At 64.3% G+C, this 43,957-nt stretch carries 43 protein-coding genes (1 of these 43 cut by a window edge); 22 read left to right on the top strand and 21 right to left on the bottom strand.

Annotated elements, in window-relative coordinates; genetic code table 11:
* Window positions 1-144: 144 nt before the first annotated feature.
* The 7 genes from cmk to mtnA all read right to left on the bottom strand — a co-directional run bounded on the left by cmk (window position 145) and on the right by mtnA (window position 10,632).
* Window positions 145-831 (bottom strand): (d)CMP kinase, encoded by a 687-nt coding sequence (gene cmk / locus MnOB_RS03505; RefSeq protein WP_077522065.1) that lies wholly within the window; start codon window positions 829-831, stop codon window positions 145-147.
* Window positions 828-3,059: a bifunctional prephenate dehydrogenase/3-phosphoshikimate 1-carboxyvinyltransferase gene (locus MnOB_RS03500; protein WP_077522063.1), complete on the bottom strand. Its 2,232-nt coding sequence runs from the start codon at window positions 3,057-3,059 to the stop codon at window positions 828-830. The genes cmk and MnOB_RS03500 overlap by 4 nt, the downstream gene beginning before the upstream one ends.
* Window positions 3,060-3,063: 4 nt before the next feature.
* Window positions 3,064-4,176 (bottom strand): histidinol-phosphate transaminase, encoded by a 1,113-nt coding sequence (gene hisC, locus MnOB_RS03495; RefSeq protein ID WP_077522061.1) that lies wholly within the window; start codon window positions 4,174-4,176, stop codon window positions 3,064-3,066.
* A 79-nt stretch (window positions 4,177-4,255) separates the two neighbouring features.
* On the bottom strand, window positions 4,256-5,350 hold the full coding sequence (gene pheA, locus MnOB_RS03490) for a prephenate dehydratase (RefSeq protein ID WP_077522059.1): 1,095 nt from the start codon (window positions 5,348-5,350) through the stop codon (window positions 4,256-4,258).
* Window positions 5,350-6,435 (bottom strand): 3-phosphoserine/phosphohydroxythreonine transaminase, encoded by a 1,086-nt coding sequence (gene serC / locus MnOB_RS03485; protein WP_077522057.1) that lies wholly within the window; start codon window positions 6,433-6,435, stop codon window positions 5,350-5,352. Before serC ends, pheA begins: the two co-directional genes overlap by 1 nt.
* A gap of 99 nt (window positions 6,436-6,534) precedes the next feature.
* On the bottom strand, window positions 6,535-9,312 hold the full coding sequence (gene gyrA / locus MnOB_RS03480) for a DNA gyrase subunit A (protein WP_077522055.1): 2,778 nt from the start codon (window positions 9,310-9,312) through the stop codon (window positions 6,535-6,537).
* Window positions 9,313-9,555: 243 nt separating this feature from the next.
* Window positions 9,556-10,632, bottom strand: coding sequence for an S-methyl-5-thioribose-1-phosphate isomerase (gene mtnA, locus MnOB_RS03475; protein ID WP_077522053.1), 1,077 nt, complete (start codon window positions 10,630-10,632; stop codon window positions 9,556-9,558).
* A 112-nt stretch (window positions 10,633-10,744) separates the two neighbouring features.
* Between mtnA and MnOB_RS03470 the strand changes: the two genes are divergently transcribed.
* From MnOB_RS03470 to MnOB_RS03450, 5 genes are all read left to right on the top strand, one after another.
* Window positions 10,745-12,070 carry a TRZ/ATZ family hydrolase gene (locus MnOB_RS03470; protein WP_077522051.1) on the top strand — a complete coding sequence of 442 codons (1,326 nt, stop codon included), beginning with the start codon at window positions 10,745-10,747 and terminating at the stop codon, window positions 12,068-12,070.
* A 21-nt stretch (window positions 12,071-12,091) separates the two neighbouring features.
* Window positions 12,092-12,790, top strand: coding sequence for a bifunctional 2-polyprenyl-6-hydroxyphenol methylase/3-demethylubiquinol 3-O-methyltransferase UbiG (ubiG, locus tag MnOB_RS03465; protein WP_077522049.1), 699 nt, complete (start codon window positions 12,092-12,094; stop codon window positions 12,788-12,790).
* Between the two features lie 5 nt (window positions 12,791-12,795).
* Entirely contained in the window at window positions 12,796-13,467 is a 672-nt protein-coding gene (mupP, locus tag MnOB_RS03460; RefSeq protein WP_077522046.1) for an N-acetylmuramic acid 6-phosphate phosphatase MupP, read from the top strand.
* A gap of 30 nt (window positions 13,468-13,497) precedes the next feature.
* Window positions 13,498-14,238: a YciK family oxidoreductase gene (locus tag MnOB_RS03455; RefSeq protein WP_077522044.1), complete on the top strand. Its 741-nt coding sequence runs from the start codon at window positions 13,498-13,500 to the stop codon at window positions 14,236-14,238.
* 240 nt (window positions 14,239-14,478) lie between these two features.
* Entirely contained in the window at window positions 14,479-15,405 is a 927-nt protein-coding gene (locus tag MnOB_RS03450) for a GGDEF domain-containing protein (RefSeq protein WP_077522042.1), read from the top strand.
* A 104-nt stretch (window positions 15,406-15,509) separates the two neighbouring features.
* Here the strand turns inward: MnOB_RS03450 and rluB are convergent, their stop codons facing one another.
* The 3 genes from rluB to MnOB_RS03435 form a co-directional block, all read right to left on the bottom strand.
* Window positions 15,510-16,910 carry a 23S rRNA pseudouridine(2605) synthase RluB gene (gene rluB, locus MnOB_RS29755; protein ID WP_077522040.1) on the bottom strand — a complete coding sequence of 467 codons (1,401 nt, stop codon included), beginning with the start codon at window positions 16,908-16,910 and terminating at the stop codon, window positions 15,510-15,512.
* 110 nt (window positions 16,911-17,020) lie between these two features.
* Complete coding sequence (gene scpB / locus MnOB_RS03440; RefSeq protein WP_077522038.1) at window positions 17,021-17,806, bottom strand: SMC-Scp complex subunit ScpB; 786 nt, start codon at window positions 17,804-17,806, stop codon at window positions 17,021-17,023.
* Window positions 17,807-18,634 carry a segregation and condensation protein A gene (locus MnOB_RS03435; protein WP_077522036.1) on the bottom strand — a complete coding sequence of 276 codons (828 nt, stop codon included), beginning with the start codon at window positions 18,632-18,634 and terminating at the stop codon, window positions 17,807-17,809.
* Between the two features lie 168 nt (window positions 18,635-18,802).
* On the opposite strand from MnOB_RS03435, the gene MnOB_RS03430 reads away from it, so the two are divergent.
* On the top strand, window positions 18,803-19,159 hold the full coding sequence (locus MnOB_RS03430) for a PA2779 family protein (RefSeq protein ID WP_077522034.1): 357 nt from the start codon (window positions 18,803-18,805) through the stop codon (window positions 19,157-19,159).
* A 9-nt stretch (window positions 19,160-19,168) separates the two neighbouring features.
* Here the strand turns inward: MnOB_RS03430 and MnOB_RS03425 are convergent, their stop codons facing one another.
* Both MnOB_RS03425 and MnOB_RS03420 read right to left on the bottom strand, forming a co-directional pair.
* Window positions 19,169-19,798 (bottom strand): L-threonylcarbamoyladenylate synthase, encoded by a 630-nt coding sequence (locus tag MnOB_RS03425; protein WP_107504022.1) that lies wholly within the window; start codon window positions 19,796-19,798, stop codon window positions 19,169-19,171.
* A gap of 13 nt (window positions 19,799-19,811) precedes the next feature.
* Window positions 19,812-20,678, bottom strand: coding sequence for a PHP domain-containing protein (locus MnOB_RS03420; protein WP_077522029.1), 867 nt, complete (start codon window positions 20,676-20,678; stop codon window positions 19,812-19,814).
* Window positions 20,679-20,744: 66 nt separating this feature from the next.
* On the opposite strand from MnOB_RS03420, the gene MnOB_RS03415 reads away from it, so the two are divergent.
* The 6 genes from MnOB_RS03415 (at window position 20,745) to MnOB_RS03390 (ending at window position 24,751) form a co-directional block, all read left to right on the top strand.
* On the top strand, window positions 20,745-21,335 hold the full coding sequence (locus MnOB_RS03415; protein ID WP_199824446.1) for a septation protein A: 591 nt from the start codon (window positions 20,745-20,747) through the stop codon (window positions 21,333-21,335).
* Window positions 21,336-21,343: 8 nt separating this feature from the next.
* Window positions 21,344-21,643, top strand: a complete 300-nt coding sequence (locus tag MnOB_RS03410; RefSeq protein ID WP_077522025.1) for a YciI family protein — start codon at window positions 21,344-21,346, stop codon at window positions 21,641-21,643.
* 44 nt (window positions 21,644-21,687) lie between these two features.
* Complete coding sequence (locus tag MnOB_RS03405; RefSeq protein WP_077522023.1) at window positions 21,688-22,131, top strand: MreC domain-containing protein; 444 nt, start codon at window positions 21,688-21,690, stop codon at window positions 22,129-22,131.
* 8 nt (window positions 22,132-22,139) lie between these two features.
* Window positions 22,140-22,817, top strand: a complete 678-nt coding sequence (locus MnOB_RS03400; protein ID WP_077522021.1) for a response regulator transcription factor — start codon at window positions 22,140-22,142, stop codon at window positions 22,815-22,817.
* Between the two features lie 111 nt (window positions 22,818-22,928).
* Complete coding sequence (locus MnOB_RS03395; protein WP_077522019.1) at window positions 22,929-23,339, top strand: Spy/CpxP family protein refolding chaperone; 411 nt, start codon at window positions 22,929-22,931, stop codon at window positions 23,337-23,339.
* A gap of 86 nt (window positions 23,340-23,425) precedes the next feature.
* Complete coding sequence (locus MnOB_RS03390) at window positions 23,426-24,751, top strand: sensor histidine kinase (protein WP_077522017.1); 1,326 nt, start codon at window positions 23,426-23,428, stop codon at window positions 24,749-24,751.
* Here the strand turns inward: MnOB_RS03390 and MnOB_RS03385 are convergent, their stop codons facing one another.
* Entirely contained in the window at window positions 24,752-25,309 is a 558-nt protein-coding gene (locus MnOB_RS03385; RefSeq protein WP_077522015.1) for a nitroreductase family protein, read from the bottom strand.
* Between the two features lie 197 nt (window positions 25,310-25,506).
* Between MnOB_RS03385 and MnOB_RS03380 the strand changes: the two genes are divergently transcribed.
* Complete coding sequence (locus MnOB_RS03380) at window positions 25,507-26,961, top strand: TrkH family potassium uptake protein (protein ID WP_077522013.1); 1,455 nt, start codon at window positions 25,507-25,509, stop codon at window positions 26,959-26,961.
* A gap of 122 nt (window positions 26,962-27,083) precedes the next feature.
* Here MnOB_RS03380 and MnOB_RS03375 read toward each other — a convergent pair whose 3' ends face one another.
* Complete coding sequence (locus MnOB_RS03375) at window positions 27,084-28,094, bottom strand: AraC family transcriptional regulator (RefSeq protein ID WP_077522011.1); 1,011 nt, start codon at window positions 28,092-28,094, stop codon at window positions 27,084-27,086.
* Window positions 28,095-28,237: 143 nt separating this feature from the next.
* Here MnOB_RS03375 and MnOB_RS03370 point away from each other — a divergent pair, with 143 nt between their 5' ends.
* Together MnOB_RS03370 and MnOB_RS03365 are read left to right on the top strand one after the other, a co-directional pair.
* Window positions 28,238-28,555, top strand: a complete 318-nt coding sequence (locus MnOB_RS03370) for an Mpo1-like protein (RefSeq protein ID WP_077522009.1) — start codon at window positions 28,238-28,240, stop codon at window positions 28,553-28,555.
* 314 nt (window positions 28,556-28,869) lie between these two features.
* Window positions 28,870-30,231, top strand: a complete 1,362-nt coding sequence (locus tag MnOB_RS03365) for an adenylate/guanylate cyclase domain-containing protein (RefSeq protein ID WP_371578857.1) — start codon at window positions 28,870-28,872, stop codon at window positions 30,229-30,231.
* Between the two features lie 172 nt (window positions 30,232-30,403).
* Here the strand turns inward: MnOB_RS03365 and MnOB_RS03360 are convergent, their stop codons facing one another.
* Complete coding sequence (locus MnOB_RS03360; RefSeq protein WP_077522005.1) at window positions 30,404-31,429, bottom strand: glycosyltransferase family 4 protein; 1,026 nt, start codon at window positions 31,427-31,429, stop codon at window positions 30,404-30,406.
* Window positions 31,426-32,259 (bottom strand): UDP-2,3-diacylglucosamine diphosphatase, encoded by an 834-nt coding sequence (locus tag MnOB_RS03355; protein WP_077522003.1) that lies wholly within the window; start codon window positions 32,257-32,259, stop codon window positions 31,426-31,428. Before MnOB_RS03355 ends, MnOB_RS03360 begins: the two co-directional genes overlap by 4 nt.
* A 134-nt stretch (window positions 32,260-32,393) precedes the next feature.
* Between MnOB_RS03355 and MnOB_RS03350 the strand changes: the two genes are divergently transcribed.
* The 3 genes from MnOB_RS03350 to MnOB_RS03340 all read left to right on the top strand — a co-directional run bounded on the left by MnOB_RS03350 (window position 32,394) and on the right by MnOB_RS03340 (window position 34,445).
* Window positions 32,394-33,146 carry an AraC family transcriptional regulator gene (locus MnOB_RS03350; protein WP_077522074.1) on the top strand — a complete coding sequence of 251 codons (753 nt, stop codon included), beginning with the start codon at window positions 32,394-32,396 and terminating at the stop codon, window positions 33,144-33,146.
* An 82-nt stretch (window positions 33,147-33,228) separates the two neighbouring features.
* Window positions 33,229-33,564, top strand: a complete 336-nt coding sequence (locus MnOB_RS03345; protein WP_077522001.1) for a tRNA-binding protein — start codon at window positions 33,229-33,231, stop codon at window positions 33,562-33,564.
* On the top strand, window positions 33,561-34,445 hold the full coding sequence (locus tag MnOB_RS03340) for a DMT family transporter (RefSeq protein WP_077521999.1): 885 nt from the start codon (window positions 33,561-33,563) through the stop codon (window positions 34,443-34,445). Before MnOB_RS03345 ends, MnOB_RS03340 begins: the two co-directional genes overlap by 4 nt.
* A gap of 173 nt (window positions 34,446-34,618) precedes the next feature.
* Here MnOB_RS03340 and rfaD read toward each other — a convergent pair whose 3' ends face one another.
* The gene (rfaD, locus tag MnOB_RS03335) at window positions 34,619-35,647 is read right to left on the bottom strand and encodes an ADP-glyceromanno-heptose 6-epimerase (protein ID WP_077521997.1); all 1,029 of its coding nucleotides are present in this window, start codon (window positions 35,645-35,647) and stop codon (window positions 34,619-34,621) included.
* A gap of 87 nt (window positions 35,648-35,734) precedes the next feature.
* On the bottom strand, window positions 35,735-36,019 hold the full coding sequence (locus tag MnOB_RS03330; RefSeq protein ID WP_077521995.1) for an Rdx family protein: 285 nt from the start codon (window positions 36,017-36,019) through the stop codon (window positions 35,735-35,737).
* A 72-nt stretch (window positions 36,020-36,091) separates the two neighbouring features.
* Here MnOB_RS03330 and MnOB_RS03325 point away from each other — a divergent pair, with 72 nt between their 5' ends.
* Complete coding sequence (locus MnOB_RS03325; protein WP_077521992.1) at window positions 36,092-38,272, top strand: patatin-like phospholipase family protein; 2,181 nt, start codon at window positions 36,092-36,094, stop codon at window positions 38,270-38,272.
* A 221-nt stretch (window positions 38,273-38,493) separates the two neighbouring features.
* Window positions 38,494-39,492: a sulfate ABC transporter substrate-binding protein gene (locus MnOB_RS03320; protein WP_077521990.1), complete on the top strand. Its 999-nt coding sequence runs from the start codon at window positions 38,494-38,496 to the stop codon at window positions 39,490-39,492.
* 18 nt (window positions 39,493-39,510) lie between these two features.
* On the opposite strand, the gene MnOB_RS03315 is transcribed toward MnOB_RS03320, so the two are convergent.
* Window positions 39,511-40,617, bottom strand: coding sequence for a DmpA family aminopeptidase (locus MnOB_RS03315; protein WP_077521988.1), 1,107 nt, complete (start codon window positions 40,615-40,617; stop codon window positions 39,511-39,513).
* A 15-nt stretch (window positions 40,618-40,632) separates the two neighbouring features.
* Entirely contained in the window at window positions 40,633-41,997 is a 1,365-nt protein-coding gene (locus MnOB_RS03310) for an APC family permease (RefSeq protein ID WP_077521986.1), read from the bottom strand.
* A gap of 207 nt (window positions 41,998-42,204) precedes the next feature.
* Here MnOB_RS03310 and MnOB_RS03305 point away from each other — a divergent pair, with 207 nt between their 5' ends.
* Both MnOB_RS03305 and MnOB_RS03300 read left to right on the top strand, forming a co-directional pair.
* Window positions 42,205-43,008, top strand: coding sequence for a helix-turn-helix transcriptional regulator (locus MnOB_RS03305; RefSeq protein ID WP_077521984.1), 804 nt, complete (start codon window positions 42,205-42,207; stop codon window positions 43,006-43,008).
* Between the two features lie 219 nt (window positions 43,009-43,227).
* A complete protein-coding gene (locus MnOB_RS03300; RefSeq protein ID WP_077521982.1) occupies window positions 43,228-43,878 on the top strand; it encodes a hypothetical protein in 651 nt (216 codons plus the stop codon).
* Between the two features lie 34 nt (window positions 43,879-43,912).
* Here the strand turns inward: MnOB_RS03300 and MnOB_RS03295 are convergent, their stop codons facing one another.
* Window positions 43,913-43,957, bottom strand: the end of a protein-coding gene (locus tag MnOB_RS03295; protein WP_077521979.1) for a DUF4124 domain-containing protein. It continues 504 nt past the right edge of the window; the window shows 45 of its 549 coding nt (coding positions 505-549); its start codon lies off the right edge, out of view; its stop codon occupies window positions 43,913-43,915.

The following is a 43,957-nucleotide window of genomic DNA, read 5'->3' as shown; positions in this document are numbered from 1 at the left end:
GTAATCGCGCTGGCTACGTCGTACACCTTCTGCCATGGAGCGCTCCTGAAAATAAGGGCAAAGGTGTAAACCTTATTCAGGACGGGACACCGCAAACAAAAAAGCCGCAGTCAGTGACTGCGGCTTTTCAGTTGCGGCCGGGACTCAGTCGTCCAGGCCGAGGGCGGCGAAGGCTTCGAGAATCTTGCTCTGGACTTCGTCGATGCTGAGGCTGGTGGAGTCGAGGATGATCGCATCCTCGGCCGGCTTCAGCGGCGCTACCGAGCGCTGGCTGTCACGCTCGTCGCGCTCCTGGATTTCCGTCAGCAGGGCGACCTGATCGGCCTCCATGCCCTTGCCCTTGAGCTGCAGGTAACGACGACGGGCACGCTCTTCGGCGCTGGCGGTGAGGAAGATCTTCAGCTGCGCCTGCGGGAACACCACGGTGCCCATGTCGCGGCCGTCGGCCACCAGGCCAGGTGCCTCGAGGAAGGCGCGCTGGCGTTGCAGCAGGGCTTCGCGCACGGCAGGCAGAGCGGCGACCTGGGAGGCACCGGCGCCGACCTGCTCGGAGCGGATCACGTCGGTGACATCTTCACCTTCCAGCACGATGCTCTGACCACCGCCCGTCTTGGCGTTGAACTGCACGTCCAGGTGAGCGGCCAGGACCTTGAGGGATTCCTCGTTGGTCAGGTCGACGCCATGATTGCGCGCGGCGAAGGCCAGCAGGCGGTACAGCGCGCCGGAGTCGAGCAGGCGCCAACCCAGGCGCTTGGCCAGCAGGCCGGCGACGGTGCCCTTGCCGGAGCCGCTGGGTCCGTCGATGGCGATCACGGGCACGTTGGCGCTCATGCCTTGCCCTCTTCCGCTACGCGAATACCGGACTGGGCCGCGAGGCCGAGGAAGTTCGGGAACGACGTGGCGACGTTGGCGCAGTCATGGATGCGGATCGGCGCACTGGCACGCAGCGAAGCCACGCTGAAGGACATGGCGATACGGTGGTCGCCGTGGCTCCAGACTTCGCCGCCGCCGAAGGGACCGCCTTCGATGATGATGCCGTCCGGAGTCGGCTCGGCCTTCACACCCAGGGCCAGCAGGCCATCGGCCATGACCTGGATACGGTCGGATTCCTTCACGCGCAGCTCTTCCGCGCCACGCAGCACGGTGCGACCTTCGGCACAGGCGGCCGCGACGAAGAGTACCGGGAACTCGTCGATGGCCAGCGGCACCAGGTCTTCGGGGATGTCGATGCCCTTCAGCTTGGCCGCACGCACGCGGAGGTCGGCAACCGGCTCACCGCCCACTTCACGCTGGTTCTCCAGGGTGATGTCGCCGCCCATCAGCTTGAGGATGTCGATGACGCCTGTACGGGTCGGGTTGATGCCGACGTGTTCCAGCACCAGTTCGGACCCTTCGGCGATGCTCGCAGCCACCAGGAAGAAGGCGGCGGAGGAGATGTCGGCGGGCACTTCGATGCGTGAAGCACTGAGCTTGTGGCCGCTTTCGACGGTGGCGGTATTGCCGTCCACCTTCACCGGGTAGCCGAAGCCTTGCAGCATGCGCTCGGTGTGGTCGCGGGTCGGCGCCGGCTCGGTCACGGCGGTTTCGCCGGCCGCGTAGAGGCCGGCGAGCAGCAGGCAGGATTTCACCTGGGCGCTGGCCATGGGCATTTCGTAGTTCATGCCGGACAGTCGCTGGCCGCCGCGGATGGTCAGCGGCGGACGACCTTCGTCACCGGTCTCGATCACCGCGCCCATTTCACGCAGCGGCTTGGCTACGCGGTTCATCGGGCGCTTGGACAGCGAGGCGTCGCCGGTCAGCGTGGTGTCGAACGGCTGGGCCGCCAGCAGGCCGCTGAGCAGGCGCATGGAGGTACCGGAGTTGCCGAGGTACAGCGGACCGGGCGGCGGCTTCAGGCCGTGCAGGCCAACACCGTGGATGGTCACGCGGCCGTGGTGCGGCCCTTCGATGACCACGCCCATATCGCGGAAGGCCTGCAGGGTCGCCAGGGCGTCTTCGCCCTCGAGGAAGCCTTCGACCTCGGTCGTGCCTTCGGCCAGGGAGCCGAGCATGATGGAACGGTGGGAAATGGACTTGTCGCCCGGTACGCGAACACGGCCGGCGAGTTTGCCACCCGGCTGCGCCAGGTAAATCAGATCGTTATTGTGCATGGCGTCCACATAGGCCCTGCGGGCCAGGATTTTGCTGAAATGCTCGCGGGCGAAGCGGGCGCGCGTGAACACGCCCAGCAATTCATGCCCGTCCCCTGCGTCGACCGCGCCGCGCAGGGCGTCGAGGTCATCGCGAAATGCGTCCAGGATGCGCAGTACGGCCTCGCGGTTAGCGAGGAAGATGTCGTGCCACATCACCGGGTCACTGCCGGCGATCCGCGTGAAGTCGCGGAATCCACCAGCGGCATAACGGAAGATTTCCAGATTCTCGCTGCGCTTGGCCAGCGAGTCGACCAGTCCGAATGCCAGCAGGTGCGGCAGGTGGCTGGTCGCGGCGAGCACCTCGTCGTGGTGCTCGACCTCCATGTGTTCAACGTCCGCGCCCAGGGCACGCCAGAGCTGATCGATGCGCTGCAGAGCCGACGGATCGGTATTTTCCACCGGAGTGAGGATGACCTTGTGGCGGCGGAACAGGCTCGCGTTGGCAGCTTCCACCCCGCTCTTCTCCGAGCCGGCGATGGGATGACCCGGCACGAAGCGCTCCGGCATGCCGTCGAAGACCTTGCGCGCCGCGCGCACCACATTGCCCTTGGCGCTGCCGACATCGGTGAGGATGGCATTGCCGAGGTCCAGTAGTGCCAGTTCGGCGAGGAGCTTTTCCATGGCGAGGATGGGTACGGCCAGCTGGATCACATCGGCACCGCGGCAGGCCGCAGCGAGGTCACTCTCGCAGCGGTCGACCACGCCGGTTTCGACGGCGATGCGGCAGGACTCGTGGTCCTTGTCCACCCCTACCACTTCGGCGAACAGGCCTTTCTCGCGCAGCCCCTTGGAGAAGGAGCCGCCGATCAGACCCAGGCCGATCACCACCAGGCGCCCGAAGATAGGGGCACCCTGTTGCACGCTCATGACATCAGCCACGGCCGAGCACCTTGGCCAGTGCTTCCAGGCAACGGGTGTTCTCGGCCGGCAGGCCGATGGAGACGCGCAGGAACGTGGGCATACCGTAGCCGGCGACCGGGCGCAGGATCACGCCTTCACGCAACAGGCCCTGGTTGATCGGGGCGGCGTCACGGCCGAAGTCGACGGCGATGAAGTTGCCCTTGGAGGGAATCCAGCTCAGGCCCAGGGCGCAGAAGCCCTCTTCCAGCTGGAGCATGCCGGCATCGTTGACGCGGCGGCTTTCGGCCAGGTACTCGGCGTCATCCAGGGCGGCGCAGGCCGCGGCCAGGGCCAGGCTGTTCACGTTGAACGGCTGACGCACACGGTTCAGCACGTCGGCCACCTGGGCACTGGACAGGCCGTAGCCCACGCGCAGCGAAGCCAGGCCGTAGGCCTTGGAGAAGGTGCGCGACACCAGCAGGTTCGGATAACGGGCCAGATAGTTAAGGCCGTCGGGCAGTTCTTCACCCTCGGCGTACTCGATGTAGGCCTCGTCCAGCACCACCAGCACGTTTTCCGGGACCTTGGCGAGGAAGTCTTCCAGCGCGGCCGGACCGAACCAGGTGCCGGTGGGGTTGTTCGGGTTGGCGATGAACACGACGCGGGTGTTGGCGTCGATGGCCGCCAGCATGGCCGGCAGGTCATGGCCGAAGTCCTTGGCCGGAACCACCTTGCCGGCAGCGCCCACGGCCTGGGTCGCGATGGGGTACACGGCGAAGGCGTGCTCGCTGAACACGGCATTCAGGCCCGGCGCCAAGAAGGCACGGGCAACCAGGTCGAGAATGTCGTTGGAACCGTTGCCCAGGGTGACCTGCGCCGGGGTCACGCCGCAGCGCTCGGCCAGGCGGCGTTTGAGCTCGAAGCCGTTGCCATCCGGGTAGCGGGTCAGTTCGGCCAGCTCGTTGCGGATCGCTTCGAGGGCCTTGGGGCTCGGGCCGAGGGGGTTCTCGTTACTGGCCAGCTTGACGATGCCGGCCGGGTCGAGGTCCAGCTCGCGGGCCAGTTCATCCACTGGCTTGCCGGGTACGTAGGGCGAAAGTTTCTGCACGCCCGGTTGGGCAAGGGCGAGGAAGTCACAGCTCATGGATTCAGCCTCAACTACGGGCTCGGGGCCGCCGTGGCGCGCCCCAACCCAGGCTGGAGCGCGACGGCCCGTCGCGAATTCAAAGCACCGCTTTGGGGTAGGAACCCAGCACCTTCAGGGCAACGGCTTCCTGGTTGATCTTCTCCAGCACGTCCTTGATCAGCGGGTCGCGGTGGTGGCCTACGAAGTCGATGAAGAACACGTAGGTCCACTTGCCGCTCCGGGACGGGCGGGTCTCGATGCGGGTCAGGTCGATACCGTTGTTGTGGAACGGAACCAGGAGTTCGTGCAGGGCGCCCGGCTTGTTGCGCATGGAGACGATGATCGAAGTCTTGTCGTCGCCGGTGGGCGGCACTTCCTGGCTGCCGATGATGAGGAAGCGCGTGGAGTTGTCCGGGCGGTCCTCGATCTTTTCGCAGAGTTTGGTCAGGCCGTAGAGGCTGGCCGCCATGTCACCGGCGATGGCCGCGGAGTTCCACTCGCTCTTCACCCGCTTGGCGGCGTCGGCGTTGCTGGATACTGCCACGCGCTCGACATTCGGGTAGTGGGCGTCCAGCCACTTGCGGCACTGAGCCAGGGACTGGGCATGGGAATAGATACGGGTGATGTTATCGGTCTTGGTGTTCTCGCCCACCAGCAGGTGGTGGTGGATGCGCAGCTCAACCTCGCCGCAGATCACCATGTCGTGCTCGAGGAAGCTGTCCAGGGTGTGGTTCACGGCGCCTTCGGTGGAGTTCTCCACCGGCACCACGCCGAAGTTGACCGCACCGGCAGCCACTTCGCGGAACACTTCGTCGATGGCAGCCATCGGCGAGCTGATCACCGCGTGGCCAAAGTGCTTGAGCGCCGCAGCCTGGGTGAAGGTGCCTTCCGGACCGAGGTAGGCAACCTTGAGCGGCTGCTCGAGGGCCAGGCAGGAGGACATGATTTCGCGGAACAACCGCGCCATCTCTTCGTTGTCCAGCGGGCCCTGGTTGCGGTCCATGATGTGCTTGAGGACCCAGGCCTCGCGCTCGGGACGATAGAAGATCGGCTTCTCGCCTTCCGGCAAGGACGCCATCTTCACGCGCGCCACATCCTGGGCGCAGCGAGCGCGCTCGCTGATCAGATCGAGGATCTTCTCGTCGAGGCTGTCGATGCGCAGGCGCAGCGCCTTGAGTTCTTGCTCGGACATCAGCCGCGCTCCTTCTCGAACTCCGCCATGTAGGCCACCAGGGCTTCGACGGCATCGAGACCAACGGCGTTGTAGATGGACGCACGCATACCGCCTACCGAACGGTGGCCCTTGAGGTTGAGCAGGCCACGGGCGTCGGCGCCAACGAGGAAGTCCTTGTCCAGGCGCTCGTCAGCCAGACGGAACGGAACGTTCATCCAGGAGCGGGCGTTGACGGCGATCGGGTTGGTATAGAAGCCGCTCTCATCGATGTAGCCGTAGAGCAGTTCCTTCTTCGCCTTGTTGCGCTGCTCCATGGCCTCGACACCGCCCTGCTCTTTCAGCCACTCGAAAACGAGGCCCGAGAGGTACCAGGAGAAGGTAGCCGGGGTGTTGTACATGGAGCCGTTATCGGCAGCGACCTTGTAATTGAGCATGGTCGGGCAGTTGGCGCGGGCGCGACCGAGCAGGTCTTCGCGGACAATGACCACGACCAGGCCACTCGGGCCGATGTTCTTCTGCGCGCCGGCGTAGATCATGCCGAAGCGGGAGATATCGATCGGGCGGGAGAGGATGTCCGAAGACATGTCCACCACGAGGGGTACGTCACCAACTTCCGGAATCCAGTCGAACTGCAGGCCGCCAATGGTTTCGTTGGAGGCGTAGTGCAGGTAGGCGGCGTCTTTCGACAGCTGCCATTCGTTCTGGCCGGGGATGGCGAAGTAGTCATAGCCCTTGGCGCTGGCGGCAACGTTGACGCGACCGAAGCGGCTGGCTTCCTCGATGCTCTTCTTCGACCAGATGCCGGTGTCGACGTAGTCGGCCACGCCAGCTTCCGGCAGCAGGTTCAGCGGGATTTCCGCGAACTGCTGGCTGGCGCCGCCCTGAAGGAACAGCACCTTGTAGTTGGAGGGAATGGACAGGAGGTCGCGCAGGTCCTGCTCGGCCTTCTCGGCAATGGCAACGTAATCGTCGCTGCGGTGGCTCATTTCCATGACGGACAGGCCTTTGCCCTGCCAGTCGAGGAGTTCCGCCTGGGCGCGTTGCAGAACAGCTTCCGGAAGCGCGGCCGGGCCGGCGCAGAAGTTAAAGGCTCGCTTGCTCACATCCACTCTCACTGGGTAGCGCGGGGGCACCAGTGCCCCCGCAAATTGTTACCTACCGAATGGACAGGCCGGCGATGGCCTGCCCGGTTCTAACAACTATTACTCGTCGCCAGCCGGTTGCGCGTCGTCCTGCTGAACGTCGCTCGCATCGGCGTCGGAATCGACCTCGGCATCGGTCGGATCAAAGCCTTCCAGCTCTTCATCCTCGTCGCCGCCAGACGGCTCCTGGACGCGTTCCAGGCCGACCAGGGTTTCGTCCTTGGCCAGCTTGATCAGGGTCACGCCCTGGGTGTTACGGCTGGAGCTGGAGACTTCATCCACGCGGGTACGCACCAGGGTGCCCTGGTCGGAAATCAGCATGATTTCCTCGCCGTCCTGCACCTGTACGGCGCCGACCAGCTTGCCGTTGCGCTCGTTGGTGACCATGGCGATCACGCCTTGGCCGCCACGACCGCGACGCGGGTAGTCTTCCAGCGGGGTGCGCTTGCCGTAGCCACGCTCGGAGGCGGAGAGGATCTGCGCACCCGATTCCGGGATCAGCATGGAGATCAGGCTCTGACCTTCCGGCAGACGCATGCCGCGTACGCCACGGGCGGTACGGCCCATGGTGCGAACGTGTTTTTCCTTGAAGCGGATGACCTTGCCACCGTCGGAGAAGAGCATGACTTCCTTGGCGCCGTCGGTGATGGACGCGGCGATCAGGGTGTCGCCTTCTTCCAGCTTCAGGGCGATCAGGCCGTTCGAACGCGGTTTGCTGAACTGCACTAGCGGGGTCTTCTTCACGGTACCGAAGGCGGTGGCCATGAAGATGTAGGCGCCAGTGGGCTCGTCCTGCTCGTCGTCGAGGTCGGCGCCTTCATCGTCGCCGGCTTCGGCTTCGACGATTTCGCCTTCGATCACCACGCCTTCGTTCTCTTCCAGGTCCTCGTCGGCGCCTGCGCTCTGCTGCAGGGCTTCCAGATCGATCTGGAGCATCGCGGTGATGCGCTCGCCCTCATCCAGCGGCAGCAGGTTGACCAGCGGACGGCCACGCGCGGTGCGCGAGGCTTCCGGGATTTCGAAGGTGCGCAGCCAGTAGACCTTGCCCTTGCTGGAGAACAGCAGGAGCGTGGCGTGGCTGTTGGCGACCAGCAGGTGCTCGATGTAATCCTCGTCCTTCACCCCAGTGGCCGACTTGCCCTTGCCGCCACGACGCTGTGCCTGGTAGGCAGCCAGTGGCTGGGACTTGGCGTAGCCGCCGTGGGAGATGGTGACGACGCGCTCTTCTTCGGTGATCAGGTCGGCGATGGTCAGGTCCACCTGGGACGCGACGATCTCGGTGCGGCGGGCGTCGCCGAACTCGGCCTTCACCTTTTCCAGCTCCTCGCGGATGACTTCCATCAGGCGCTCGGGGTTGGTGAGGATGCGGATCAGCTCACCGATCAGGGTGAGGATTTCCTGGTACTCGGCCAGCAGCTTCTCGTGCTCCAGGCCGGTCAGGCGGTGCAGGCGCAGTTCCAGGATGGCCTGGGCCTGTTCCGGGGACAGGTAGTACTTGCCTTCGCGCAGGCCGTACTGCGGGTCCAGGTCTTCCGGACGGCAGGAATCGGCGCCGGCGCGCTCGACCATGGCTTCCACGGCGCTGGATTCCCAGGCGGTGGCGATCAGGCGTTCCTTGGCCTCGGCCGGAGTCGGCGAGGCTTTGATCAGCTCGATCACCGGGTCGATGTTCGACAGGGCGACGGCCTGGCCTTCGAGGATGTGGCCACGCTCACGGGCCTTGCGCAGCTCGTAGACGGTACGGCGGGTGACCACTTCGCGGCGGTGACGAATGAACACTTCGAGCATGTCCTTCAGGTTCAGCGTGCGCGGCTGGCCATCGACCAGGGCCACGACGTTGATACCGAAGACGCTCTGCATCTGGGTCTGGGAATAGAGGTTGTTCAGCACCACCTCGCCCACTTCGCCACGACGCAGCTCGATCACGACGCGCATGCCGTCCTTGTCGGACTCGTCACGCAGTTCGGTGATGCCTTCGATCTTCTTCTCTTTCACCAGCTCGGCGATCTTCTCGATCAGACGCGCCTTGTTCAGCTGGTAGGGCAGCTCAGTGACGATGATCTGCTGGCGACCACCGCCCTTTTCCATGTCTTCGATTTCGGCACGGGCGCGTATATAGATGCGACCACGACCGGTACGGTACGCCTCGATGATGCCGGCGCGACCGTTGATGATGCCCGCAGTCGGGAAGTCCGGACCGGGGATGTACTGCATCAGTTCGTCGACCGTGAGGTCGCCGTTGTCCATCAGCGCCAGGCAGCCGTCGATGACTTCACTGAGGTTGTGCGGCGGGATGTTGGTGGCCATGCCCACGGCAATACCGCTGGAACCGTTGACCAGCAGGTTGGGGATCTTGGTCGGCATGACCGCGGGAATCTGTTCGGTGCCGTCGTAGTTGGGCACCCAGTCCACGGTTTCCTTGTCCAGGTCGGCCAGCAGCTCGTGGGCCAGCTTGGACATGCGCACTTCGGTGTATCGCATGGCTGCGGCATTGTCGCCGTCCACCGAACCGAAGTTGCCCTGGCCGTCCACCAGCATGTAACGCAGCGAGAAAGGCTGGGCCATACGGACGATGGTGTCGTAGACCGCGGTATCACCGTGCGGGTGGTACTTACCGATCACGTCACCCACCACACGGGCGGACTTCTTGTAGGGTTTGTTCCAGTCGTTGCCCAGCTCGCTCATCGCGTAGAGAACGCGACGGTGCACTGGCTTCAGGCCGTCGCGCGCATCCGGCAAGGCGCGCCCGACGATCACGCTCATCGCGTAGTCGAGGTAGGACTGTTTCAGCTCGTCTTCGATATTGACCGGGAGGATTTCTTTGGCCAGTTCGCCCATGAGAAGCCTGGTTCCTTTTTCTGATGAAACTCCGCCCCTCTCGTCCTGAGCGGCGCGAAGCTCGTCACTGCGGCCAATGCTGCAGCGACTCACGACAAATCAACGAGTTAAGCCAAGGATCTGTGCAATTGGGCCGCCTCAACAGAGGGGCGGCAATAACTGCCGGAGCTTACCACAGTCACTGCCTTGCACCTACCCCGCCGGGCGGCCCACCAGCAGGGTGAAAATGCCGCACCAGCGCTATTAATGGAGGCGCTTGCGGCACATCAATTGCGCCATCTTGGCGGCGTCGGGACGCTCGACCACACCCTTCTCGGTCACGATGGCATCGATGAGGTCAGCCGGAGTCACATCGAACACCGGGTTGACCGCATGGACCTCGGCTGCAACACGACGGCCGCCCAGGTCCAGCAGCTCGGAACCATCGCGCTCTTCGATCGGGATGTCGTCCCCGCTTTCCAGGGACATGTCGATGGTGGAGCTGGGCGCTACCACCATGAAGCGCACGCCGTGGTGCATGGCGTTGACCGCCAACTGATAGGTGCCGATCTTGTTGGCCACATCACCATTGGCGGTGATGCGGTCGGCCCCGACGATCACCCAGGTGATCCCTGCGGTCTTCATCAGGTGGGCGGCAGCGGCATCGGCGTTCAGGCTCACCGGCACACCTTCATTGGCCAGTTCCCAGGCGGTCAGGCGCGCGCCTTGCAGCCAGGGACGGGTTTCGTCGGCATATACGCGCTCCACCAGGCCATCCAGATGGGCAGCACGGATCACCCCGAGGGCGGTGCCGAAACCACCGGTGGCCAGGGCGCCGGTGTTGCAGTGGGTCAGCAGCGCCTGCGGACTGCCCTGGTGCTTGCGAATCAGCTCCATGCCGAGCTGGGCCATGGTCAGGTTGGCTTCGCGATCACTCAGGTGGATGGAAACGGCCTCGGCCTCCAGCGCCTGCAGCGGGGTTTCGCCATCCCGCACGCGATCCAGACGCTCGCGCATGCGATTCAGCGCCCAGAACAGATTGACCGCCGTCGGGCGCGATTCGGACAGCACCTTGAAGTCCGCTTCCAGAGCCGCGCGCCAGTCGCCGCCGGCCGCAATACGTGCCCGGGCGCCCAATACCACACCGTAGGCGGCACTGATGCCGATAGCGGGCGCACCGCGCACCACCATCTGGCGAATGGCCTGAGCCACGCCCTCGGCGGAATCGTAGGACAGCCAGACTTCCTCGGCAGGCAGCGCGCGCTGGTCGAGCAAATGAAGTACGCCGTCACGCCAGTCGATCGCCTTGACCTTCTCGGCTGCTAACAGTTGTTCACGCATCGACCACCTCGCCACCCGTAACTCGCGGAAAAACCGCAGATTATAGCGAGCCGGAGGTCTTCTGGCTCGGGTATACTGCCGCCACTTCGATTTGCGCCTAGGATGCGCTTCCATGCCCAGTGCCAACGCCCCGCTCGACCTGCTCCTGCTCCCATCCTGGATCGTCCCGGTAGAACCCGCCGGCGTGGTGCTGCGGGATCACGCGCTAGGCATCCGCGACGGTCGCATCGCCCTGCTCGCCCCTCGGGACGTGGCACTGCGCGCCGAGGCTCGCGAGCGTCGTGAACTGCCGGGCATGTTGTTGGCCCCCGGCCTGATCAACGCTCACGGCCACGCAGCAATGACCCTGTTCCGCGGACTGGCCGACGATCTGCCGCTGATGACCTGGCTACAGGAACACATCTGGCCTGCCGAGGCCAAGTGGGTCGATGAGACTTTCGTCCGCGACGGCACCGAATTGGCGGTAGCCGAGCAGATCAAGGGCGGCATCAGCTGCTTCTCCGACATGTATTTCTTCCCGGCTCAGTCCAGCGCTGTCATCCATACCGCTGGCATCAAGGCGCAGCTGGCGATTCCGGTCCTGGACTTCCCGATTCCCGGGGCCGCCGACTCCGCCGAGGCCATTCGCCGCGGCATCGAGCTGTTCAGCGACCTCAAGCACCACCCGCGCATCAAGGTCGCCTTTGGCCCTCACGCCCCCTACAGCGTCAGCGATGACAAGCTGGAGAGCATCCGCGTGCTGGCAGAGGAACTGGACGCCGGCATTCATATGCACGTCCAGGAAACCGCCTTCGAGGTCCAGCAGAGCCTGGAACAGCGTGGCGAGCGCCCCATGGCCCGCCTCTCGCGACTCGGCCTGCTGGGACCGCGCTTCCAGGCCGTGCACATGACCCAGGTGGACGATGCCGACCTGGCCATGCTGGTGGAGAGCAACAGCAACGTGATCCACTGCCCCGAATCCAACCTCAAGCTGGCCAGCGGCTTCTGCCCGGTCGAACGCCTGTGGCAGGCCGGCGTGAACGTTGCCGTCGGCACCGATGGCGCAGCCAGCAACAATGACCTGGACCTGCTCGGCGAAACCCGCACGGCCGCGCTGCTGGCCAAGGCGGTCGCCGGTTCGGCCAGCGCCCTGGATGCCCATCGCGCGCTGCGCATGGCCACCCTGAACGGCGCCCGGGCCCTTGGGATCGACCAGGACACCGGCTCCCTGGAAGTGGGCAAGGCCGCCGATCTGGTGGCCTTCGATCTTTCCGGACTGGCCCAGCAACCGGTCTACGACCCGGTTTCCCAACTTATCTATGCCACCGGGCGCGATTCGGTGCGGCACCTCTGGGTCGACGGCAGGCAACTGCTGGACGACGGCCGCCTGACGCGCCTGGACGAAGAGCGCCTGGGCGCGACTGCCCGCGCCTGGGGCGAACGCATCGCCGGCCGCTGAATTCTGTTTCGAGGACATCCCATGACCAACGTCGATCACGTCGAAATCGCCAAGTTCGAGGCCCTCGCCCACCGCTGGTGGGACCGCGAGAGCGAGTTCAAACCCCTGCACGACATCAACCCCCTGCGGGTCAATTGGATTGACGAACGCGTCAAGCTGGCCGGCAAGAAAGTGCTGGACGTCGGCTGCGGCGGCGGCATCCTCAGTGAATCCATGGCCCAACGCGGCGCCACTGTGACCGGCATCGACATGGGCGAAGCACCTTTGGCGGTCGCTCAGCTGCACCAGTTGGAATCCGGTGTACCGGTGGAATACCGCCGCATCACTGCCGAAGCACTGGCCGCCGAGATGCCCGGCGAGTTCGACGTTGTCACCTGCATGGAAATGCTCGAGCACGTGCCGGACCCGGCATCGGTGATCCGCGCTTGCTACACCCTGGTCAAGCCGGGCGGCCAAGTGTTCTTCTCCACCATCAACCGCAATCCCAAGGCCTACCTCTTCGCCATCGTCGGCGCCGAGTACGTCATGCGCCTCCTGCCGCGCGGCACCCACGATTTCAAGAAATTCATCCGCCCCTCCGAGCTCGGTGCCTGGAGCCGCGTCGCCGGTCTTTCGGTGAAGGACATCATCGGCCTGACCTACAACCCGCTGACCAAGCACTACAGGCTGGAAGCAGACGTCGACGTCAACTACATGATCCAGACCCTGCGCGAGGAATGACCGGCATGCGCCTTCAAGCGGTACTTTTCGATATGGACGGCACCCTGCTCGACTCGGCGCCGGACTTCATTGCCATCTGCCAGGCCATGCTCACCGAACGTGGCCTGCCGCCCCGGGACGAAAAGGCGATTCGCGACGTGATCTCCGGTGGCGCCCGCGCCATGGTGGCCTGCGCCTTCCAGATGGCCCCGGAAGCGCCGGAGTTCGAGCCCCTGCGCCTGGAATTCCTGGAGCGCTACCAGCAGCATTGCGCCGTGCTCACCCGCCCGTTCGATGGCATCGACGAACTTCTGGCGGACATCGAACAGGCCAAGCTGATCTGGGGCGTGGTGACCAACAAGCCGGTGCGATTCGCCGAACCCATCATGGAGCAACTCGGCCTGGCCGGGCGCTCCGCCGTGCTGATCTGCCCCGACCACGTGAAGAACAGCAAGCCGGACCCGGAAATGCTGCTGCTCGCCTGCAGCAAGCTGAATCTGGACCCGGCCAGCGTGCTCTTCGTTGGCGACGACCTGCGCGACATCGAATCGGGCCGCGCCGCCGGCACCCGCACCGCCGCGGTCAGCTATGGCTACATCCACCCGAACGACAACCCCGCGCACTGGGGTGCCGACGTCGTGGTCCACCATCCGCTCGAACTGCGCGCTGTGCTTGACCGCGCGCTGTGCAGCTGCTGAAACCGGCAGCGCCCCGAAGGAGAGATTCACATGTTCCAGTATTCCGCCCGCCCTGATCTGCTCAAGGACCGGGTCATCCTGATCACCGGTGCCGGTCGTGGCATCGGCGCCGCCGCCGCCAAGACCTTCGCCGCCCACGGTGCCACCGTGCTCCTGCTGGGCAAGACCGAAGCCAGTCTGAACGCGGTGTACGACGAAATCGAAGGTGCCGGCCACCCGCAACCCGCCGTGATCCCCTTCAACCTGGAAACCGCCCAGCCGCACCAATACGACGAGCTGGCGGCGACCCTGGAAACGGAATTCGGCCGCATCGATGGCATTCTCCACAACGCCTCGATCCTCGGCCCGCGCACGCCCATCGAGCAGCTCTCGGGCGACAACTTCATGCGCGTCATGCAGGTCAACGTCAACGCCGTGTTCATGCTGACCAGCACCCTGCTGCCGCTGCTGAAACTGTCCAAGGACGCCTCGGTGGTCTTCACCTCCAGCAGCGTTGGCCGCAAGGGACGCGCTTACTGGGGCGCGTATGCGGTGTCCAAATTCGCCACCGAGGGCCTGATGCAGGTCTTGGCTGATGAAGTGGACGGCATTGCCAGCGTACGCTCCAACAGCGTCAACCCCGGCGCAACCCGGACCGACATGCGCGCCCAGGCCTATCCCGGCGAAAATCCTGACAACAATCCGGAACCCGCCGAAATCATGCCTGTCTACCTCTATCTCATGGGGCCAGATAGCGCTGGTGTTAACGGCCAGGCTTTCGACGCGCAATGACTTCCCTCCGCGGCGGTCATTCGACCGCCGCAGCCTCCGCCAGATTACCGGCGGCTCCTCCCTGTGACCGGCATCACATTGCCATGATTTCGCCAGTAAGCCGGCAACGGCTTGCCGCACGACATGGTCACAAACAGCTAAACACCTGAAATTAAAGCAATTTTTATTGCCAAAAAGCTCCTGGCACGAAAATAGCTCTACCCCTGGTGTCGTCGCATAGTGCGTCAGAGGTTCAACTCAATGGTTCCTCCCTCCCAGTCCAACACCATCGATTTCGATGCCGCCAAGCTGCAGCGCCTCGGCTTCTCCGGCAAGCGCCAGCCCAAGCTGCGGCCACTCAGCCTGGCCGAACTGCGCCGCCAGCTGAGCCTGCAATTGCAGACCAGCCTGGAGGTGGAACGCATCGTCAGCCTGTTCTTCAGCGAAGTGCAGCGCCTGGTCCCTCTCGACGCCCTGGCCTACCAGCATCAGAGCAGCGATCTGCGCCTGGAATTCGGCAGTCGCTCCAGCCACTCCGCGGGCTATCGCCTGACCCACGAAGGCGAATACCTGGGCGAGTTGATCTTCCGCCGCAACCTGCGCTTCGACGAACACGAACTCAATCAGCTCGAATCCCTGCTATCCACCCTGCTCTTCCCGCTGCGCAATGCGCTGCTCTATCGGGCCGCAGTCCAGAGTGCCCTGCGCGATCCGCTGACCGATACCGGCAATCGCATCGCCATGGAGCAGACCCTGCAACGCGAAGTGGACCTGGCCCGTCGCAACCTGCTGCCGCTGTCGGTACTGATGCTGGACATCGACCACTTCAAGCGCATCAACGACGAACACGGACACGGCACCGGCGACGAAGTGCTGAAAGCGGTGGCCAACACGCTCAAATCGCGCCTGCGCAACGTCGACATGGTGTTCCGCTTCGGTGGCGAGGAATTCCTTGTATTGCTCTCTGGCACCTGCCGCGACGCAGCCGCCATGGTGGGCGAACGCCTGCGCATGGGCATCCTCGAACTGCAATGCCTGGTTCAAGGTCACGCGCTGGACCTGTCCATCAGCCTGGGTTGCGCCACCCTGCTGCCGGCGGAATCGGTGGATAGCCTGCTGCGTCGTGCGGACAATGCCCTGTATGTGGCCAAGCGCGAAGGTCGCAACCGGCTGTCCATGGCAGGGTAAGCGCTGCCCCAGTCAATTGGGGAGCGATTCAATCGCGAATGAATTCGCTCCCACAGAGCAAAAAAGAAGGGGCTCATCTGAGCCCCTTCTTTTTTTGCCTTCGATCAGCGCTTGCGACCAAATCCTGGACGCTGGCCATCGCCACCTGCGGGCCCACTGCGTTTGTGCTGCGGACGCTGAGGTTTGCGGGTCGGACGGTCGGCCAGCTCAACGGCCGGACGCTCGCCCTGGGGCTTGGCCGGACGCTTCTTGTTCACATCACGCGGACGGTCGGCCACGGGAGTGCCACGGGGAGCACGAGCCGGACGCTCATCACCGTCGCGACGGGGACCACGGGCAGGACGCTCACCACCCTCGCTACGCGGGCCACGGGCAGGACGCTCATCACCTTCGCGACGTGGACCACGAGCAGGACGCTCACCACCCTCGCTGCGCGGACCACGAGCCGGACGCTCATCACCCTCGCGACGCGGGCCACGAGCCGGACGTTCATCACCCTCGCGACGTGGACCACGAGCAGGACGCTCGCCACCCTCGCTGCGCGGACCACGCGCCGGACGCTCGCCACCGTCACTGCGCGGACCACGCGCCGGACGCTCATCACCTTCACGGCGCGGACCACGGGCCGGGCGTTCGTCGTCATCACGACGCGGCGCACGAGCACCAACCGGCTTGGCCGACTTGCGCTGCAGGCGATCCAGTTTTTCGCGGAACTTGCCTTTCATCGATGGCAGGGCCACCGGCGTGAGGCCGACTTCGGTGCTGAGGATATCCACTTCGTTCTGGCTCATTTCGCGCCAGCGACCCATGGTCAGGTCGGACGTGATGAACACCGGACCGAAACGCACTCGCTTCAGGCGGCTGACCACCAGGCCCTGGGACTCCCAGAGACGACGCACTTCGCGGTTACGGCCTTCCATCACCACGCAGTGATACCAGTGGTTGAGACCTTCGCCGCCGGGGGCTTCCTTGATATCGGTGAACTTGGCCGGGCCGTCGTCGAGCATCACGCCCTTTTTCAGGTTCTCCAGCATTTCCTCGGTGACTTCGCCACGCACGCGCACCGCATATTCGCGGTCCATCTCATAGGAGGGGTGCATCAGGCGGTTGGCCAGTTCACCGTCGGTGGTGAACAGCAGCAGGCCGGTGGTGTTGATGTCCAGGCGACCGATGTTGATCCAGCGGCCGGCCTTGAGGCGCGGCAGGCGCTCGAACACGGTAGCACGGCCTTCTGGGTCATCGCGGGTGCAGACTTCGCCTTCGGGCTTGTTGTAAATCAGCACGCGGCGGACGCTTTCGGCTTCTTCTTCGCGCTTGAGCAGGCGGCCATCGACGCTGATGGCGTCATGGCTGTCGACGCGCTGGCCAAGGGTAGCGATGTCGCCGTTGACCTTGACCCGACCTTCAGTGATCCACGCCTCGATATCGCGGCGCGAGGCCAGACCCATGCGGGCCAGGACCTTCTGCAGTTTTTCCCCTGCGGGGCTGAATTCGACTTCACTCATCTGGGCACCTCCCGGTGTATCAGTAAAAAGGCCGCGCATCATACGCGGCCGGTGGCACTCAGGCTAGTTGAGCAAACTCTCGACGTCAGCCCGTCCGCTGACCGGTGGCGTCAATGCAGGGTTTCGTCCGGCAGCGACTCGTCGTCCGCTTCGGTGGCGGAGTCCGCGTCGTCGGCTTCGGCGAGCAACAGATCATCGAAGTCGGTCTTCAAGCCCTCTTCCATGATGTCCAGCTCCGCCAACAGGGAGCGGAAACTGGTTTCTTCGCGCGGCTCGCTTGGCTGCTCGGCGTCAGCGCGGGCCTGCAGGCCATCGGGTACCGGCGCGTCGCCGTCCTCCAGAGCCAATACCGGCTCGGGCTCCAGCTCGCGCAAGGCGGCCAGCGGCGGAAGTTCTTCAAGGCTTTTCAGGTTGAAGTGGTCGAGGAAAGCGCGGGTTGTGGCGAACATCGCCGGCTTGCCGGGTACGTCGCGATAACCCACCACGCGAATCCACTCGCGCTCCAGCAGCGTCTTGACGATCTGGCTGTTGACCGCAACGCCGCGGATGTCCTCGATCTCGCCCCGGGTGATGGGTTGCCGGTAGGCCACCAGGGCGAGGGTCTCCAGCATGGCGCGCGAGTAGCGCTGCGGGCGCTCCTCCCAGAGCCGGCCGACCCAGGGTGAAAATCGCTCGCGCACCTGCAGGCGGTAGCCGGAAGCCACCTCACGCAGCTCGAACGCACGCCCTTCGCAGCTCTTGGCGAGAATCGCCAGGGCGGAACGGATCACCGACAACTCGGGACGTTCGGCCTCTTCGAAGAGTTCAGCCAGGCGTTCCAGCGACAGGGGCTTGCCGGAGGCCAGGAGAAAGGCTTCCAGCAGCGAAGCGAGATCGTTGGGGTCGCTGAGATTCATCTACTCGGCCCTGGCGCGCACATGGATGGGGGCGAAGGGTTCATTCTGCACGAGTTCCACCAGCTGTTCCTTGATCAGTTCCAGCACAGCCATGAAGGTGACCACGACTCCGAGACGGCCCTCCTCCATTGTGAACAGGGCGACGAAGGGCACGAAGGCGCCCCCCTTGAGCCTCTCCAGCACTTCGCTCATGCGCTCCCGGGTGGACAGTGCTTCGCGAGTGACCTGGTGGCTTTCGAACATGTCGGCGCGGCGCAGCACTTCGGCCATGGACAACAGCAGCTCTTCCAGAGCGACGTCCGGCAACAGCTTGCGCGCCCGCGCTTCCGGCGCATCGATACGCGGCACGGTGACGTCACGCCCCACCCGCGGCAACTGGTCGATACCTTCGGCCGCCGCCTTGAAGCGTTCGTATTCCTGAAGTCGGCGGATCAGTTCGGCACGCGGATCGTCTTCCTCTTCTTCCGCTTCGTTCGAGCGCGGCAGCAGCATGCGCGACTTGATCTCGGCCAGCATGGCGGCCATCACCAGGTATTCGGCGGCCAGCTCCAGACGCACCGACTTCATCAGCTCGACATAAGCCATGTACTGGTGGGTGATGGCTGCCACCGGGATATCGAGGATGTTGATGTTCTGCTTGCGGATCAGGTACAGCAGCAGGTCGAGAGGGCCCTCGAAGGCTTCGAGGAAGACTTCCAGCGCATCCGGCGGGATATAGAGGTCCTGCGGTAGCTCGGTGACCGCCTGGCCATAGACGAGGGCGAAGGGTAGTTCCTGCTGGGCGCCGGCCTGGCTGTCCTGCCCCTCGGATGGCGGCGTGTTTTGCATGGTGTCCTCGTGCCGCGCGGCCGGGTTGGTACTGCTGCCTGGTGGAAATATCCACCGATAAATGCACCGGTCGGCGGAAAACGGGCACGTTAGCACCATGTGCCAGACTAAAAAAGTACGACGCAGCACTCCTGGTCGGGACTGGAGCTAACGCTCACGGAGGTTCAGATGAAACTCTTTAGCCTGATGTTCACTGCCGTACTCATGCTTCTTTGCCTCACGCTGGTGCCGGTGACGTCGTCATACGCCAGCATGATCGGCACCGATGAAGCCGTCTCGGCCCAGCAACCGCCGAATGATCGCGCCAAGATCGATGCGTTCCTGAGCAAGTCCGAAGTACAGGAGCAGATGCGCACCATGGGCGTGGATGCTGCCACGGCGCGTGCCAGGGTTCAGGCCATGACACCTGCGGAAGCCGCGCAGCTGGCGCAGAAGCTGGATGCGGTGCCGGCCGGTGGCGCAATCAGCACCACCGACTTCATCATCATCCTGCTGGTGATCATCCTGGTGGCGATCCTGCTTTGAGTAGCGCCGTCACTCCTCGTCGAGGAAGGGCTGTGGATCGCCGCAGCCCACGCGCACCACCTCAGGCTTGCCATCTGACAGGCTGATGACGGTGGAAGCGGCCATGCCGCCGTGGCCGCCGTCGATGATCAGGTCCACCTGGTGCTCTAGGACTTTCCGCATCTCGTAAGGATCACTCATCGGCAGGTCTTCCCCCGGCAGGATCAGGGTAGTGCTGATCAGGGGCGCCCCCAGTTGCTCGAGCAAAGCCAGCGTGATGGGGTGATCCGGCACCCGCAGACCGATGGTGCGCCGCTTCGGGTGCATCAGCATGCGCGGTACTTCCCGGGTGGCATTGAGGATGAAGGTGTAGGGACCGGGTGTGTGCGCCTTGATCAGGCGGAAAGCCGTGGTATCCACCTTGGCGAAGATGCCGATCTCCGAGAGATCGCGGCAGAGCAAGGTGAAGTTGTGTTTCTCGTCCAGCCGGCGCAGGCGGCGAATGCGCTCCACGGCGCCCTTGTCACCGATCAGGCATCCCAAGGCATAGGAAGAGTCGGTGGGATAGACGATTACCCCGCCCGCCTTGACGATTTCCACCGCCTGCCGAATCAGGCGCGGCTGTGGATTCTCCGGGTGTACCTGGAAAAATTGACTCACAACATCTCCCTGTTCAGAGGGCAGCAGTAGGGCTGTGGGCATGGCGGAAGCGCCCCCAAATCGGCGGCAGGTCATCCGGCAAGGGTCGGTACATGCCCAGCTCCGACCACTCGCAGGGTGCATGGAAGTCACTACCGGCACTGACCAGCATGCCGAATTCACGCGCGAGCACGGCCAGGCTTCCCACCTGGTCCGCCGGCTGCAGGCCATTCACGACTTCCAGTGCGTGACCGCCGGCCTGAATGAAATCCGCCACCAGCTTGCGTCGTTTCGCGCCGGTGAAGTTGTAGTGCCAGGGATGCGCCAGGCTGATCCAGGCACCGGCGGTGTTCAGGGTGCTCACCGCTTCAGCCAGGGTTGGCCAGTGTTGCTTCACATCACCCAACTTGCCTGCGCCCAGCCATTTGCGGAATGCCTCGGCGCGATCGCGCACATGCCCCGCGCGAACGAGGAACTCGGCGAAATGAGGGCGCGCCGGCGCATTGCCGCTGTCACCCAGCTCCTGCTGAACCGCCCGCGCGCCTTCCAGCGCTCCCGGCATGCCCTTGGCGGCGAGGCGGCGGGAAATTTCTTCGGCCCGAGCCCAACGCCCTTGATGCAGGTCGGCGATGGCCTCAAGCAAGGATGGTGCATCGGCGGCAAAGGCGTATCCCAGGACATGGATGGTGGCACCGCCCCAGGTACAGGACAGCTCGATACCGTTGATCAGCTGCATGTCCAGCGCCGCGGCCGCTTCGCGGGCCTCATCCAGCCCCTCCAGGGTGTCGTGGTCGGTCAGCGCCAGCAGCCGCACGCCCCGTTCATGGGCGCGAGCGACCAGGGCCGCTGGGGCCAGGGCACCGTCGGAGGCCGTACTGTGACAATGCAGGTCGATCTGCATGGGGTCTGCTTTCGCTAGGGGAATGGTTTGTTATTATGCCGCCACATCCCGCTTCTGGCTGCTGCCGTGAAACAATTCATCGACTTCATCCCGCTTGTCCTCTTCTTCATCGTCTACAAACTGGAACCGCGCGCCGTCGAACTGGCCGGGCATACCTATATGCTAGGCGGTATTTTCAGTGCCACAGCCGTTCTGATCATCAGCTCGGTAATCGTCTACGGCGCCATCTTCCTGCACCAGCGCCGCCTGGAAAAAGGCCAGTGGCTGACCCTCGCGGCCTGCCTGGTATTCGGTGGCATGACCCTGGCCTTCCACAGCGAAACATTCCTCAAATGGAAAGCGCCGGTCGTGAACTGGCTGTTCGCCCTGGCGTTCGCCGGCAGCCACTTCATCGGTGACAAGCCCTTGATCCAGCGCGTGATGGGCCATGCCCTCAGCCTGCCTCAGGCCATCTGGGTACGCCTGAACCTGGCCTGGATCGCGTTCTTCCTCATCTGCGGCTTCGCCAACCTCTTCGTGGCCTTCACCTTCCACGAGTTCTGGGTGGACTTCAAAGTCTTCGGCAGCCTCGGCATGACCGTGCTCTTCCTGGTTGGCCAAGGTGTCTACCTGGCCCGTCATATCCACGACGGCGAACCCGAAAAGCCTCAACAATAAGGATTGCCATGCTCTACGCCATTATCGCCACCGACGTCGCCAATTCTCTGGAAAACCGTCTCGCCGCCCGCCCTGCGCACCTCGCACGCCTGGAGCAACTGAAGGCCGAGGGCCGCATCGTGCTAGCCGGTCCGCATCCGGCAGTCGATAGCAACGACCCGGGCAGTGCCGGCTTCACTGGCAGCCTGATCGTCGCCGAGTTCGAATCCCTCGAGGCGGCCAAGGCCTGGGCCGATGCCGACCCGTATCGCGCAGCCGGCGTCTATGCCGATGTCGTGGTCAAACCCTTCAAACAGGTATTCCCGTAAGCCAGCGTTCTCTAATCAGCCCACGCCAGGAAAAAGGAGTTCCCATGCACGTCGGTCAATTGCCCCTGCTGTTAACCGCCGCGCTGCTCTGCAGCCTGGCCCAGGCTGAAGAACTCCAACCTGCATCACCGGAGGCGAAAAGTGTTCCGGTGGTGACGGAGGCACCCATCGCCGCCAATGACGGCCTCCTTGCCCAGGTCAATCAACTGCAGCGGCAATTGGCCGAAAGCGAACGTCTGCGCAGCGAGCTGACCACCCAGGTCGAAGCTGCCGGCAATGAGCGCGAGAACGCCCAACTCGCCCGCCTGCGCCAGGAAAACCAGCGCCTCAAGCTGCAACTCAAGGAAGCACAGGCCTCGCAGGCACCGCGCTTGCTGAGCGAACAGCAGACCTGGTTCGCGGTGGGCGGTGGCGTGGCCCTGCTCTCCCTGTGTACCGGCCTGATCGCCCGCGGTGGGCGTCGCCAGCGCCGTCAATGGATCAACTGACCCGCACCATGAGTGAATTGCTGCTTATCGATGACGATCAGGAACTCTGCGAGCTTCTGATCAGTTGGCTCAGCCAGGAGGGCTTCGCCGTGCGAGCCTGCCATGACGGCCAATCGGCCCGCGCTGCCCTGGCCGAGCACGCGCCCTCTGCAGTGGTGCTGGACGTGATGTTGCCGGATGGCAGCGGCCTGGAACTGCTCAAGCAGTTGCGCAGCGACCACCCGGATCTGCCGGTCCTCATGCTGTCTGCCCGCGGCGAACCGCTGGACCGCATCCTCGGACTGGAGCTGGGCGCCGACGATTACCTGGCCAAACCCTGCGACCCCCGCGAGCTCACCGCCCGCCTGCGCGCCGTGCTGCGGCGCAGCCAGCCGCCGCAGCCGTCCAGCCAGCTGGAATTGGGCGATCTCTGCTACAGCCCCGTGCGCGGCGTCGTCACCGTCGGCAATCACGAAGTGACCCTGACGCTCTCCGAAGGCCGCCTGCTCGAAGCCCTGCTGCGCCAACCTGGCGAACCGCTGGACAAACAGCAGCTGGCGCAACTGGCGCTCGGTCGCAAGCTGACGCTCTACGACCGCAGCCTGGACATGCACGTCAGCAACCTGCGCAAGAAGCTCGGCCCCCACGCTGACGGGCGTCCGCGCATCCTCGCGCTGCGCAGCCGCGGCTACTACTACAGCGCGTAGGCTGGCATCGTCTTTACCGAGGCTTTACGCAGGACTGACCGCGCTTGACCTTGCCATCCCTAGACTGGGCACATCCGGCAACCGGCCGGAATCGAGACTAGGAGAACCACCATGCGCAAGACCCTTATCGCCCTGCTGCTCGCCGCTACCCTGCCGACCCTGGCCATGGCCATGCCGGAAGGCGGCCCGCGCCACGAGCGCGGTTTTGGTGGCCACATGTACAAGGAACTGGATCTGACCCAGGAACAGCGCCATGAAATTGGCAAGCTGATGCGCGACCAGATGAAATCCCGACACGACATTACCCAGCGCTACCTGGACAAGCTGCCGGCCGCCGAGAAGAAGGCCATGCAGGACGAACTCAAGGCCGCCGAGACCAAGAACCGCGAAGCCATCCGCGCCCAGCTCAAGCCCGAGCAGCAGAAGACCTTCGACGACATCCAGAAGAAAATGGAAGAACGCCGCGCCGAACGCGCCGAGTTCGAAGCCTGGAAGGCCGAGAAGGACAAGAAGGCCCAGTAATCGCTTCGCGGCATCGGCCGCAAAAACCGACCACACGCCCATCAGGCCCACCGGCCTGATGGGTTTTGCCGTTCAGGAGCAACCCCGTGCGTTCACTCTTCTGGAGAATCCTGGCCACCCTCTGGCTGGCCCTGGCCCTGGTAGCCGGCCTGTCCATCCTGCTGGGTCGCGCCCTTAACCAGGATGCCTGGATCCTCAACCATCACCCCTCCCTGCAGGGGCTGGCCGAGCGTCTGGTGCAACGCTTCGAGGAACAGGGCCCGCAGGACACCCAGCGGTTCCTGGAACACTTCCGCCATCGCGCACGGATCGACATACAGATTCTCAACGACACCGGCCAACCCGTCGTAAAAGGCACGTTCCCCCGACGCGCCGCGGCCTTCGAGGCGCGCCATCAGAATCCGCGCCGACTGCCCTGGCGTCGCCTGACCGAGGAATTCACCAGCCCGGCCAGCGGCGAATCCTATCTGATCATCTACCGCATTCCCTACCCCGAACTGGATGCCTGGCACCGTGGCAGCCTGCTGTGGCCCTTCAGTGCGCTGGGCATCGCCCTGGTGGTGCTGACTCTGTTCAGCCTGGCCCTCACCCTGTCGATCACCCGGCCACTGGACCGTCTGCGCCGCGCCGTACACGACCTCGGCCAGACCGCTTACCAGCAGGACAGCCTGGCGCGCCTGGCGCGTCGGCGGGATGAATTGGGGGTTTTGGCCGGAGACTTCAACCGCATGGGACAGCGTCTGCAAGGCCTGATCGGCAGCCAGCGCCAGTTGCTGCGGGATGTATCCCACGAGCTGCGTTCGCCCCTGGCGCGCCTGCGCATCGCCCTGGCTCTGGCTGAGCGCGCCGAGCCCCAGCAACGGCAAGCCCTGTGGCCGCGCCTGGGTCAGGAATGCGACCGCCTCGAGGCGCTGATCAGCGAAATCCTCGCCCTGGCCCGCCTCGATGCGGAACCGGGCGCACGCCATCCGATCACGCTGCGGCCCTTGCTGGAAAAACTGAAGGAAGACGCCCGTCTGTTGGCACCAGAGCAGCAAGTCCGCATCGATTGCAGCGGCGTGCCACAACTCGAAGGCTGGCCCGACATGCTGGAACGCGCGTTGGATAACCTGCTGCGCAACGCCCTGCGCTTCAATCCGCAGGACCAGCCGGTGGAAGTGACGGTCAAGGAACAGGAAGCCGGCCTGGTGATCCAGATCCGCGACCACGGCCCCGGGGTCGCTGCCGAACACCTGGCGCAGCTGGGCGAACCCTTCTTCCGCGCGCCCAATCAGACCGGTGCCGGCCATGGCCTGGGGCTGGCCATCGCCCGCCGGGCAGTAGAGCGCCACGGCGGAAGCCTGCATCTGGGCAATCACCCCGAGGGCGGCTTCATCGCCACCCTGGAACTGCCTACTGCACTGAAAGCCTGATCAGCCCCAGCTCTGGACGAAGTCCGCCGGAGCCAGCTCCGGCGCAGCGCGGCGATCTCCCTCGACGCTGCCCAGATAGAGGAAACCCACCACCCGCTCGTTCTCGGCCAGCCCGAGGCCAGCGGCGACGGTGCGGTCGTACGCCATCTCACCGGTACGCCAGATGGCCCCCAGGCCAAGCGCATGGGCGGCCAGCACGATGCCGTGGGCAGCGCAGCCTGCGGACAGCAACTGCTCGACTTCCGGCACCTTGTGCCCGGCCTGCAGGGTAGCGATCACCACGACCATCAGCGGCGCCCGCGATGGCATGTTGCGCGCTTTGGTGGTGGCCGCTTCCGGCGCCTGGGCGTCCTTGGCAAGCACAGCGGATACGAACAACTCACCGAGCTTCTCGCGCCCCTCGCCCTCGATGGTCAGGAAGCGCCAGGGACGCAGATAGCCATGGTCCGGTGCACGCAGGGCCGCGCGGAACAGCACCTCGCGCTGGGCAGCGTCCGGCGCCGGCGCCTGCAGGCGAGCCAGGGATACGCGGTTGAGCAGAGCGTCGAGAGCCTCCATGGGCCACCTCCAGAAATCAGGAAGCCGGCATTCTAGCGGATAACGCGACTCAGTCTCGCAAGCGCCGTGCTTCAGTTATTCGGGTTTAGTCACGGGCGGGCCGCAACCGGTCTCACTTCCCTTTCTCGCGCCGGGTTTACAGGGCGCTGGGCGCGGTTAGAATTGCGCCTTTCGCCCATCAGCCAGAAAAAGAAACCATGGCCCTGCCGACTCTCCGCATCATCGGCTTCCTCATCGGCATTTTCCTGATCACCCTCGCCGTCAGCATGGCCATTCCGGTGTTGACGCTGGTGATCTATGACCGCACCGGCGATATCAACTCCTTCGTCTGGTCGAGCCTGATCACCTTCATCGCCGGCTTGGCACTGGTCATTCCCGGACGGCCGGAGCATGTCCATCTGCGCCCCCGCGACATGTATCTGCTGACCGTTTCGAGCTGGATCGTCGTCTGCGCATTCGCCGCCCTACCCTTCCTGCTCACCCAGCACATCAGCTTCACCGATGCCTGGTTCGAGAGCATGTCCGGGATCACCGCCACCGGCGCCACAGTGCTGAGCGGGCTGGACAACATGTCGCCCGGCATCCTGATCTGGCGCTCGCTATTGCACTGGCTCGGCGGTATCGGCTTCATCGGCATGGCGGTGGCGATCCTGCCGCTGCTGCGTATCGGTGGCATGCGCCTGTTCCAGACGGAGTCTTCCGACCGCTCGGAAAAGGTCCTGCCCCGCTCGCACATGGTGGCCAAGTACATCGTCGCAATCTACGTCGGTTTCACCCTGCTCGGCTCCCTGGCCTTCTGGGCTGCCGGCATGGGCATGTTCGATGCGATCAACCATGCCATGTCGGCAATTTCCACGGGCGGCTTCTCCACCTCGGACCAATCCCTGGCCAAGTGGCACCAACCTGCGGTGCATTGGGTGGCGGTGGTGGTAATGATCCTCGGTAGCTTGCCCTTCATGCTTTACGTGACGGTGTTTCGCGGTCATCGCCTGGCGCTGTTCAAGGATGAGCAGGTTCGCGGTTTCCTCGGCCTGCTGCTGATCATCTGGCTGGTGCTCGGCACCTGGTACTGGCTGACGACCAACCTCCACTGGCTGGACGCCCTGCGCCATGTGGCGGTGAATACGACGTCCGTGCTCACCACGACCGGTTTCGCCCTGGGCGACTACAGCCTGTGGGGCAATTTCTCGCTGATGTTGTTCTTCTACCTGGGCTTCGTCGGCGGCTGCTCCGGCTCCACCGCCGGCGGCATCAAGATCTTCCGTTTCCAGGTGGCCTATATCCTGCTCAAGGCCAACCTCAAGCAGCTGGTGCACCCGCGAGCCGTGATCAAGCAGAACTACAACGGCCACCGCCTGGACGATGAAATCGTCCGCTCGATCCTGACCTTCTCGTTCTTCTTCACCATCATTATCTGCGGCATCGCCCTGGGCCTGTCGCTGCTGGGGCTGGACTGGATCACCGCTCTCACCGGCGCCGCCGCCACCGTCTCCGGCGTCGGTCCCGGCCTGGGTGAGATCATCGGCCCGGCCGGTAACTTCTCCAGCCTGCCAGACAGCGCCAAATGGCTGCTGACCCTTGGCATGCTGCTGGGTCGCCTGGAGATCTTGACCGTACTGGTGCTGATGACGCCTTACTTCTGGCGGCACTGAGTGCGCTACGCGCACCGACCCCTTTAGCTCGGTCTGGACCGTAGGGTGCGCTGCGCGCACCGATTCGTGGATCGGTTTCGGCCCCCATCAAACCGCCGGTGCGCACGGCGCACCCTACCGGATCAGACCTCTTCCAATCGCGCCCGGTACTCACCGGGCGTGCTGTCGAACCAGCGCCGGAAAGCACGGAAGAAGTTGCTCGGATCGGCGAAGCCCAGCAGATAAGCAATCTCCAGCAAGGTCAGGTTCGCCTGCGCCAGGTACTGCTCAGCCAGTTCGCGGCGCGTGTCGTCCAGCAATTGCTGGAAGCTCACACCTTCCTCCTGCAAACGCCGTTGCAACGTGCGCTGCGAGAGGTGCATCAGGCTCGCAACCACCTCGCGCTTGGGCTCCCCCTGGGGCAGCAGGCGGCAAAGCACCTGACGCACCTGATGGGTCACGCGAGTACCGGAGAAGCGCGCCAGATAGTCGCCGGCGAAGCGATCGTGCAACTGGGCCAGGGATTCATTCGCAGTGGGTAACGGCGTATCCATGTCGGCACGGCTGAAGAGCAAGGCGCAGTGCTCGGCGTTGAAGCGCAACGGCGCCTGGAACACCTGGCGATAAGGCTCGAGATCCGCCGGTGCCGGCCCCTGGAAGCGAATCTCCAGCGGGTTGATCGGTCGCCCGGTCATCCAGCGGCAGAATGCCAGGCAATAAGCCATGGACGCTTCGGCGCTCTGCCGCGCTGGCGGCAACCGATCGCCATGAATAGAGAGTCGCAGCTCGTAGCCTTCAGGCGTACCGCTGAAACTGAGGTCGGCACCCTCGGCGATGATTCGCTGGTAGCGCACCAGCCGGGCGAATCCTTCCTTGAGCGTGCGACTGGACATCAGCGCATAACCCACCACATGGAAGGACGCCGGTCGCACCACCTTGGCCATGTTCAGGCCGATGGCCGGATTGCCGGACAGCTCGACCGCGCGCAACCACAGGCGTGTCATGCCGTCCTGGGGGAAGCGGGCGTCGGGATCGTTCAAGGCCTGGTAGTCGAGACCGAGTTCGGGAAACAGGTTGCGGCAGTCCACACCGCCCATTTCCAGGGCCTGGACTATCCCCAGGGCCCAGCTCGAAGAAGTCGTGCGTTCGCTCATGGCGCCTTCTTGTTCTGAAGTTCAAGGCAGCCGCCTGCAGGGCGGAGTGCCGGCAAGGATACTAAAGTGGCGCCCATTGTCACTGGCCCCCGGAGACACCCGTCCTACACTGCTCCAGACAACAAGAACCTGGAGCAGCCACCATGCCCGCCGAGTCCGTCAATCGTTTCCAAAGCTTCGCCGAGTTCTACCCCTACTACCTGCAGGAACACAGCAACGACACCTGCCGCCGTCTCCATTACGTCGGCAGCCTGCTGGTGCTGAGCATTCTCGGCTATGCCCTGGCCACCCAACAGTGGATCTGGTTGCTGGCCATTCCCTTCGCCGGCTACGGCTTCGCCTGGGTGGGGCACTTCGTCTTCGAGAAGAACAAGCCCGCCACGTTCAAGTACCCGCTGTACAGCTTCATGGGCGACTGGGTGATGCTGAAGGATGCCTTCACCGGTCGCATCCGCTTCTGAGAACCTGCTCACGATCAGCTGCGCGTCGGCCCTGCTGCGTTAAAAGCAGGCTGGAGCGCCAGCCCGGTCGGAATGCTCATTTACAGCTGTAAACTCCGCTTCCTTGCCTGCTTTTGCCTTGCATGGCTCTAGCTCGCAAGACCGTGAACAGGTTCTGAGAACGAAGGGATCGGCGCCAGCTTGGCCGCCGGTCCCTCGCTTGGTTATGATCCCGCACCAGCCAAAGCCATGGCCCAGGACTTGCAGCATTTCGCGAATGCTGCAAACCCGCGTCAAGAAAGCACCAGGGACAGACCCAAGCCATGAAGCCTGCCATGCTCGACCCCTCCACCGCGACGCCCGTGCTGCGTGAGTACTACTCGCGTGTGCTGGCCTATATGGCCATTGCCGCCAGCATCGCCGCCGGCACCTCTGTCCAGCATTTCGGCTTCGACATCCTCTGGATGGTCCCCTACGCCCTGCTCTATCCGCATCTGGCCCACCATCTGAGCCTGCGCTTCCCGGGCAAACCCACCGACCGCATCCTCCTCGGCATCGACACCTTCCACGCCGGCGCGGCCGTCGCCCTGCTCGGCTTTTCCGTCGTGCCAACACTGATGGTCGTCCTGACCCTCTGCTTCAGCGCCATGATCCTCGGCGGTCTGCGCCAGATGGCTTTCGTGCTGGGCGGCTCGCTGATCAGCATGGCGGTCGTCGGCTTGGCGCTGCAGCCTGCCATCAAAGGCGGCACCCCGGCCCTGTTGGCCGTCGTCAGCGTGTTCTTCACCACCCTCTACATCTGCATCACGGCCTATTTCGTCCACCAGCAGGGCCTGCGTCTGGCCCAGGCCCGCAGCGAGATCAAGCGCGAGCAAGAGAAGGCGGCGCGCCTGGCCCGCAACCTCGCCAAATACTTGTCGCCCCAGGTCTGGGAAATGATCTTCAGCGGCAAGAAAAGCGTGCGACTGGAAACCCAGCGCAAGAAGCTCAGCGTGTTCTTCTCCGACATCAAGGGTTTCACCGAACTCTCCGAGGAACTCGAAGCCGAAGCCCTGACCGACCTGCTCAACAACTACCTCAACGACATGTCGAAGATCGCCCTCAAGTACGGCGGCACCATCGACAAATTCGTTGGCGACAGCGTCATGGTGTTCTTCGGCGACCCTTCCACCCAGGGCGCCAAGAAGGATGCCGTGGCTGCCGTTTCCATGGCGGTGGCCATGCGCAAGCACATGAAAGTGCTGCGCCAGCAATGGCGTGCCCAGGGCATCACCAAGCCGCTGGAAATCCGCATGGGTATCAACACCGGCTACTGCACCGTGGGCAACTTCGGCGCCGACACGCGCATGGACTACACCATCATCGGCCGCGAAGTGAACCTGGCCAGCCGCCTGGAAACCGCATCCGAAGCTGGCGAAATCCTCATCTCCCACGAGACCTATTCGCTGGTGAAGGACGTGATCATGTGCCGCGACAAGGGCCAGATAAACGTCAAGGGCTTCACGCGTCCGGTGCAGATCTACCAGGTGGTGGACTTCCGCCGCGACCTGGGCGCCGCTTCCAGCTACGTCGAACACGAACTGCCCGGCTTCTCCATGTACCTGGATACCAACAGCATCCAGAACTACGACAAGGCCAAGGTCATCCAGGCCCTGCAACTGGCCGCAGAGAAATTGCGCGACAAGATCATTCCCTGACCCATGACCGTGGGGATGAATTCATTCGCGGTTGATTGGCCCCTACAGCTCGACAACAGTTTGACGTGATGCCGAAGCCGGTCCCGGAATCGGTGCGCACAGCGCACCCTACGGTCTGCCCTGTTTAGACCCGACAAGCCAGCTGCGCAGTCCTTGGCGAATGAATTCGCCCCTACAGATCGGGAACTGCGTTCGGGAAAGATTCGCCATCCAGCATCGGCTGCCGCGCCAGGAACTCCAGGGCCGACGCCCGCCAGGACAACCGCCCCGCCTTCTCGGCGCAAAGTCTGCGATCCAGCTCCAGCGCCGCCAGGCAGGCTTTCTGCAGGTCGTCGTCCATGCAACCGGTCGTGCCGGCTTCCAGCACGTCCAGCGGACCGGCTACCTGAAAGGCCGCCACCGGCGTACCGCAGGCCAGCGCCTCGAGCATCACCAGGCCATAGGTATCGGTCAGCGAGGGGAACACCAGCACGCTGGCCTGTGCATAAAAGCGCGCCAGCTCCTCGCCCTGGCGGTAGCCGAAGAAGTGCGCAGCGGGATAACGCACTTCAAGCTCACTCCGCAGCGGTCCGTCACCCACCACCCATTTCTCGCCGGGCAAGTCCAGGCCCAGGAAAGCTTCGACGTTCTTTTCCATGGCCAGTCGGCCGACATAGAGAAACACCGGCACCTCCGGCCGGGGTAGCGCCATGGGGCGGAACAGCGCCGTGTCCACGCCCTTGCGCCACAGGTTGAGCCAGACCAGCCCATGCTCGGCGAATGTCTCGCGCATGCGTTCGGTGGTCACCAGCACTGCCTGGCTGGGACGGTGGAACAGACGCAGGAAGGCATAGCCCCAGGAGAGGGGCAGCCAGGGCCAGCGGCCATGAATGTATTCAGGAAAGCGCGTATGGATGGCGCTGGAAAAGGCCAATCCGCGCTTGACCAGCCAATGCCTCGCGGCCCAGCCGAGGGGCCCTTCGGTGGCCAGGTGCACGCAATCGGGCTCGAAGGCTTCGATCATCGGCCCGACACGCCAGAGGTCCCAGGCAAGGGGTATTTCCGGATAGCTCGGACAGGGCCGACAGCGAAAGCCTTGGGGCGACAGCAGCATCACCTGGTGCCCGAGGCCTTCCAGCTCTCTCATCAGCGCCTGCAGGCTGGTGACAACTCCATTCACCTGGGGCAGCCAGGCATCGCTGACGATCAGTATCCTCATGCCGCCGGCTCGACCAGCTCCACGGCGCGAGCCTCCAGCTCCCGCGCCTGGGCGTCGGCCAGGCGATAGAGTTCGATGCTGCCGTCCCAGTGCTCGATAAGCGCGGTGCAGGATTCCACCCAATCGCCACAATTGAGGTACTCCACCTCGCCCACCTTGCGAATCTCCGCGTGGTGGATGTGGCCGCAGACCACGCCGTCCAGTCCGCGCTTGACGCATTCGTGGGCGATGGCTTCCTCGAAGTCGCTGATGAAGTTCACCGCGCTCTTAACCTTGTGCTTGAGGTACGCCGACAGCGACCAGTAGCCGTAGCCCCAGCGCCCGCGCCAGTGGTTGAGCCAACGGTTCAGGGTGAGGGTGAACTCGTAGGCGGAATCGCCGAGGAAGGCCAGCCACTTGTGGTAGCGGGTGATCACATCGAATTGGTCGCCGTGGATCACCAGCATGCGACGGCCATCGGCGGTTTCGTGGACCGCCTCGTCCACCAGCTGGATGTTGCCCAGCATCAGCGCCGAGTAGCGACGCAGGAATTCGTCGTGGTTGCCGGTGACGTAGATCACCTCCGTGCCGCGCTTGCTCATGGTCAACAGACGGCGGATCACGTTGGTGTGCGCCTGGGGCCAGTAGATGCCGCCCCTCAGTTTCCAGCCGTCGATGATGTCACCCACCAGGTAGATGCGGTCGGCGTGGTACTGCTTGAGGAAGCGCGCCAGGTGCTCGGCCTGGCAGTCGCGGGTGCCCAGGTGGACATCGGAAATCCACAGGGTACGCACGCGCTGCTTGCGGGGCTTGGTCTTGTTGACGGGTTCCAGGCGTTCGACGCTGCTCATGGGCGACCTCCGGCGGGGTTTCGCCGATGGTGAGCTTTTGCGGTGAACCGAGAATGAACGCGAGGTTGCAGGCCTGTGACAGCGCGCATCGCGTAACTGGGAGTAGAATGGCCGCCTGCCCCGAGGTACGCGCCATGCATTCGATCCTGTCCCTGCGCCAGTACAACCACGACCTGCTGATCCACAGCCATGACCATGCCCAACTGGTCTTCGGCCTGACCGGCAGCCTGGACTTCGAAGTGGATGGCCTGGGCGCTCGGGTCGAACGCCAGACCCTGGCGGTGGTACCGCCTGAAGCCAGGCACGCCTGCGGCAGCCCGGGTGGCAGCCTCTGCCTGGTGGTGGATGTGCCTGACGACGACTGGCTGCGCCACACCCTGGGTCGTCATTTCGATGCGGGCCGGCGCCTGCTGGAGCGTCCCGGCGCGCTGAACCTGAACCCGGCGCAGAGCCAGCTGGTCAGCTGGATCGCCGCCAGTCCCCTGGCCGATGAAGTGATTTCCGGTCAGTCCGCCGGTCTGCTGCTGGCCAGCCTCGCCGCACCGGGTGCACAGCCGGAGGACAGCAGCGCCCTTCCCCTGGTCGCGCTGGACGCCCATATCGACCAGCACGCAGCCCACCCCTTGCAGGTGGCCGATCTGGCCCGCCTCTGCGGCCTGTCGGTGGCACGCTTCCACAGCCGCTTTCTCAGCGAGACCGGGCAGACGCCCATGGACTACGTGCGCGCCCGGCGTCTGCATCTCGGCCGCCAGCTTCTGCTGGAAAGCCGTCTGGCCGTGGGGGAAATCGCCGCACGCGTCGGCTACAGCTCCCAGAGCGCCTTCACTGCCGCCCTCTCCCGCGAGTTCGGCCTCACCCCTCGCGCCCTGCGCAGTGGGCGCGAGTAGCGCGACAAAGCCCGCGAGCCTGACGACAGACAAGGTCGTTCGTCGTCACTAGACTGGGGCGACTGTCATCAGGGAGAACCCCATGTCCACCATCGAATGGGCCGACTTCGAGCGCGTCGAACTGCGCGTCGGCACGGTGTTGTCAGCCGCCCCCAACTCCAAGGCGATCAAACCAGCCTACGTGCTGGAAGTGGACCTGGGCGAACTCGGGGTGAAGACCTCCAGTGCCCAGCTCACGGCCCATTACCAGGCCGAGGAACTGGTCGGCCGCCAGGTGCTCTGCGTCTGCAACTTCGCGCCCAAACGCATTGCCGGCATCCGCTCGGAGATCCTCGTCACGGGTGTGCATGACGACGAAAACAAAGTGGTCTTGACCAGCTTCGACAAGCCGCTGCCCAACGGGGCGCGCCTGGCATGATGGAACGCAACGCGCTGCTGGCCATCCACCTGGGCGCCCTGCTGTTCGGGCTTTCGGGCATCTTCGGCAAGCTCGCCAATACCGCGCCGATGATCATCACCTTCGGTCGCGGGCTGTTCGCCGTGATTGCGCTGGCGCTCTTCGCCCAGTTCATCACCCGGGGCAAGAGCCAGAATCCCGGCCTGCGCCAACTGACCATGCTGGCGCTCGGCGGCCTGCTGCTGGGCGCGCACTGGATCACCTTCTTCCATGCGGTTCAGGTGGCGGGCGTCGCCATCGCCACGCTTGGCTTCGCCAGCTTCCCGGCCTTCACCCTCTTGCTGGAAGGCTTGTTGTTCCGCGAGCGCATCCGCGTCCAGGAAATGCTGATCGTGGGTCTGGTCAGCCTTGGCCTGGTGCTGGTAACGCCCAGCTTCGACTGGGGCAGCGCGGCCACCCAGGGCCTGCTTTCGGCGATTCTTTCGGGCCTGCTGTTCTCACTGCTGTCGCTGCTCAATCGCGTCAGCGTGAAGGGCCTGGACCCGGTGAAGGCTGCGCTCTGTCAGAACCTCACCATCGTGCTGTGCCTGGCCCCCTTCAGCTGGCCACTGCTGCACGACGTGAAGCCGATGGACTGGTTCTGGATCGCCCTGCTCGGGGTGTTCTGCACCGGCCTCGCCCACAGTCTGTTCGTGGCGAGCCTCAAGGTGCTGAAGGCACGGACCACGGCGGTGATCTTCGCCCTGGAACCGGTTTACGGCATCGCCTTCGCCTGGTGGCTGTTCGACGAACAACCGGGCCTGCGCATGCTGGCTGGCGGTGCGCTGATCATCTTCGCTATCGCCTTGTCGGCGCGTAAAGGTGCGCCGGCCGAAGCCAAGGCAGCCCCTGCGACGCCTTAACTCTGTGGGAGCGAATTCATTCGCGAAACGGCAGAAAGGGCTGGCTCAGGAGGTTCGCGAGCAAGCTCGCTCCTACAAGGTCTGCCTCGGGATCGCGAAACGGGGCAAGCGAGCGGCGCCCTTTGCCTGCCTTCATCGGAATCGCACTCCCTGCCCCGTTTCGCGAAACACGCTCAGGCAGCCTGGCCCATTTCCGGCAGTCGCCCGCCCGACTCCTGTTCCAGCAGCCAGTGGCAATAACGTTCCACGCCCTGCTGTACATCCAGCATCGGCTGACGGAAGCCGGCTTCGCGCAAACGGCTGATATCAGCCTGGGTGAAGCACTGGTACTTGCCGCGCAGGGCATCGGGGAACTCGCTGTAGGACAGCAGCCCTTGCTCGCGCATCGCCAGCAGGCTGAGCGGCGGCAGGCCTTCGTGGGCGCGCAGGGCATTGACCATGCTCCAGGCCACATCATTGAACGGCTGTGCACGCCCGCTGCCGAGATTGAAGATGCCGGAACACTGCGGCTGGTCGAGGAAGTGCAGGTTCACCCGCGCCACGTCCTCCACGGAAACGAAGTCCCGCAGGTGCTCGCCGCCGGGGTAGCCGTCATAGGCGCCGAACAGGCTGACCTTGCCGCTGGCGCGATACTGCCGGAAGCAGTGAAAGGCCACCGAAGCCATGCGCCCCTTGTGGCCCTCGCGCGCGCCGTAAACGTTGAAGTAGCGCAGTCCCACCACCTGGCTGCGGGCCTGTGGCAGCAGGCGACGTACCCGCTGGTCGAAGAGGAACTTGGAATAGCCGTAGACGTTCAGCGGCCGTTCCGCTTCGCGCTCCTCGCGAAAGACCCGGTTGCCGCCGTAGACGGCCGCCGACGACGCATAGATGAAGGGCACGCCCTGGGCCAGGCAGGCCTCCAGCAGCTCGCAGCTGTAGCGGTAGTTGTTGTCCATCATGAAGCGCCCATCGCCTTCCATGGTGCTGGAGCAGGCGCCCTGGTGGAACACCGCGCTCGGCCGTCCCAGTCGCCCCTCGCCCAGGAGCGGGAGCAGGTCGCGCTTGTCCAGGTAGTCGGCGATCTCGCCATCGGCGAGGTTGCGGAATTTGTCGCCCTCGGTCAGGTCGTCGACGGCGATGATGTCGGTCTCACCGCGGTCATTGAGTGCCTGGACCAGGTTGCTTCCGATGAAGCCGGCTGCACCGGTGACGATGATGCTCATGACGGACTTCCTCCACGAAGATGGAAATGCCGTCAGGCTATGCCTCGATCAGCGGGCTCCCGTTGACCTGTAGCAAAAAACGCGGGATCAGGGTCGATCGTTGTGGCCAAGGTCCCGCGCCGGGTCAATCTGGTCGCGCACACGCTGCTTGAGCACCTTGGCCTCAGGGAAGCCGCCATCCGCCTTGCGCTCCCATATCTGCACGCCGTCGCAGGTAATCCGGAACACGCCGCCGGTGCCGGGCTCCAGACTCACCTTGCCGAGGTCGTCACTGAAGGTGCTGAGTAGCTCCTGGGCCAGCCAGGCAGCACGCAGCAGCCATTGGCACTGGGTGCAGTAGTTGATGACGATTTCGGGCTTGCTTGCGGACATGGCTGGGCTCGGCGACGGATTGGGCGCCCTATAATAGCCGGCTTCGGACTTTCGCCTGACCAGGGATGCGTTATGCGCCGCCTTCTGCTTTGCCTGTTGTTCGCCCCCCTCCTCTGCCTCGCCCAACCCGAACCCCGCATCGGCCTGGTGCTGTCCGGCGGCGCCGCCCGTGGCCTCGCCCATATCGGCGTGCTCAAGGCACTGGAGGAACAGGGCATCAAGGTCGACGCCATCGCCGGCACCAGCATGGGGGCCGTCATCGGCGGGCTCTACGCCGCCGGCTACCCCGTGGACGAGCTGGAGCAGATCGCCGTCCACCTGGACTGGCAGCGAGCACTGTCCGACGACCCGCCACGCCAGGAAGTCCCGTTCCGCCGCAAGCAGGACGACCGTGATTTCCTGGTCAAGCAACGCCTGAGCTTCCGCGACGACGGCAGCCTCGGCCTGCCGTTGGGGGTGATCCAGGGCCAGAACCTCGCCCTGCTGCTGGAAAGCCTGCTGGTGCACACCAGCGATACCCGTGACTTCGACCAACTGGCCATCCCCTTCCGCGCCGTCGCCACCGATATCGCCACCGGCGAGAAGGTGGTATTCCGCAAGGGCCACCTGCCCCAGGCGATTCGCGCCAGCATGTCCATACCCGCCGTCTTCGCCCCGGTGGAAGTGAACGGACGACTGCTGGTGGACGGCGGAATGGTGGACAACATCCCAGTGGACGTGGCCCGCGAGATGGGGGTGGACCGCGTCATCGTGGTCGACATCGGCACGCCGCTGCGTTCGCGCAAAGAACTGGCAACGGTGGTGGACGTGCTCAACCAGTCGGTCACCCTGATGACCCGCACCAACTCCGAAGCCCAGTTGGCCACGCTCGAAGCCACCGACGTGCTCATCCAGCCGCCCCTGGCCGGCTACGGCGCCACTGACTTCGGCCGCTCCCGCGAGATGATCGACGCCGGCTACCGGGCCGCGCAGATACTTGCCCCGCGGTTGGCCGAACTGCGCCCGCTGTCAGCCAGCCGCGACCAGGCGCTGGACGGCGCGCGCCTGCCCAGCGAACGCACGCCGGTAATTCGCAGCATCCTCATCGAGAACGACTCGAAAATCGGTGACGCGGTGATTCGTCGCTACATTCGCCAGCCCCTGGGCCAACCGCTGAACCTCGATCGCCTGCAAAGCGACATGAGCACCCTGTATGGCCTGGACTACTTCGAGCAGGTGCATTACCGGGTGGTCAAACGCAAGGATGGCAACGCCCTGGTGATCAACGCGCGCGGCAAGCGTGCCGGCACCGACTACCTGCGCCTGGGCCTGAACCTTTCCGACGACATGCGCGGAGACAGTGCCTTCAACCTGGGCGCCAGCTACCGCAAGAACGGCATCAACGAACTGGGCGCCGAATGGTTGACGCGCCTGCAGCTGGGCGACCACCAGGAGCTCTATAGCGAGTTCTACCAACCGCTGGACGCCGGCTCGCGCTATTTCGTGGCGCCCTATCTGTTCGGCGAGGCGCAGAACGTCGAAGCCATCCTCGACAACGACCCCATCGCCGAATACCGCCTGGAGCGCTACGGTTACGGCCTCAACCTTGGCCGGCAGATCGCCAACAACGGTGAGATCCGCTTCGGCGTAGGCCAAGCCTGGGGCCAGGCGGATGTGCGGGTGGGCGAGCGCGACCTGCCCAGCTTCGAGTTCACCGAGGGCTACTACGAACTGAAGTATTCCTTCGACACCCTGGACAACGTGGACTACCCCCACGAGGGCGAAGACATCAGCCTGAGCCTGCGCCAGTACGACCCGAGCCTGGGCTCCGACGAGCGCTATCGGCAATGGCAACTGAGCCTGGACAAGGCGCTGGGTTCCGGTCCGGACACCTTCGTCCTGGGGGGACGCTACGGCCGCACACTGGATGACGCCGAAGTGATCACATCGAGCTTCCTGCTGGGCGGTGCGCGGCAACTTTCGGGCTTCCGCCAGGACTCCGTGGCCGGACAGAACATCAGCCTGGCACGGGCCATCTACTACCGCCGTCTCACCCAGCGCTCCTTCCTGCCGCTGGACGTTCCGCTCTACGTCGGCGGCAGCCTGGAGCGTGGCAGGGCCTGGAACAACGACAACAGCTTCGACAGCGGCTACATCAACGCGGCCAGCCTATTCGTCAGTTTCGACACACCGCTGGGCCCCCTGGACTTCAGCTACGGCCTGAATGACGAGGCCGAACGCGCGCTCTACCTCAATCTCGGCCGCGTGTTCTGACCTCGGGCGATTCCGACACCGCTCTACCGTAGGTTGGTGCAGAGCGCAGCGAAGCCCAACATTTCAAGCCTCGGCTCCGCGTGTTGGGCTTCGCATAGCTCAGCCACAACCTACAAGAGCTGACTGCGCGAATGGAAATAACCAAATGACTTTTTAGTATTAAAAGCCTATATGGCCATCAGCTATAGTCGCCTGCTAACACTGCCCAGAAGGAACGCCCTGTGAAACGACTGTTTTCCGCCTCCCTCCTTGCCGCCGGCCTCGCCCTGGCCAGCGCCGCCCAAGCCGCGCCGACCCTGCTCAACGTTTCCTACGACGTGATGCGCGACTTCTACAAGGACTACAACGCCGCCTTCCAGAAGCACTGGAAAGAGGAAAAAGGCGAGAACATCACCTTGCAGATGTCCCACGGCGGTTCCAGCAAGCAGGCCCGCGCAGTGATCGACGGCCTGCCCGCCGATGTCATCACCATGAACCAGGCAACCGATATCAACGCCCTGGCCGACAACGGCGGCCTGGTGCCGCAGGACTGGGCCGCCCGCCTGCCGAACAACAGCGCCCCCTTCACCTCGGCCACCGTATTCATCGTCCGCAAGGGCAACCCCAAGGCCCTGAAGGACTGGCCGGACCTGCTCAAGGACGGCGTACAGGTCGTGGTCCCCAACCCCAAGACTTCCGGCAACGGCCGCTACACCTACCTCTCCGCCTGGGGCTATGTGCTGAAGAACGGCGGTGACGAGAACAAGGCCAAGGAGTTCGTCGGCAAGCTGTTCAAACAGGCGCCTGTACTGGACACCGGCGGCCGCGCCGCCACCACCACTTTCATCCAGAACCAGATCGGCGACGTGCTGGTGACCTTCGAGAACGAAGCCGAGATGATCGCCCGCGAGTTCGGCCGTGGCGGTTTCGAAGTGGTCTACCCCAGCGTTTCCGCCGAGGCTGAGCCGCCGGTGGCCGTGGTCGACAAGGTGGTGGACAAGAAAGGCACCCGCGCCGCCGCCGAGGCCTACCTCAAGTACCTGTGGAGCGACGAAGGCCAGACCATCGCCGCCAACAACTACCTGCGTCCGCGCAACCCGGAGATCCTCGCCAAATACGCCGATCGCTTCCCCAAGGTGGAATTCCTCTCCGTGGAGAAAACCTTCGGCAACTGGCGCGACGTACAGAAGACCCACTTCAACGACGGTGGCATCTTCGACCAGGTCTACACCGGCCAGTAAGCCTCCAACCTGCCCGCATCAGCGGGCAGGTTTTCCCTTCCAGCCCTGTGCTTTCAGGGCCTCCAGCAATGTCTCCCCTTCCAGCGCCGGCACTCGCCGCCCATCCGCGCAGATCATCTCGCGCCCGGCCACCAGCGCATTGACGATGGCCTCTTCCACCGCTTCCGCAGCCGCCGCGAACAACGGCGAAATGTGATCGTTGTTGACCATGACGAGTGGCGTGCTGAACGGCTGGTCCTTGCGTGCATAGTTCGCAGCAGGCATGTCCCGGTTGCCAGTGGCGAAGGCGAGGAAGATATCCCCGCTGGAATCCTCGGTACCACCGCCGGTGCGGGCGATGCCGATGGAGGCGCGCTGGGCCAGGCGCTGGCACTGGTGCGGCAACAGCGGCGCGTCGGTGGCCAGGATGACCACGATGGAGCCCATGCCAGGGGTGTCGCGCTCGGCGAAGGGCGACTCGATCTCCCGCAATACCCGGCCGACCGGATAGCCATCCACCCGCAACTCCTGGCGCACGCCGTGATTCGCCTGCACCAGGGCGCCCACGGTCCAGCCGCCCTGCTCTGCGGCGAGACGCCGGGAAGCGGTGCCAATGCCCCCTTTGAACTCATGGCAGATCATGCCGGTGCCGCCACCGACAGGCCCTTCGGCCACGTCGCCGGAGCACGCCTCGACCAGCGCCTCGGTTACCTGCTGGGGCCCGACATGCTGGCCCCAGATGTCGTTGAGCAGGCCGTCGTAGGTTTCCATCACCACCGGCATGCACCAGTACACCGCATCGCCGGACGCGTCCCGCTCGGAGGCCACCAGTGCATCGCGCACCACGCCAACGCTATGGGTGTTGGTGATGGCGATGGGCGTAGTCAGCAGTCCCGCCTCGCGAATCCACTCCAGGCCGGTGGCATCGCCATTACCGTTGAGTACGTGGCAGCCGGCGAAGCAGGGCTGCTCGCGCGCCGAACCGTCCCGGGGCTGTACCACTGTCACACCGGTACGCACCGGCTTGCCGCCGCGCTCCTCGCAGATCGTGCTGTGTCCAACCCGCACGCCCGGCACATCCGTGATGGCGTTGAATTCACCCGGCGTGCCGAGTCCGATGGTGATACCAAGTTGACGCGCGCGCATAACGACTCCTGTGACTCAGAGTTTCTGGAAAGCCGGGCTGAATTTGCCGTAGGTGCCATAGAGGATGGCCGATACCGCCAGCAGCCCGAAGATGATCAACAGATCCTGGCTGGACGCTTCCTGCACCAGGTTGAGCAGCAGATACCCCGCGCCGGTGACCGCCAGCAGGGCCGGCAGTGGCCAGAGCGGCATGCGGTAGCTGTGTTCCACGTCACGCCGCAGCACGCGGCTGAAGAGCGCGCAGAGTCCGACGATCAGGTAGACGAGGACGATCAGCAGCACAGTGAACGAGGTCATCTCCGCCAGGTTGGAACTGAAGCTGAGCAACGCCGACGGCACGGCCAGGAACAGCGTGGCGAGCCAGGGCGACTCCCAGCGTGGATGGATGCGGGTAAAGGCGCGATTGAGGGATGGCATCCACAGTTCGTCGCGGCCGCTGCTGAAGATCACCCGACCGATCTGGATGACGATGGCGATGATGGCGTTGAACACGGAGAGGAAAATCCCGGCACTGACCAGCCGCGACAGCGTCTCGTTGCCATGACTCGAGAGCAGGTAACCGATGGGGTCGGGACTGGCGATCATCTCCGTCAGCGACGGTGCCCCGATAAGGATTGCGGTGAGCGGGACGAGTTCGATGGCCACCACCAGCAGCAGCGACCAGAGCACCGCACGCGGAACCCCTCGACCGCCGCACTTCATGTCTTCGGCCATAAGCACCGCTCCACCGAAGCCGTTGTAGGAAAACAGGGCCATGCCGACTGCGCCCAGCACCAGCGCCATGGGCGCCACGCCCAGTACGCCGTTGTCGACGATCTGCGGATGCAACAGCACGCTGGCCGGCTGCGTGGCATTGCCGAGTCCAAGCGCGACAATCACCAGCAGGGCCGCCACTTCCAGCAGCAGGCAGGCGCCGGTGACCCAGGCATTGAGCTTGATGTTGAGGATGCCCAGCAGGTAACTGGCCGCCACAACCAGCAGGGCGACCAGTTGCGAATCGAACTGCGTACCAAGGGCGACGTTAAGGTAGGTCGCAGCGCCAGTGGCCAGCACCGGCGGGATGAACAGCAGCATGGCCAGCACCATGAGGAAGGTCGCGTAACCAGGCAGGCCGCCGAACACGCGCTTGGCGTAGACGTACTCACCACCGGCGGACTTGTGGGCACGGCCCAGTTCCGCGTAGCACCAGGCAAACATCAGCGCCAGCACGCCGGCCAGCACGAATGACAGGAAGGCCCCGCTGCCAGCCTGCTGGATGGCGAATGGCGCGATGACGAAAACCGAACTGGCGGGTGTGACGCTGGAAACGGTGATGGCAACTACGTCAGCGGTGCTCAATCTGGGCTTGAGCACGCCGTTCTCGGGGGTAGGCGCGGGCATATCCTGATCCTCTGGTTGTTATTGGTGGTTGAGGCAGTAGGAATCCGTGAAGTGCGTCGCCTGATCGGGACGCTGTCGATGTGGGTAGATTCTCGGCAGACCTTCAGGACACGCCAATCACCCTATTGGAGTACGCCCCTTGACGATGCCCGCCCCGGATCAGCCAAGCTTGGCTACCTCTACCCCATCACCCGATCGGAAAACCGGATGGACAGTCTGTTCAGGGAAGCCGCCCTGCACGCCGGCCTGGGTCGCGCAATCGGGCAGCTCGGCGGTGACCGCTTCTGGAAGCAGCTCATCCTGCTGCTGCACCAGTGGCTGCCGTTCGACAATGCCCTGGCCACCTTCTACCCCAGCGACGGCGCGCCCCAGCCCCTGGAGGAGTACGACGCGGAGCCGCAAGCCGGACCGGCCTCCATGCCGGTCTACCTGGACGGCCTGTACCTGCTCGACCCCTTCTACCAGGCATGCCGCGAAGGCCTGCCCAATGGTTTCTACCGGCTGGAGGAGATCGCCCCGGACCATTTTCGCCAGAGCGAGTACTACCTGAACTACTTCCACGACAACGTGCTGGAGGACGAGGTGCAATTCATCGTCCAGCTGGAGAGCCGGGGCAGCCTGTCGTTATCGCTGGGCATGCGCCGTCGCTTCAGCGCTGAGGAGTGCGGAATGCTGGGGATGCTGTCGGGATGGGTCCTGGCGCTGATGGAACAGCACTGGTTGCAGCGCACCCACGTTCCCTTGCTGACCCGACAGGATGAAGTCGCCTCGCAGGTACGCGACGCCCTGAGCCAGTTCGGCGCCGGCGTGCTGTCGGATCGGGAGTTGGAGATTGCCCGGCTGATCCTTCGGGGTTACTCGTCCAAGGCCATGGCCGAGCGTCTGGCCATTTCACCGGAGACGGTGAAGGTGCACCGTCGGCATCTCTACGCCAAGTTGGACATCTCGTCCCAGCCGGAGCTGTTCTCGCTGTTCATCCAGGCCCTTGGCCACGATCCGGAGAATCCCTGAGCCACTGGCGCTTTCCCCCACGCGCTCTCAGGCCGGCGATCGCCCTCTCCATCAGCACAATCTGGAACGATCGTCATCCTATATTCATTTGACCCTAATAATTATTTACAAATAACATCGCCGCCCCTGCGGTAATGATTCTCGGTTCTGAGCCGCAGCAACCCGCGTTTTTCCAGATGCGGGACGGGGATAGCGAGTTCATAGAACAAGAGACAAAGCATGGAATTCTTTCACCTGGTCACTGCTCTGCTGAAGCAGGAGGCCAACCTCGAACTGGTTCGCCTGGCGGTCGTCTACATGCACCTGATCGCCTGCTGCGTGGCAGTTGGCCTGGTGGTCACCAGCGACCTCGCCATGGCAAGGCAACTGCTGCGAGGCGACGACTCCGCACATTGCCGGCCGTCTCACCTGGAATCCCTGCAACGCACCATTTCCCTGGCACTGCTGATGCTCTGGGTGACAGGCGCCGCCATCATCCTGCTGGACATGTCTGTGAAGGGCTGGACCTACCTGCTCAATCCCAAGCTGCAGGCCAAGGTCCTGATCGTTGCACTGCTGACCCTCAACGGCATGCTGCTGCATCGCGCCGTACTGCCCGCCCTGACACGCGCCGGCTCGCTGCTGGCTCTGCAGCCAGCTGTGCGCAACCTGACACTGTTCGCCGGCACGGTCTCTGCGGTGTCCTGGTTCTACGCGGCGTTGCTCGGTGTGGGGAGGCCACTGGCGTGGAAGTACAGCCTGGCCGAACTGATGGCGGCCTATCCGCTGCTGATCATCGCCGGCTACGGCGTCATGCATTTGCTGGTCGCCCTGGCCCGCAAGCGCAGCCGGGCCGAAGTCATCACCACCTCCCTCCCCGACCGCCAGTGACGCTCGCCTCGGGGCGCTCATGCGCCCCGGCAGCTTATCGGAACGTCTCAGCCCACTCGGCAAACTGCATGCACTGGCC

Source organism: Metapseudomonas resinovorans (genome assembly GCF_002003485.1).
Taxonomy (GTDB): Bacteria; Pseudomonadota; Gammaproteobacteria; order Pseudomonadales; family Pseudomonadaceae; genus Metapseudomonas; species Metapseudomonas resinovorans_D.
The sequence above is the reverse complement of the archived record's forward strand: the minus strand, read 5'-3'. Positions and strand labels throughout refer to the sequence as shown.

What these genes read in the sequence shown, in the direction of transcription:
- cmk (WP_077522065.1), bottom strand. Translation starts at nt 831, where the DNA reads ATGAGCGCCAACGTGCCCGTGATCGCCATCGACGGACCCAGCGGCTCC.
- MnOB_RS03500 (WP_077522063.1), bottom strand. Translation starts at nt 3,059, where the DNA reads ATGAGCGTGCAACAGGGTGCCCCTATCTTCGGGCGCCTGGTGGTGATC.
- hisC (WP_077522061.1), bottom strand. Translation starts at nt 4,176, where the DNA reads ATGAGCTGTGACTTCCTCGCCCTTGCCCAACCGGGCGTGCAGAAACTT.
- pheA (WP_077522059.1), bottom strand. Translation starts at nt 5,350, where the DNA reads ATGTCCGAGCAAGAACTCAAGGCGCTGCGCCTGCGCATCGACAGCCTC.
- gyrA (WP_077522055.1), bottom strand. Translation starts at nt 9,312, where the DNA reads ATGGGCGAACTGGCCAAAGAAATCCTCCCGGTCAATATCGAAGACGAG.
- mtnA (WP_077522053.1), bottom strand. Translation starts at nt 10,632, where the DNA reads ATGCGTGAACAACTGTTAGCAGCCGAGAAGGTCAAGGCGATCGACTGG.
- MnOB_RS03470 (WP_077522051.1), top strand. Translation starts at nt 10,745, where the DNA reads ATGCCCAGTGCCAACGCCCCGCTCGACCTGCTCCTGCTCCCATCCTGG.
- ubiG (WP_077522049.1), top strand. Translation starts at nt 12,092, where the DNA reads ATGACCAACGTCGATCACGTCGAAATCGCCAAGTTCGAGGCCCTCGCC.
- mupP (WP_077522046.1), top strand. Translation starts at nt 12,796, where the DNA reads ATGCGCCTTCAAGCGGTACTTTTCGATATGGACGGCACCCTGCTCGAC.
- MnOB_RS03455 (WP_077522044.1), top strand. Translation starts at nt 13,498, where the DNA reads ATGTTCCAGTATTCCGCCCGCCCTGATCTGCTCAAGGACCGGGTCATC.
- MnOB_RS03450 (WP_077522042.1), top strand. Translation starts at nt 14,479, where the DNA reads ATGGTTCCTCCCTCCCAGTCCAACACCATCGATTTCGATGCCGCCAAG.
- rluB (WP_077522040.1), bottom strand. Translation starts at nt 16,910, where the DNA reads ATGAGTGAAGTCGAATTCAGCCCCGCAGGGGAAAAACTGCAGAAGGTC.
- scpB (WP_077522038.1), bottom strand. Translation starts at nt 17,806, where the DNA reads ATGAATCTCAGCGACCCCAACGATCTCGCTTCGCTGCTGGAAGCCTTT.
- MnOB_RS03435 (WP_077522036.1), bottom strand. Translation starts at nt 18,634, where the DNA reads ATGCAAAACACGCCGCCATCCGAGGGGCAGGACAGCCAGGCCGGCGCC.
- MnOB_RS03430 (WP_077522034.1), top strand. Translation starts at nt 18,803, where the DNA reads ATGAAACTCTTTAGCCTGATGTTCACTGCCGTACTCATGCTTCTTTGC.
- MnOB_RS03420 (WP_077522029.1), bottom strand. Translation starts at nt 20,678, where the DNA reads ATGCAGATCGACCTGCATTGTCACAGTACGGCCTCCGACGGTGCCCTG.
- MnOB_RS03410 (WP_077522025.1), top strand. Translation starts at nt 21,344, where the DNA reads ATGCTCTACGCCATTATCGCCACCGACGTCGCCAATTCTCTGGAAAAC.
- MnOB_RS03405 (WP_077522023.1), top strand. Translation starts at nt 21,688, where the DNA reads ATGCACGTCGGTCAATTGCCCCTGCTGTTAACCGCCGCGCTGCTCTGC.
- MnOB_RS03400 (WP_077522021.1), top strand. Translation starts at nt 22,140, where the DNA reads ATGAGTGAATTGCTGCTTATCGATGACGATCAGGAACTCTGCGAGCTT.
- MnOB_RS03395 (WP_077522019.1), top strand. Translation starts at nt 22,929, where the DNA reads ATGCGCAAGACCCTTATCGCCCTGCTGCTCGCCGCTACCCTGCCGACC.
- MnOB_RS03385 (WP_077522015.1), bottom strand. Translation starts at nt 25,309, where the DNA reads ATGGAGGCTCTCGACGCTCTGCTCAACCGCGTATCCCTGGCTCGCCTG.
- MnOB_RS03380 (WP_077522013.1), top strand. Translation starts at nt 25,507, where the DNA reads ATGGCCCTGCCGACTCTCCGCATCATCGGCTTCCTCATCGGCATTTTC.
- MnOB_RS03375 (WP_077522011.1), bottom strand. Translation starts at nt 28,094, where the DNA reads ATGAGCGAACGCACGACTTCTTCGAGCTGGGCCCTGGGGATAGTCCAG.
- MnOB_RS03370 (WP_077522009.1), top strand. Translation starts at nt 28,238, where the DNA reads ATGCCCGCCGAGTCCGTCAATCGTTTCCAAAGCTTCGCCGAGTTCTAC.
- MnOB_RS03365 (WP_371578857.1), top strand. Translation starts at nt 28,870, where the DNA reads ATGCTCGACCCCTCCACCGCGACGCCCGTGCTGCGTGAGTACTACTCG.
- MnOB_RS03360 (WP_077522005.1), bottom strand. Translation starts at nt 31,429, where the DNA reads ATGAGGATACTGATCGTCAGCGATGCCTGGCTGCCCCAGGTGAATGGA.
- MnOB_RS03355 (WP_077522003.1), bottom strand. Translation starts at nt 32,259, where the DNA reads ATGAGCAGCGTCGAACGCCTGGAACCCGTCAACAAGACCAAGCCCCGC.
- MnOB_RS03350 (WP_077522074.1), top strand. Translation starts at nt 32,394, where the DNA reads ATGCATTCGATCCTGTCCCTGCGCCAGTACAACCACGACCTGCTGATC.
- MnOB_RS03345 (WP_077522001.1), top strand. Translation starts at nt 33,229, where the DNA reads ATGTCCACCATCGAATGGGCCGACTTCGAGCGCGTCGAACTGCGCGTC.
- MnOB_RS03340 (WP_077521999.1), top strand. Translation starts at nt 33,561, where the DNA reads ATGATGGAACGCAACGCGCTGCTGGCCATCCACCTGGGCGCCCTGCTG.
- rfaD (WP_077521997.1), bottom strand. Translation starts at nt 35,647, where the DNA reads ATGAGCATCATCGTCACCGGTGCAGCCGGCTTCATCGGAAGCAACCTG.
- MnOB_RS03330 (WP_077521995.1), bottom strand. Translation starts at nt 36,019, where the DNA reads ATGTCCGCAAGCAAGCCCGAAATCGTCATCAACTACTGCACCCAGTGC.
- MnOB_RS03325 (WP_077521992.1), top strand. Translation starts at nt 36,092, where the DNA reads ATGCGCCGCCTTCTGCTTTGCCTGTTGTTCGCCCCCCTCCTCTGCCTC.
- MnOB_RS03315 (WP_077521988.1), bottom strand. Translation starts at nt 40,617, where the DNA reads ATGCGCGCGCGTCAACTTGGTATCACCATCGGACTCGGCACGCCGGGT.
- MnOB_RS03310 (WP_077521986.1), bottom strand. Translation starts at nt 41,997, where the DNA reads ATGCCCGCGCCTACCCCCGAGAACGGCGTGCTCAAGCCCAGATTGAGC.
- MnOB_RS03305 (WP_077521984.1), top strand. Translation starts at nt 42,205, where the DNA reads ATGGACAGTCTGTTCAGGGAAGCCGCCCTGCACGCCGGCCTGGGTCGC.
- MnOB_RS03300 (WP_077521982.1), top strand. Translation starts at nt 43,228, where the DNA reads ATGGAATTCTTTCACCTGGTCACTGCTCTGCTGAAGCAGGAGGCCAAC.